Origin of the sequence: Duncaniella freteri (assembly GCF_004766125.1) — a bacterium.
Classification (GTDB): domain Bacteria; phylum Bacteroidota; class Bacteroidia; order Bacteroidales; family Muribaculaceae; genus Duncaniella; species Duncaniella freteri.
In genome coordinates this window covers 2,068,299-2,125,969 of record NZ_SJSA01000001.1, presented here as the reverse complement: position 1 = coordinate 2,125,969, position 57,671 = coordinate 2,068,299, and the positions used below count along the sequence as shown (strand labels likewise).

Sequence of the window (57,671 nt, the reverse complement as noted above, 5' to 3'; positions counted from 1 at the left end):
GTTGGGGTCAACCGGTGCCATCTTGATTGCGGTAGAAGTCTCCTTTGCCGGAGTCTGGTCATGCTGTTCAGTAACCGTCTGTTCCTTTGCCATTGATTTAGCGTCAACCTCAAAGGGTTTAAGAAGGTCGGCGTTAGCCACAGGGTCTTGGAGCATATCGGACATCGCCGGACCGATCTTGTCGAACTCAGTTTCAGGAATCTTGAAGAAACCGAATAGCGATGGGTTCTTTGCCTGCCGGATGAAGTTCGACATGAAGGCTTCGAGGGGATTCTGACCTTTGGAAAATTTCACAAGGTCACTGAGCTTCGCGGATTTTACATCCGCCATTTTCGGGGTGCCGTCGGGATTCTGTCCCACGACTACGCCGACCTGCCCTGTTTCGTTGTTGCGGGCAATCAGCACTTCAGATTGTTGCTGTTCTTTGTTTTGTTCCATTAAAATTATTTGGTTAAACATTACGCCGGACTTGCGGCGCGATAATTATCTCTGGTGACGTTGACGAAGTTTTGGAGAACGTAATCGTCAAACTGGTCTTGGGTCATGAATATGGTTCGGCCATCATTGCTGATATAGTATTCCATTTTCCCTTCAGCTCGCATTTTTCTGATTGTTCGGGTCGTTTTGTTAAGACCTATTGCAAGATCCTCAAGCATTATTATAGTACTACCTTTGTAGGAAAGCTGAGGCTTGTCAGATTTTTTTACGAGCTTTATCATTGAGTTGGCAATGGAGTTCAACAAATAGACCACAATGGTCATGGTGTCCATCATCCACTTGGATAAAGGTGTTGTGTCCCTCGGTTGATCTGGTGGTTTTGTATTCATATCGGGTGTCGTTTAAGTTTTACGATGCAAAGTTACTGCGGCTTTTTCCGGGCATTGTAAGCATCGGATAAGTGCTGATGTTTTATTGTGTCAAATATTCTTCGATTGATGATTTTCAGGCAGTTACTCTTTAGCTATCATTTGGATTCATAAGTGTGTATCAGCATTTGAGTATGCTATTATGCTGCAAGTTCGGCATTTACGACATCCACCATATTGTCGAGGAAGTATGTCACCCGGATCCCCTTAGCAGGACAGCGGCGTTTTATGCCGTCTCTTGCGTTCTGATATTTCTTCGGGTCGAAGTCAAGACCGAAAAGTGCATGAAGTCCTTTCTTGATATGGAGATGGTATGCTTTGCTCCCTCCATTTATGAATTTACAGGCTATTATAAGGTGGATGAGTTCACAGAAGTCGGCATAATTACCGGTGAAAGTCACATCTGATGTTGTATCAGTCACTTTATTATTCTCAGCCACTGTATCCAGTGCGATTTTCGCTGAAACAGCCATTTCTATCTGATTGAGCAGACATTTGGCTATTTCAAGGATACGCTTTGCATATCGGCTCAACAAGCCATCGGCATAACCGAGGATTTCGGTCACCTCGGAAATAAATATCGACAGGCCGGTGTGTATCACTCGCCATTGGCTGTTGCCGTGGGCATATTCCACGATTGTGGCTCTCATATCGGCGTAGAGCGCCTTGATGTTGCTTTCATCGCCTTCTTCCAACTGGTGAAAGAACTGGCTGTTCAGGAGGGTTAATATTTCCATTTCAATATCGTTTTTGAGTTATGCCCTTCTCAATATATTTAATTTCAACAAAGTTCAATGTCCGATGTAAAATATTTGTAACACTCTATCAACCTGTAATATAAATCTAATATAACTCCGTGCATTTGAATTGTCGAGTGTGTTAAAAGTGTTGTATTAACACAACACTATGTTGTGTATGCTACATAAATTCACGCAATATCAGCCATATTTAATTGTGCAACAGTATGTCATTCTAAAATAAAAATTGTATCTTTGTACTCAGTTTTGGCGAACAAATACCCTATACACATTTGTTATAATGGCAAAATCATTTTTAACACTCCCCGAAAGTCTTATGAATATAGACAATGATCCACCGAGTAATCGGAGCCTCCTTATCTACAGTTCCCAGATAGAGGATGGTAAAAAAATGGAAGAGGTATTTTCCAAACCGGGACGAAAAATACAGACCACCAACAGCATCAGCACTGCAAAGAAAATTCTTGAACGAAGTGATTGCACTATGCTGATAGTGGCAGTCTCAGGTAAAGACTGTGATGGTATAAAACTGCTTGAATGGACGAATGACACCATTTTAGGAATTAAAAAAGTTGGTGTGGCCATGACAGAGTCGCCGGATATATATAATAAGGTGTATAAGTTAGGTGCTGACCATTGCTTCTATTTTGATTCACTTGTTGTTGACAGACTTACAATTGCAATAGAAAAGTGCCATAGAGAAGACCAAAGATGGTTTCAACGGAATAGCAATGCTTTTCAGGGATGTTCGAGAAGGATAAATATTGAGAGCAACTCAAATTCTACGCTTCTCCTTTCAGGGCCCCAAGGTGTAGGAAAAAGTGCGATAGCGCGAGTGATTCATGACAGTAGCCCTCGCCGCTCCGGACCATTCGTTGTGGCTGAGTGCGCACATTATCTGAGCGCGACTGAAAGCATGGATATATTCCGTGGCAAGGAAACAGGTGTGAAACATCCTTTGTATCGCAACCAGCAAGGACTGTTGGCTCAAGCCAATGGAGGCACTCTTTACATTCATGAAGTTTGTATGCTGCCGTTGCACGTTCAGGAAGTGCTTGCCACTGTAATTCAACGCGGAGTGTTCACTCCTCAGAATCTTACAAAGGAAATCAAGTTTACCGGACGCATAATCCTATCGACAAAAGTAAATCTCGCTGAAAAAGTACGGGACGGTGATTTTTCCGAAGCCTTGTTTCATTGCATACACAGCAATGTTGTGATTGTTCCACCTCTTTCAGATTGTCAGGACGATATTATTCCTTTGGCGGAGTGCTTTATTAAGCAGATCTGCGCAGAGTCGGGAATCAAATCCCCTCGCCTTACAAAAGGTGCTATCAACAAATTGACCAACCATATCTGGACCGGCAATGTGCGGGAATTGTTCAGCACAATATCACGCGCTTGTTATGAGTTTCGTGGTGAAACATTAGGGAAAGATGATATAGTCCTGAATGAGATTCCCAAGAACAGAGAATCCCATACCCGTCATTATCGTGTGCAGCGGGCATTGAGGCAGACTAAAGGCAACAAGGCTCAGGCCGCAATGTTGCTCGGCATAAACCGCTCGACTCTCTATGCTTGGATTAAGGCAGAGGGTATTCCAAAGGATTATAGATAAGGATTTGAATGGCGACGCTCTACATATCAAGAGTGTCGCCATTCAATTTATCTACAATTTGGGACCGGCAGCTCGGAAACCTCCGGGGGGAGTTACGCCACAACCACCGATAATGATGCGGGAACTTAACGGTTCCCGTTCTTTGTATGTGGTGGTTGGCTCCGCGACCATTGACTTTTTATTGTCTGTGTCCGGTGTCGGCGCATCAATTGTCTGGACAGTGTGAGGAGAATCCTCTCGCTTTACCTCCTCGCCGTCCTCCTTGTTCTCATGCTTAGGTGCTAATTCAGCGGCGATTTTGCGGTCAAGAGCTGCAAGTTCGGATTTCAACTGCTTCAACTCGTCCTCCTTGCCCCATGTCTTAGCCATAATGCCTTCAAGTATGGGAACATCCGCTTTGAGTTTGGCGGTACGTTCCTCGTACTGGGCGATTATGCCGGGGATTTTCTCCAGAGCATTGACAAAGTTCATGCAGGCGGCGTGGGTGTCAGCCATCGCCAACTGGCCGTTGTTGTACTTATATTTGTAGTTGCCCTCGACAACAAAGCGGTTCTGCACTTTCTCAACGCCGTCAGTCAATACTCTTTCAGAGATAATGCTGATTGGGAAGCCATAGACCTCGCCCACACGCTGATATTGTCCGTGGGTGTCTGTACGTTGTGCCAGACCTTGCAGGTGGATACCCATATTCTTCTCATCGGAGAGGTTACAGGTGTCAATCGTGAGATTGTTGATTGGGTTGCCATCCTTGTCATGCTGCACCACTTTGTCGTAACGTTCCCAGTCGGCTTTCATCCGCTCTATTGCCGCCTCGTTGTTGGCAATGTCATGGGTTATGGTCTGGAGCCGGAACTCGGAATCGCCACGTCCCTTGTTGAACGACTTTCGTTCACTCTCCAACGCCGCTATCCGTTTTTCAAGTTTTGCCTTATCGAGCAGGTCGGTGTTGCCGGATAGGATAGCCATGTACTCAGAGAAATTCATGCCATTCTTCTCGTCCATAGAACCCTCGTCGATTGTTCGCGCTCCCAATGCACCACTTTTAAGTTGGTTTATGAACGTAGCCTTGCAATGAAGAAGATTGAACTTGTAGGAGTCCAAAGACTTCTCAACCGCGTAGATAATCACATCCACCTTATTATCAGCATACAGTTTGGCAATCTCGTTGCCGGCACGGATAGCGCGACCCTCGCGTTGTTCGAGGTCGCTCGGACGCCACGGGCATTCCAATTCATGGACAGCGACAGCTCTCCTTTGGGCGTTTACGCCAGTTCCCAACATGGAGGTTGAGCCGAAAAGCACCCGCACATCGCCGTCATTCATAGCCTGAATGACAGCCTTTCGTGACCGCTCAGTCTTGCACTCTTGGATAAACCTTATCTCATGCGGAGGAATACCATAATCCTCAATCAATTTACGCTTGATCTCAGAGTATATGTTCCATTCGCCCGGCTTGTAAGTTCCTAAATCGCTGAATACAAACTGTGTGCCTTTCTGAGCGTCATACTTATGGTAGTATTGGGCAATCATCTTGGCACAGTGGCTCGCCTTATTGTTCGGGTCATCAGAATAATTGGGGTCAATCATTCTCATGTCAAGAGCCATCTTCTTTGCATAATCTGTGGCGATGAGCATCTTCGCCTTCTCCTCAGTGTCAGACAATGGCGCACGACCCAATATTGTGGCATCACCGCTTTTGGCAAACTCCATTAGTTTCTGGATAAACTCCTCCTGTTGAGGCGTGGGCGGGATATTGTGAAGAATCTCGTTCTTCTCCGGTCGGTCAACACCAACATCCTGTGCGGTTCTATAATCCGTTATCTCATTATAAAAAGCCGCCAACTCCGGAACCTTTATGAAGTATCTGAATCTTTCCTTTGCTACAATGCTGTTGGTGACATTGAACTCATAGTCGGTTGTCTTCTTGGCGAAGATTGCCGCCCATGCGTCGAAACACCGGATCTCCTGCCTTTCAAGTTCTTTCGGCCGCAGATACTTGAACAGGAGATACAACTCCGTCAATGAGTTGGAGATTGTGGTGCCGCTGAGAAAAGTCGCACCCAAATCGCGCCCGGTCCTCTCTTGGATGGTACGGATGGCATAGAGAAGATTCAGTGAGCGTTGGCTTCCTTCGGAGTTGCCAAGTCCAGCCACACGGTCATGTCTGGTATTGAACATCAGATTCTTGAAACACTGACATAAATCCAAAATTCCGGATTTATCACATTATCAGAACTTTTATGAGTTTCCTATTAAATTACTCAATTATTTAGTAATCATTTGTTTTGATCCGTAAACAGTTCTGATTATATTCCGTCATAATTGTAGAATAACTTTTAAACAAGATGCGATTATGGACATATTTAATCTGAATGAAAAAGTCGAGGGGCTTGTTTCTTATTTACAAGAAACCGGTTATTCAGCCATGTACATAGGCTATGTGAAGAAAATGGCTGAGTGGCTATCGGAAAATGCTAACCATTATAAATGGCAGAGTTTCTCCGACGTTGAACCGACATTAAAAGAATTGTGGTCCAACAAGTATACCTACAGGAACAAGGTACGCCTGTTGCGTGTAATCTGCCAATACATTGAGAATGGATTATTACCCGATGGTTGCAAACACTACAGCAAGCCTCACCACTATGAGTTGCTCGGCGCAGAATACAAGGATGTAACGGACATGGCTTTCAACATGGTAGACAGACGTTGCAAATTTTCAATAAATGTGAAGTATGCGCTATCTTCGTTCTTCTTCCGGCTACAGGAAATGGGAGTGTACTCATTCGAATCAATAACAGAAGATGCGGTATTAGAAGTGTTTTCCAAAGACATAAAACCGAAAATGGGCCATTCGCTCAAATATTCGGTGGAATATGGGCTGAAAGCCTGTTTGCCTCACTATGGCAAATCCGTTGAACGTATAATCGCATACCTGCCGTCCATACCCAATATGCGGAAAAACATTCAATACCTTACGGAGCAAGAACTGACTGCTATCAGGCATACTTTAGAACACGATAGCACAATATCTCTACAGGACAAAGCCATCATAACCTTGGCCATGTACACGGGATTGCGTGGATGTGACATCTCTGCACTCACGCTTGACAGCTTCGATTGGGAACACGACCTGATAAAAATCACTCAGGCAAAGACGGGACAGCCCCTGACATTGCCACTCCGTGCCGTGGTAGGAAACGCTGTATTTGATTACCTGCTCAAAGAACGTCCCCGAAGCCCGGAACCATATGTTTTTCTCACAGTACAGGTGCCATACAGAAGGCTTCATACAAGCAATCTCGATGCTATATGCTCAAAAGTCATGTGCAAAGCAGGAATAAGACAAGGTGAAAATGAGAGAAAGAGTCTGCATCTGTTCCGCCACAATGTGGCAACGGCCCTGTTACAGGGCGGTGTGCAGCAACCTGTCATAAGTGCCACCCTCGGTCATGCGTCCCCGGATTCTCTCGACCGCTACCTTAGTGCGGAATTCAAGAGGCTGAAGGAATGTTCATTGAGCATAGAATACTTTCCCGTAGGAAAGGGGGTGTTTGACGTATGAAAACTATTTCATTCCTATCCAACGCTATAGAAGGGTATGTAAAATACCGCAAGGCTTCCGGGCGTAACAGCCATAGCTATGTCAAGAACGTAATACTGTTCGATCATTTTTGCGCAAGGGAATATCCGGGACAAACTGAGCTTACCCAAGAAATCGTGGACAGATGGTGCAGGCAACGTCCGACTGAATGCACAAACTCCTGCGTGTCACGTGTCTATCCTGTCTTAGACTTCATCAAGTACATGAACAAGCGTGGAATGACGAAAATTGACTTGCCGCAAGTGCCAAGGTCTGTGCCGAGGACTTATACGCCGCATCCTTTTACACACTATGAATTGAAACGCTTCTTTGACGCTTGCGACAACATAAAGCCAAGGCGTGGCAGACTCGCGGCCATCCAGCGCATGACACTGCCGGTGTTCTTCCGTTTACTGTACAGTTCAGGAATAAGGACAACCGAGGCCATCCTGCTGGAACGCGATGACGTAAACCTTGAAAATGGCGTGGTATCCATCAAACGTGGCAAAGGGTATGACCAGCATTATGTAGTCCTCCATGACACAATGTTGCCCCTGATGCGTACTTATGACGGAAAAATAGATGGGCTGATTCCGAACCGTAGGGTGTTTTTCCCGACACCGGATGACAAGCCGCACCCTCCTGTATGGGTAACGTACCACTTCAGGGTGCTGTGGCAAAGCTGCAATTCATCCCGCGCAATCCCATACGAACTAAGGCACAACTACGCCATAGAGAACATAAACAGCTGGACACACCAAGGATTTGCCGTACATGACAAATTACTGGCTCTAAGCAAGAGTATGGGGCACAGGCAAATAGAAAGTACATTGGCTTACTACTCTTTGACTCCGGCGATTTCGGACATAATGGCGTGTACCGACAATGAAATCAGCCAACAATTAACGCAAGACGATTATGAAAAAGAAGATTAACCCACAGGCCATGCAGATTGCCGCGTGCCTGCATGACTGGCTTGAACACCATGTGCCTTCCATCAAGGCGTGCAGCCGACATACCCTAAGAAACTACCATGTTTCCATGACGCTTTATGCAGAGTTCCTCAGAACGGTAAAAGGCATAACGCCCGAAACGTTGAATGCTGATTGCTTTTGCAAGAAAAACATTGAGGAGTGGATTGTTTGGATGAAAAAAGTCCGTAACTGTAGCCCGGCAACCTGCAATGTGAGATTGTCCGCCTTGCGCGCTTTTCTGAAATACCTATCAGATAATGACATATCATTCGTTTCAGTGTTCCTGCAGGCGGAGAATGTGCCGAATGAAAAAACTCCAAAAAGGAAAGTGATCGGGCTCAGCAAGTTGGCTGTTGACACGCTTTTATCCATGCCAAACCAAAGAACCGCCATTGGTTTTCGTGATTACACGCTTCTGCTTCTTCTGTATTCGACTGCCGTGCGCATCAATGAGCTTTTGACGCTGAAGATTTGCAATATTACCATGGACTGCGCAAAGCCTCACATAATTGTCATAGGAAAAGGACGAAAGAGACGCCCAATACCTCTTCTGGCAAAGCCTGTTCAATATTTGAAGAAATACCTTACCGAGTATCATCCTAATCCTGGCGATGCTGAAGCATTACTCTTCAGTTCAAAAAGCAGAGGTATATACACACCCATGTCTGCGGAAAATGTTAATAAAATGCTGAAAAGGTACGCAAAGATGGCGCATGGCAAATGTAGTGACGTTCCTTTGGACATACATGCGCATCAGTTCAGGCACGCCAAAGCATCCCATTGGCTTGAAAACGGCATGAACATTGCCCAAATCTCTTATTTGCTTGGGCATGAGAATATCCAAACGACAATGGTATATCTTGACATAACTACCGAACAAGAGGAAAAAGCATTGGAAACGCTTGAGGATGAAAACCAGAGGTGCGTTGGTAAGAAATGGAAATCGGCAAAAGGTAAAATGGAACTTGAGGTTTTCTTGGGTTTGCATAAATGACGAATGTGGGGTATTGTGCTTGTAATAAGTACAATGCCTCATTTCATAACAACTCACTCAATAAATAATCCGAACTATATTAAAATGCAACAAAATAAGAATCAGCAACTTGATGCGAAATTTAGGAAATTCATAAAAGTTCTGATAATGGCTCTCGTCAACGAAAATATGGTCGATGCCCATCTGTTTGAAGTCAACAACACTGTCCTTGGACTGTTCCATCTGATACTGTATGGTGGTTATCTTGGCGGTGAGGTTCTCCTTACGCTTCAACAGACCTTTGAGCATACCACGCGAAATGTCGTGTCCCTGCTGCTTGATGACTTCAAGATTCTCCTCAACAGTGTCAAGTTCGGATTGAAGGATTTGCTGTTGCATCTCCGGAGACTGCGGTATCTTGCCGAACTGGTCGTGCGACATTATGATACAGTCATAGTCGTTGTTCTTGATCTGGTTGAAGAAGTTCACGCGGTTTGCTGCTGTGAAACTCTTGGCATCCGCATAGAGGATACGGGCATTGGGATAGGCTGTCTGATAAGTCATGGCAATTTCCGCAACATTGGCTTTCATTCCGATAATCATCGGTTTATTCACCAATCCGAGACGTTTCATCTCATGAGCCGCCATGCACATTATCAGGGTCTTGCCCGTGCCCACCTGATGGTCGCATATTCCTCCACCGTTCTGAATCAGCATCCATACGCAATCCTTCTGTGACTGATATACGGAATTGATATGGTAGCGGTCGCCCAACAGTTTCATGTTGAGGTCGGGAAACTTCTGATGTGAGCCGTCATAATGAGGTCTGACGTAGCAGTTGAACTTGCTGTTATACAAATCAACAAGTCTATCCTTGAACTCCTGCGATTGAGCCTCCAGCCAGTCCGAGAATCCATTACGGATTTCATCAATCTTGGTGTTGGCGAGTTGGATTGCCTCACTGTCGGGGACTTTTATGTCGTGGCCATTCTCATCCTTGCCAATAGACTTCTTGATGTCCGGCACTGTGTTGTGCAGGGCGTGTTTGAGAAGGCTCATGCCGTCATATACACGATAATAACCTCTGACACAGAACTCCTCCCAAATCTTCATATTCTTGTGACGGGCATCACAGGAATACTCGTCCATTGATGAAGAATAGGCTATATTAACTTCAGTGCCATATAGGTGACTCATATAAGCGGAGTATATTCCGGTTGGAATCCAGCGTTCACCGAAATTGAAGTCCAGTTCATCGAAAGTAATCTTTCGGGGAATGGCTTCCTCCAACGCTTTCAATGATTCTTTCGACAAGTCAATGAACGGTTCAACGCCGTCAAAGCCGGGAAAATCCTTGATGCGTTCTTCCTCGCGGTTAACCCACTCCTTGACCTTCTCGGCTTTCTGCACTACATTACCGGCGATGAAGCGGTCGGCAATCTCAAAGTTTGACACGAGCGGATTATAATATATGTGTCCGGCAAGGCTGTCAATCATCGCCTCCTGCTCCATATCAACAAGACTGCCCATATATTCGAGGTTGACCTCTCCAAATTTATTGAGTGAAGCTGTCAATGCCTCCATCGAGGTATCAACTGATGTAACCTCATCAACGGCAAATGATACCGGGTGGTCAAAGATGTCAGCTTTGACAAAATGACCATTCTCGCCACGCTCCAGAGCCAACGAATCACGCCCGTTTGCGTCCATGAGTATGAATTTTACATTCTGTTTCTCGTTGAGGTTGCCGTATCTGTCTATAAATTCATCATAATACTGATTGAGGTGTTCGCGCATATCTGCATTTTCCTCATGCGTCTCAGCCTCAAAATGGTATAATTGCTGATAAGTTTCCGACAGCGTGATATAGAGCATGGCTCGTTTCTCCTGTTCCGGTTTAAGAGTGAGCGGTGAGAATGTCGCGCCATTTTTGCGTACTTCCGAGAGAAAACCGACCTGCCCCTTGTCCACGACCATACTGCCATTGTGGTGGAAGAACTGAATATCCTCCGAGAAAGGACGGGGAGACATATCACGTTCAGCCGGTTTGGGTGCTTCCGCTGCCACTCTTGGCTTCGGAACAAAATCACCTTTTGATATTTCGATAATAGTGCCGTCTTCGGTAATGGTTTCCTTCTTGGTTGCTTCCATCGCCTGACGTTCCGCCTCCATTTCAGCAAGCTGACGATGGGCAATCGACATCATTGTCTCGTAGAATCCATTGATTGGCGGATTGGTTTCCCAATCAAGAGAACCATAAAATTCCAGCTCCTTATCAGATAGTGGACGGAATTTCTTTACCTGCTCATCGGAAATCTGGATTTTGGTAGTAGGCCTCGGCTTATCTTCCTCGGTCTTTGGCTGTCGTGGCTGACGCTTCGGTTTTTGCAATGGTTCCAGCTCTCCAAAAAGATTGTAGGCAAACAGACGCGGGTCGGGATTGTCGTTGAAGTCGGGTCCACCGTCAGTTTCAATCTCCTTTACTGGTTCAACAGGAGCGGGAGCCGGTTTTGGTTCAACCGTCGGTGGCGGCGTTATAATCTCCGTAGGCTTATATTCCTCCTTTTGTTTCTGCTTTGGATCTTCAAGCTGTTCACAGATAGCCACACGCTGACCTGCCCTTACGAGCTTGGGGAGATAGGTGTCAAGGGCATGGTGCGGAAAACCTGCCAGTTCTATACTGTCGGCTTTGCCGTTGCGACGTCTGGTCAGGGTTATTTCCAGTATCTCCGACGCTTTGACGGCATCAACGCCCATACACTCATAGAAATCTCCTACACGGAAAAGGAGAATGGCATCGGGATGTTTCTTCTTCATTTCCCGATATTGCTGCATCAACGGGGTATCCGCTATGCGCTTTGGCTTTTCTACCTTGTTTTCGGTAGAACGCTTAACAGACTCAGGTGTTGGCGGTGTTAGACTCCTATTATTATAGAAGTCCAGATTTAGGCGCATTTTCAGCGATTCATGGAGTGCCTTGCGCATATCGCTGGCAATACCATCGACACCGCCCTCATGTTTGTAGATGATAGCCGGTTTACCGAACTGGTCAGTGCCAACTTTAGCCTCTGTGCATATAACATTCTGAGGGAATGCCGCAAAATATTTATTATTCGGAGCCTTGGTGTCACGGTCAACAATTGACTGGATGAAAAATTCCTCATCAGCCGACAACGCTTTCTTGTTGGTGTGCTTCTGAAGAATAATCAGATCAGACCCGGCATCCGTTCCGGCATTGTCTGAGAATGTGTTGTTGGGCAGACGGAAAGCACCCACAAGGTCAGCACGGCGCATCATCTCCATGCGCACAAAGGGGCTGGCGGCATTCATCACACCTTGTGAGGCAATGAAAGCGACAATTCCACCCTCATGCACGGTGTCGAGCGACTTCAAGAAGAAGTAATTGTGGATAGCCCTTGTTGACTGACGGTAGGCAATCTCCTTGCTTGTGGCATATCGGGGGTCGGCAACCGCAAAGTCCCCGAAAGGTATATTGGACGCTGCCACGTCGAAATATCCCTCAAAATCTGGGTCAATCTTCTCAAAGCCCTTTATCTCGGTTGAGATTGAGGGATGGAGCGCAGCCAATATTTTGCCTGTCAGCAAATCTTTCTCAAATGCCAATGTCTCAGCACCGGGATAGCGTTGTAGGAACGAATCTACAAAGGCTCCCTGTCCGGCAGATGGTTCAAGGAGACTCTTTACCTCAATACCATTAGCCTTCAACGAATCAGCGATGGCATCAATCACAGGCTCAGGAGTATAGAAAGCCGTCAGCACGGACGCTTTCAGCGAGTCCATATAAGCGGCAAACTCCTTGTCATTCTTGGAATAGTCGTGGATAAGGCGGCGAAGTTCAACCGTAGGCGCAAACAGCTCAATGTCGCTCTTGCTCCACTTTGCGGCGTCGGCAAGTTCGTTGGCGTCCTGCAAGATACATTTCAGTCCTCCGAACCCGGCATACTTGCGCAGTATCTCCCTTTCAAGGGCATTTTCCGCATTGCGATGTTCAACATCAAGGCGCAGGGCAAGTCTTATAGCCTCGATGTTATCGCGCATTGTTTGTAATCTGTTATAAGCCATACTCCTCAAAGAATAAGGTAATACGGCCAATAACCGTCAGCCGGAATACTTCCCCGTCGGAAGTGTTGAAAAATTCTTCGCCCAAAGTAATTCCTTTGAATTCATCTTTCAACTCATCAATAAATGTGTAAGTCCAAAACTCAATGGATTCATCTTCAAGTGAAATATTGTCTTGAAACTCATCAAGCAACAGGCCGCTGATGAAATCGTAAGGTGACATTTCAAATCCTGCGTAAAGTGCAGCCATTGCTTTTTCATTGGAAATATACCACTCGTCACCGGCAAGGCGGGATTCAACGAAAACATCGTATGCGTGTTCAGAACGGCTGGCGATAAATAGGTCATCCTCCGCTTCCGGGAATCTATGCTCCGAAAGGTATCGGCGAAGAAAGAGGTTATAGTAGTCGAGGTCATAACCCCGGCTGTCAAAATTGTTATCAGTCATCAATATATCTATAATTGATGGTTTCAACCCTTCTGCTGAAGAAGGTGTCGCAATTTAGGGTCAGCATCTATGCGGGCAATCTCATTGTCAACTATATCCCGCACGTCCTGCTTTATTTTGTCGTAGTTTGCCTGAATGTCAGCTCTCATCTTGTGTTTATCCTCCGAGGTATCTTTGAAATCGGTCAGGATTGGAATCGGCACATATTTTTTCATTTCTGCATTGACCTTTTTACTGTCCACGACAATCTCTGCGTGAAAAATCTTCTGGTCAATGCGTTGGTCGATGTTGTCTGAAACAGCTCCGACAAATATTCCCTGTGTGAGCGTTGAGATCTTGCTTGGCGGGATAAGCGAGTCCATCTGAGTGTTGAATGAGTGGCTTACATCCTGACGGTTGATTGATATTGACTGCCGCTTCTGCAACACCTTACCAAAGCGTTCAGACAAAGTTTTGGCGGTCGAACCTACCACCTGCCCGGAGAAGATATTGCCGACTGTATTCATCACGACCGCAGCCTCCGGCTTCCCATAGTCACGTTCCAACTGTGAGAAATCCTGAAAACCGAGACACACGGCAACCTTATTGCTTCGGGCCGTAGCAATTAGGTTATCCAAGCCCTTAAAGTATATCGTGGGAAGCTCATCTATAATGACACCGGACTTCAACATCCCTTTCTTATTGATTAGTTTCACGATTCTCGAATTGTAAAGTCCGAGGGCCGCACCATAGATATTCTGACGGTCAGGATTGTTGCCGACGCATAGAATCTTCGGCTCTTTCGGGTTGTTTATGTCAAGAGTGAAATCATTGCCGGTCATTACCCAATAGAGTTGTGGCGAAATCATACGCGAGAGAGGTATTTTTGCCGAGGCAATCTGACCTGCAAGCTGCTCCGCTGCCCCTCCGAGCCAAGCATCCATAAATGGCGACAGGTAATTTTCCAAGTCCGGATAGCTGGTTAGAATCGGAAAAATATCCTCATATCTGCGGCACAAAAACTCAATAGCATGAGGAAATGTGCAATACCGTCCGCCTTTATAGATTCGCAGAAACCAGATGATAGCCGCGAACAATACAATCGGAGATTCGACAAAAAAGTCACCCTGTTTTTGCACCCACGACTTATTAAGGTTGAGCATTATGGTATATGCGCTCTCATAGGCATCGGCAATATCTGACATGAAATCAGGGTGAATGGGGTTACAACGGTGGCTGCGCTCCGGATCATCGAAATTTATCATATAGAATTTCGGTTCCACATCTCCGTATTTGTCAAGGTGATTCAACAGGTGGTTGAAAGCGATGGTACTGAGGTCGGGACTCTTGAAATCATAGACATAAAGCGAGTACCCTTTCTCAATCATCTGCTTGATGAAATTGTTGACAACGGCGTATGACTTACCGGAACCGGGAGTGCCGAGTACGATTGTCGCTCTGAAAGGATTGACAATGTTTACCCACCCCTCGTTCCATCGTTTTTTGTAGTAGAATTTTGTGGGAAGGTTTATGGAATAGTCATTCGTAAGCAGGCGTGTTTCCTGCTGAAATGATTCATTCTCATCGTTGAAACGGTCGTCCATCATGTTGTTTTTCAACATACGGCTCATCCATATTCCTCCCAAAAGGAGGCAAACATAGCCGGTAACTGTGGTCACGATGTAAGTAATTTGCCAACCTAAACTCATCATCCACCAGTTGAGGAGAAACAGGACACCGCCAATGCCAATGATTATCCAAATCTGCCTCCACTTGATTTTCTCATTCTTGACACCTTTTGTTCCGAAACAAGAGAGAGCCAACAATAGAAGGGACCACCATTTGGCGTTCCATAGGTTGTTGTATAGACCTCCGGCATCATTAAGTCCGTTAAGGATTTTCATAGTCTGGGCATGGAATACCCAATCGCCGATAAGGTTATGGCAGTACCAGTAGATTTGTGTGACCACAACGAGGATGCTAAGACCACGGATTAAATCCATGATTTTAGCCAATGCCCGCAGGTCGTCCTCTTGCTGAGACATTTTTATATACAATATTTAGAATTTCGGTCGTTGACCGCGCTTCTTCTTCTGCTTCATGCGGCGTTTGAAATCCTCCTCATCAGCGTCAACTGTCGGGTTAAGCTGAAACAAATCAAGACTGGGGAGTGAGTAATCATAGTCATTACCGCTATCCTGATGCTGTTGAGTAGGAGCCGAGTTGGTTGATGTCTGCTGCTCTTGATTTGTTTCATTATCCGGATTTGTCGGTTCAACAATAACAGGAGTCCGGCTAACCTCATTATCTCCGGAGAATCGTTCATTAAGAGCATTGGCGGCATATTCCCTGCCAAGGCGAGAGCCATTCAGTACGGTATGCGTATCATGGTCTATGAAGGTTGCGCCATAGATTCGTCCTTCATCGGTATATCTCAATACAAGGTCGATATTGCGCTCTTTCAGTGCAGCAATAAATTCTTCCTTACTGTGAGATTCATTCAGGGACTGAGCAACTCGCCTTCTTGTCTTTGCCACTGCCTCATGAGTTATATTCTGTTCGGAACGGTTGATTTTCTCGTGGACTGCATTAAGGCTTGAGAACTTACCGAGGCGTGAAGCCTTGAACGGGTTGCCAACCTTTCTACCGTTTTCATCCAGTGCGGAATAAACTATCCCATGATACTCCCTGCCATTGACCATGCCGTTGGTCTCTTCTGAGGTCAAACCATAGAGCGACAACACAGCGTTGTATTCTCCCATTGTCTGAAATGAGTAACGGCTCATTATGAGCTTGACGGTGTTGGCAACCTGACGCTTTACATCACCGGCATTATAGTCAACTTTCTTTAATGGAGTATCCGGTTCCAGACGTTGACGCTCGGCCTTATGGAGATTGTATTTCTCCTCAATCTCGGTAGTCGCTTTCTTGCTACGCCGATGGATAAAATCCATGTTGAGCCGCTTTCCCTGTTCATCGACATTGACCGTCACTATATGGATATGGTGGCGTTCTATATCGGTGTGCTTATAAATTATGTAGGGTTGCTCACCGAATCCGAGTTTGTCAAGATACTCTCGGGCAATGTTGGCGAGGTCAGAATCCGATAACACATCATCTGGATGTGGATTGAGGGAGATATGGAGAACCGGCTTCTTTGTGCGTCCGGTCTTCGGCATGTAGTTTTTGAAATCCTCCACCATTTCCGAGATGCCGATTTTTCCGTCAGGTGGCACATAAATTTTATTGGTACAAAGGACTCGACCCTCCTCCTTGTTGATTTTCTCTCCGTTGTATGAGAGTGCGCCGTACAGACTGCTGCCTACTGAGATTTTTGCGACCATTGGTTGCGCATATCCTCAGTAAGTGCAAGGACTTTGGCGGTGACAGCCGCCAGATCCTTCGTTTCTTTTTCAAGACGGTAGAGCAACGTCATTGCCTTTTTCTCGGAGAATCCGGCTTTGAGTTCCTTCACCACGATGTTGTAGTTGACGCCGATGTTGCGGTATTCGGCAAATAGGGCTGAAAGTTTGGTGAGATAATCGAGCATTGTCTTGTCGATTTTATGCACCTTAAAAGTCTTGCCCAAGACCAGACCCTTGATGAAAGTAGCCTTGACGCTCTCCCCGGCAAGCTCCATCATACGGATAAGTTTGTCAAATTCGAGGTCATCGAAGCGTAGCATTACGCAGTTGTGGCAACGGTTGGCGACCGTTGGACGCCCTCCTTTGTTGAAATTTTCTGCCATAACAGAACGGGATTGAAAGTGACGCATGGCGTTTTTGTAGCCGACGGCAGGTCTATTCAAGGTAAATGCGACTTCGGAGCATTTACCCAACATTGCAAGGTCGTTTTGTGGGTACCCGGTAACCCAAAACCTTTTCAGTAACTGAAAAGACACCTTGCTATGTTCTTGTGAACATCCGATATAATATAAGGAAGTGGATTTTGGATTGATGTATATCAGAATCCGTGTTTTTCATTCGCTCCTGCCTGATTTTCGGCTGCGTCATGCGCTATTGCTCTTACAAAGATACGACATGGAGACCCCCAAATGCAAATTTTTGACCCTCTTGAAAGCACTTTTTTGAAAACAGAGATCAATCAAGTTGTTGCCACCTAACCAAATCCTTCAAATATGCGATGAATCCGAGGCTTCCCTACAGGCGGAAATAAGCGGAAATAAGGGTACTTTATGCGGTCGAGCTATGCAAATATTTGGAAATCCGATAACTCAGGCAGTAACTTTGCAACGTGTTCGATTGACAGACCGACTTCCAAGACGTTCAATATACTAATCTTCGGAACGATTCTTCGACCGTCAGTTATATCTTTTGAATAATTTATCCGACAATCGCCTGATCATATATAAAACGGAGAGTTCAACAATTAGATTATTTTGCCGACTACCATACAGTTCATACTATCTACCTTTGGAACTGCTTATTGTTGAGTCAACAGAAGATTTAATCGTTAGATCTAATTAAATATCGGTCAATCGAAAATTCGGAATGTAGATTGATACATTGATTTGTCCTCCGATAAATCTATTTATTGAACTATATATAACTAAGTTCCTCGGGTACACGATTCCTCAATTCCCAATGGGCAGATGTCCATAGTGAGCAATTAAAGGAATACCCAAACCTATTTTCAGTCGCTCATCAGCGGAGTCAACAACAAGCGGAAAAACGCGACCAAAACATGACTTTATGCGGTTGAGCTATCTGAAAATTTGGAATACGGAACTTGTGGGTTGTAATTTTGCAGAGCATTCCAGCCGATGGAAACATCCGTGCGTTCAAGAGAATGGATATAGGAACAGCGACGGCCTGCTCCTGAATCTGAAATGCGAACAAAAAAACTCACAGCTGACACGATGACGACAAAATGGTAACCGCAGAGTTCAAAACAGTTACCAAGCGGGACTGCACGTCAGGGACCATTGAAAGTCAGAAGTAAGGCATCCCCACTTTTTATTATCAACTGAGACACAGACGAAAGGGACGGTTAACAATTACCCGGATTGATAATCGGAACTTGCGCCTCAGGCTCGCTTTGTGTCTGAACATCAACTAAAAACATGAATGAAAGAACCCAAATTCGTGGCTTTCTCCACTCAGAAAGGTGGAGCTGGCAAAACAACCCTTACAGTAACGATGGCAAGTTACCTTTACTACTGCATGGGCTTGAAGATTATCGTTGTTGACTGCGACTATCCGCAGTACAGCATAAACGATATGCGTGAAAGGGAGAAGATGTTGCTGGAATTAAGTCCGGCATTCAAAAAGACCTTCTCCGACACCCTGCTCCGTACAAAGCTCAAGCCATTTCCTGTTCTTGTATGCCCTCCAGAAGAGGCGATGAAGAAAGTAAGGGATTTGATAGAGGAAGGCGAAGATGTTGACATCGTATTCTTCGACTTGCCCGGAACGGTCAACAACCGTGGCGTAGTGAATGTGGTGAACTGCATGGATATGGTGGTCGTTCCCATCGCCGCCGACAATGTTGTCCTTGAAAGCTCGCTCGCCTTCGCTCTCAAATTACAGGAATGGCTCACGACAGGCCGCTCTCAGATTAAAGGGCTTTATATGCTCTGGAATATGATGGATGCCCGTGAGAAAACAGACTTATACGACCGCTATGAGAAGTTATTTGAAGAGTTGGGACTGGCAACACTTCGGACAAAAGTACCGGATACAAAAAAGTATCGCCGTGAGGGTTCGGAAACCCTTGAAAGGGCGGTTTTTCGCTCCACGGTCATGCCTCCGGACAAGACGCTGCTTAAAGGCACACGTCTCACTGAACTTGCGGATGAGATTCTCAAAATCCTCAAAGACTAAGCCTGAGCCATGTCGAAGGTATATGAATCGGATGTAGATCCCGATGAGTTCATCCGCAGTTTCCGCGAGGAGTCCTCCCAGTCAACCGTGAAAAAAGAGAATGAGAATAAGACTGAAACACCGGCCAGAGCTTCGGACTCCAAACGTAAGAAAGTGCAATCACAACCTTTACCGGAAGAAGATGAATATCTGGATACTTTTGTAAGGAATATGGAACACATGCGCCCTTTATGCAAATATCTTATGGTTGACATCCATCCCGACTTTATCCGGAAAATCAAGCGTGTGTTGTCTTACGAAACAGGACCGGTATGTTCTACCAAAGCCTATATCAATAACGTGCTTGCCGAACATTTTCGGCAGTATGAAAACTTCATAAATAAACGACAATAGAATATGTCACATAAAGTAACAATCAAAGTCTCCCCCGACATTGTAGAGGCGGAGGTAAAAACGGCAGACCCTGAACAGGTAGCATACGTTAGCAAATATCTTACCCGCTCAAACTGCCCGACCCATGTCAAAGTTCATGTCACGGCGGAAGTCCACAGAGTGCTTTCGCTGATGGTTGCAGCAAACGCTCAGACAGGAGCGACAATCGGCGGGTATCTTACAGCCATCGTCCTCGACCACTTTGCAAAGAATGCGGATTTAATGAAGCGCATCTTTGAAGATAGCCGGGAGGAGCTGTTCCTATGACAGTATTTTTAGTATTAGCGTTGTTGGCAAGCAATATCTTCCTTGCCAAAATGCTGTTGTCAAAGGACTCTAAAAAGACAAGTGAACCTTCGGACATTGCAGAGAATAATGTATCAGAGGGAACGGCTGAAAAAAATTACATACCCGATACGAATAATTCTCTTGATGAAAAAGTCGCCGCAGTTGTAGGAGAAAGCAAATATGACCCTGACACATATAAAAAAATCGTGGAAGAGGTTGTAAAGGAGGTCGTCCCCTTGATAATTGAGGAGTATGGCAGTTATGCCGATGCAGGATTGCCGGAACCTCCAATCAAAGCAGATACCGGCGTTGTCCCTGTTGAAAAACTGGATGAGGTTTTCTCAAACAAGACTGTTGCCGACATTATGGGGGAAACTCCGGAACCGACAGAACCCCGTGCTGATGGAATAGACTTCAATGACATCAACACAACCATGAATGTCCTGAAAGAAAAGTCAGACAGTCCGGAGGATATGAAGATTGCCCAACGCACGCTTCAGGAATTGGAGGGAACCACTATCAAGGAGGAGATTTCTCTCGATCCTGCCATAAAAAAGCGGATTATGCTTATCGAACTTCATCTGCCAAAGAAAGATGAAGAATCAAATGAACAACCCACTACGTCAACAATGGATGAGGATGAAACAGTGGAACAGCAAACTAAACCTAAAAAGATCCTTTTCCACGCAGACATCGACACCTCGGATATTGATGAAATTGATTTCAATGTCTATCATTGACACTTGGCCGCAAGGCAAACCTATCTATAATTTAATTCATGTCTAATTTTTTCAAGAAATTCTATGAAAGAACCGTAGCGTTTATGAACGCACCCCATCGCCGCCGTCCTATTGCCGCAATGCTTCTTCTGACGGCTGCAATCCAAATGTTCGCCGCCGGTAACGGTCTGAGTGGCATCAATGAAGCCACTTCAATGGTCACCTCCTATTTTGATCCGGGAACGAAACTGGTGTACGCAATCGGTGCTGTTGTCGGTCTCATCGGCGGCATCAAGGTTTACTCCAAATGGTCGAGTGGCGACCCCGACACGAGCAAGACTGCCGCCTCATGGTTCGGGGCCTGTATCTTCTTGATTGTAGCAGCCACAATCCTCCGCTCATTCTTCCTCTGATGTCTGAGTATTCAATCAATAAGGGCATTGGCCGGTCGGTTGAGTACAAAGGTTTGAAAGCGCAATACCTGTTCATCTTCGCAGGAGGATTGCTTGCCATGTTCGTGGTGTTCGTCATCATGTATATCGCCGGAATCTCCCAATGGGTCTGCATAGGCTTCGGTGCGACAGGTGCGTCCTTTCTTGTCTGGCTCACATTCCACCTCAATGGCAAATACGGTCAGTACGGTCTGATGAAACTGACCTCGGTCAAATATCGACCACGATATATCATCAACCGTCTGCGCATAACACGATTGATAAAGCATAAAACATGAGGAATATACTGAAAGCTACAACACTGGAGTCGAAGCTGCCGCTGTTGGCGGTCGAGCATGGCTGCATCATCTCAAAGGACGCGGATGTTACCGTGGCCTTTGAGGTGAGCCTCCCGGAATTATTCACTGTCACCTCTGCTGAATATGAAGCGATGCACTCCGCTTGGTGCAAGGCAATCAAGGTTTTGCCACACTATACGGTCGTACATAAGCAGGATTGGTTTGTTAGTGAGAAGTATAAGCCGGAACTACAAAAAGAGGATTTATCTTTTCTTGACTGTTCATTTGAACGCCACTTCAACGAGCGCCCATATCTCGCTCACAAGTGCTACCTCTTTCTGACGAAGACTACAAAGGAACGTATGCGCAAGCAATCGAACTTCTCCACCCTCTGCCGTGGACGTATAATGCCAAAGGACTTGAATCACGAAATGGTTGTGAAGTTCATGGAAAGCGTTGAGCAATTCGAGCGAATTATGAATGACAGCGGCTATATAAAACTCCAAAGGCTCAATGACGAAGACCTGATAGGCACTGAGTCAACCTCCGGCCTGATTGAGAAATATATGTCGCTCTCAATGGATGACGTCACTTGCTTAGAGGACATTGACCTATCGGCAAAAGAGATGAGAATCGGCGACAAGTTACTCTGCCTACATACCCTTTCAGACACTGAGGATTTGCCCGCAAAGGTCAGCACAGACAACAGATATGAGCGGTTATCAACTGACCGAAGCGACTGCCGGCTTTCTTTCGCTTCTCCCGTAGGGTTGCTGTTGCCTTGCAACCATATCTACAACCAGCATCTACTGATTGATGATCCTGACGAGAATCTGACGCGGTTTGAAAAGACGGCACGCAACATGAACTCCCTGTCAAAGTACAGCCGAAGCAACGCTATCAACAAAGAATGGATTGACCAATATCTCAATGAGGCTCACAGTTACGGACTGATTTCCGTGCGCTGCCATTGCAACATAATGGCTTGGAGCGATGATGCCGAGGAATTGAGGAGAGTCAAAAATGATGTTGGCGGTCAACTGGCGACAATGGGTTGTATGCCACGGCACAACACTATTGACTGCCCGACACTGTTTTGGGCTGCGATGCCCGGCAATGAGGCTGACTTCCCTGCGGAGGAATCATTCTATACATTCATCGAACCTGCCGTTTGCTTCTTCACTGCCGAAACAAACTACCGTTCTTCTCTCTCTCCATTCGGGATAAAGATGGTTGACCGACTCACTGGCAAACCTATCCACTTGGATATATCTGATGAGCCGATGAAGCGAGGTATAACCACCAACCGAAACAAGTTCATACTTGGTCCGTCAGGTAGTGGGAAGTCGTTCTTTACCAACCACTTTGTCCGACAATATTACGAACAGGGCGCGCATATCCTGCTGATTGATACGGGTAATTCCTACGAAGGTCTGAGCAACTTGATTCGCAACAGGACTCATGACGAAGATGGCGTGTACTTCACCTATACGGAGGATAACCCAATCTCTTTTAATCCGTTCTATACAGACGACGGAGTATTTGATGTGGAGAAGAAAGACTCAATCAAGACATTGCTGCTGACGCTCTGGAAATCGGAAGATGACAGAGTGACAAAGACAGAATCCGGCGAGCTTGGCTCTGCATTGTCTATGTTCCTCGATAAGATGGCAAAAGACCGCGACATTGTTCCATGTTTCAACTCATTCTATGAGTTCATGCGTGATGATTACCGTGCGGAAATGGCAAATCGCCCGATACCCATCTACAAACAGGATTTCGACATTGACAACTTCCTGACCACGCTACGGCAGTATTATCACGGTGGACGCTTCGACTTTCTGCTCAATTCCAAAGCCAATATAGACCTGCTCAACAAGCGGTTTGTTGTCTTCGAGATTGATTCGATCAAGGATAATAGAGAATTGTTTCCGGTGGTGACAATCATCATCATGGAGGCTTTCATCAACAAGATGCGCCGTCTGAAGGGTATCCGTAAAGTCCTTATCTGTGAGGAGGCTTGGAAGGCTCTATCCTCGGCAAATATGGCTGAGTACATGAAGTACCTCTACAAGACCGTCCGAAAGTATTTCGGTGAGGCTGTTGTTGTGACACAGGAGGTTGACGACATAATTTCGTCGCCGATTGTCAAGGAAACCATCATCAACAACTCCGACTGCAAGATACTTCTTGACCAGCGCAAATACATGAACCGCTTCGACCAGATTCAGGAATTGTTAGGTCTGACCGATAAGGAGAAATCCCAGATACTGAGTATCAATATGGCTAACAACCCCAACCGCTTATATAAAGAGGTGTGGATTGGACTCGGAGGAACACAATCGGCAGTCTATGCAACAGAAGTGTCTGGCGAGGAATACTATTGCTACACCACGGAGGAAACAGAAAAAGTTGAGGTGCAACAACGCGCCGCCAAACTCGATGGCAATCTTGAAATGGCAATCCGAATGATGGCACAGCAACGAAGGGCGGGTATGACATGAAGTTCATGAAAGTCATTATGACAATTCTATTTAGTATTGTAGGTGATCTTATCGCCCTGTTTACATTTTCGCTGATCATATTTGGACTTGGAGTCAAAATTATCGTGCACATGGCACACAAAATAAGATAATCATTAAACTAAGATATGAACTATACATCAGCTCTTATTGAGCAACTAAAAAAGGATCCACGTTTCAATCTTCTTGGTTCGTGGAAAAATTGCCTTAATGATAAGGCAATTGACATCAATATCCACAGTGCGCATTTCTACATTTTCCTATTTAGTGATGATGAGAATGTGGATTTTATGGAAGAATCGGAACTTTATCCACTTCATTTTGACCGAGAAAATTCGGTATTCTATTTCTATCGACAAGGTATCCGCACTGAATTACTAATTCAGCTCGAAGACGGGAACGTGTTTCTTCAGCTTTTTGCCGACTCTTTTGGCGCTTATAAACTAACTAAAAAAGCTCTATCTGAATACACTGACTTTAGTCTTGAATAAAAACAAAAATCTAAAATGAAACAACTGAAATTTCTAATTCCGATATTTGCCATTTGCTTGTTTCTTGGAACAAATAAGGCAAGTGCCCAATGGACCGTAATAGACCCGTCCAACATTGCGCAGAGCATCGTAAACAACTCCAAATCACTCGTTCAAGAGTCGCAGACGGCGACCCACATGGTGAAAAATTTTCAGGAAACCGTGAAAATTTATCAGCAGGCGAAGAAATATTACGACGCTCTCCAGTCGGTCAACAATCTCGTCCGTGATGCCAGAAAGGTGCAGCAGACAATACTCATGCTCGGCAATATCTCCGGATACTATGTCAACAATTTCCAGAAGATGCTCACGGATCCAAACTTCACTTCCTCGGAACTGTCTGCAATAGCCTCCGGCTACACCCGGATATTGGAAGAAGCCAATGGTGTACTTGGAGATTTGAAACAGGTGGTTAACATTACCACTCTCTCCATGACCGACAAAGACCGTATGGATGTGGTGGATAACTGTTACAAGGAGATGAAGCGGTTGAAGAATCTGACCGCTTATTACACCAATAAGAACATCAGCGTCTCATATCTGAGGGCGAAAAAGAAAGCCGACACACAAAGGGTTGTAAACCTCTACGGCGACGGCAGTGAAAAATACTGGTAATCATGCTGTGCTCGATAGATTTCAGTAACCTTCACACAATCCTCCGCTCGCTCTATGATGAGATGATGCCACTTTGCTCAGATATGGCGGGCGTGGCACAGGCAATCGCCGGATTAGGCGCATTGTTCTATGTCGCCTACCGTATCTGGCAATCGCTGGCGAGAGCAGAACCGATTGATGTGTTCCCGTTGCTTCGCCCCTTTGTTATCGGCTTCTGCATAATGTTCTTCCCTTCGGTGGTACTTGGGACAATCAATGCGGTGATGTCGCCAATCGTTCAAGGAACAGCCTCGATGCTGGAGGGGCAAACTCTCGATATGCAAAAATACCGTGAGGAAAAAGACCGATTGGAATATGAGCAGATGATGAATGACCCGTCAACTGCCTACCTCGTCGATGATGCTGAGTTTGACCGTCAGATTGATGAACTCGGTGTTACGGAAATCGGTACAGCAGCCGGTATGTATATTGAGCGTGGAATGTATAAGGTCAAGAAAGCCATTCAGAACTTTTTCAGGGAATTACTTGAAATGCTCTTTCAAGCAGCCTCCCTTACGATAGACACAATAAGGACATTCTTCTTGATTGTGTTGGCAATACTCGGCCCGATTGCATTTGCCCTCTCGGTATGGGACGGCTTCCAGTCAACACTGACCATGTGGATCCAGCGATATATTCAGACTTATCTATGGTTGCCTGTGGCGGATTTGTTCAGTACCATTCTTGCCAAGATACAAGTTTTGATGCTTCAAAACGACATTTCAGAACTGACGAATAACCCCAATGCAGACCTCGACGGGACAAATACCGCGTATGTTATCTTTATGATTATTGGCATTATAGGTTACTTTACAATACCCACTGTGGCGGGGTGGATTATCCAAGCCGGCGGTGCCGGAAACTACAATCGGGCTGTCAACAATACAGCGATGCAAGCTGGTTCTATGGCCGGAAGTGTCGGAGGTGCAGTCGTGGGCAACGTGGCCGGCAGAGCCGGAAAACTATTAAAATGACATTCAAACACCGATTAAATGGAGTTCAAATCACTTAAAAACATAGAGTCATCTTTCCGTCAGATAAGGCTTTTCGGAATTGTATTTGTGGCTATGTGTGCGGTGGTTGTCTCGGTGGCTCTGGTTATGGTTTTCAACTTTGCTGAGAAGCAGCGTGAAAAAATCTATGTCCTTGACAATGGCAAGTCTTTGATGCTTGCCTTGTCACAGGATATGAGCCAGAACCGTCCGGCAGAGGCACGGGAGCATGTAAGACGTTTCCATGAATTGTTTTTCACTCTCTCGCCGGACAAATCAGCTATCGAACACAATATCAACCGCGCATTGATTCTCTCTGACAACAGCGCATACAATTACTACTCTGACTTCTCGGAAAAAGGTTACTATAACCGAATTATCTCCGGCAACATCAACCAGATATGTCAGGTGGACAGCGTTGTATGCAACTTCACCAACTATCCATACACGGCGGTGACTTATGCGAAGCAGAAAATCATTCGTCAGAGCAACGTGACTGAGCGCAGTCTTATAACAACCTGCAAGCTGACCAATTCGTCAAGATCAGATGACAATCCTAACGGCTTTATAATCGAGGGTTTCAATATCCTTGAAAATAAAGATATTTCCACAATCAAACGATAAGTGAGAGTTTTATCAAAAGTACGCGACACCATATATAATAAGGTGTGGCACACTCCCAAAGGGAAATTGAGAAATTTCCTTAGATGCAAATGTGATAATATACCGCAGAAACGACGGTTGACAATCGTGGGTGTATTCTTCGGATTGTTTGTCCTCATCGCATTTCTATTGTTCGGCAATGCCTGTTACCACATAGGACTGGGGCAAGCCCGTCAGCACATTGATGAGATAAAGCATATAAAGGCAGTGGAGTTACCAGCTTCAACTGAAAAACAGTCACTACCAACATTTGATGACATTTGAAGAACTGAAAACGAAAGTCAATGGCTGGTTTCAGCCGAAAAATGAGGCTGAGAGAGCCAAACTTAAAAAGTATGCCATTGTATTTCCCGCGATGTTCCTGACATTCATAGTTGCCCTTTGGTTAATTTTCGGCAGTGGATTCTCGTCAGACATGACCGACACAAGCAACGCCAATATGGAGCTGCCGGATGGTGACAATGCCGAAATTGAAGGGAACAAACTCAAAGCAATGGAGGCTAAGGCACTTGAAGATGAAAAGCACCGACAGGATAGCGTAGTCCAGACATTCACTGAAATGGCGGATACGATGCCGACAAATATTTCAGAAGAGCCGACTGCAATAGAGTCATCGGCACAGGCATACCAGTCAGTCCAAGCGTCACTTGAAGATTTTTATATTCCCGAAGACCAGTCTGCGGCACAGGTCGCAGAACTTCAAGCGAGGATTGATGAACTGGAAATGCAGAATGCCTACGCCCAGCAGCAGACTCAGCAGCCCAATGAAGTGGAGCTGATGGAGAAGTCTTATCAGTTGGCGGCGCAGTATTTCAGCACCGGCAATGGCAGTCAGCAGGCGGTCATAGTTGATGAACCCGAGAAAGAGCGTAAGGTTATGCCCGTGAATCAGGTCAACCGTAATGTGGTTTCCTCTCTCAGTGCGGCAACATCTGAACGGTCATTCTCTACCGCTGTCGGCGGCAAGCGTCAGAATTTCAAGAATACCATTTCAGCGTGCATAGCCTCTGACCAGTCGGTAATTGACGGTCAGAGCGTGAAACTGAGAACCCTTGAACCTATGTGGATAGGCAACTCGCTGTTGCCAAAGAATACAACCGTTGTCGGCTCGGCACGATTGCAAGGAGAACGCCTTGAAATCACGATTGAAAGCATTGAGGCATTAGGTTGTATCATGGAGGTTGACCTCGCTGTCTATGACTCCGATGGTCAGGAGGGTATCAACATACCCAACTCTATGGAGTCTGACGCACTGAAAGAAATCGGAGCCAATATGGGGAGCACCGTCGGCAGTTCAATCAACATATCCACCAATGCCGGAGCGCAGATTGTCTCCGACGTGGGTCGAGGCTTACTCAACGGCGTAGGTCAATATCTTACCAAGAAAGTCCGGCAGGTGAAAGTTCATCTGAAATCCGGCTACAAAGTGATGCTCAAACAGGTTGAGCAGTAATCAACAAAACACACCAACACAACGAATGAAAACAATCACAAAACTCTTCGTTGCGGCAGTGGCGCTCTTCGGAGCAGCCACCGCTGTCAACGCAAAAACAGTCAAAAACACCGATAGCAATGTGTCTTCTGACACTGAAACGGTCGCCGAACACGACATGAATGTGTACGGTGCTAACTATACCGACGGCGACAAATTCAATGGTCTTACCCGAAAAGTCGGCTTCGACCGAATGATTCCGCCTCATGCGCTGGAGGTATGCTACAACAAAACCACGCATATCATCTTCCCGGCTGAGATTACCTACGTGGATCTCGGTAATGAGAACCTTGTTGCCGGACTCGCCGATGGTGCGAAGAATGTGCTGCGTGTAAAATCAGCTTTCAAGTCGTTCAAGCAGGAAACCAATCTTTCGGTTATCACTGAAGATGGTAGCTATTACACATTTAACGTAAAATTCGCCAAAGAACCGCAGTTGCTCAGTATCGAGATGACTGATTTTCTCCATGACGGTGGGGCTGTGAACCGCCCCAACAACGCGCAGGAGATTTATCTGGAAAAACTCGGTCAGGAGTCGCCGATGCTTGTAAAGCTCATCATGAAAAGTATCTACAAGCAGAACAAGCGAGAAATCAAGCACATCGGTAGTAAGCGTTTTGGAGTCCAGTTCCTACTGAAAAGCATCTACACCAACAACGGACTTCTCTATTTCCACACAGAACTGAAGAATACCTCAAACATAGCTTTTGACATTGACTATGTGATGTTCAAGATTGTGGATAAGAAAGTTATCAAACGAACCGCCATGCAGGAGCAGATTCTTGAACCGCTACGCGCCCAGAACTATGTGACGGTGGTACACGGTAAATCAACGGAACACACAGTGTTCGCCTTGGAGAAATTCACAATCCCCGATGACAAACAGCTCGTTATCGAGGTCGCCGAAAAAGAAGGTGGTCGCCATCAGTCCTTTGTAGTCGATAATGAAGACATCGTAAGAGCCAACGTAATTGATGAACTTTCAATCCAGTAATCCAATGAGAAAAGCGATGATAATTTTCGCTGCCATGCTTGCCCTTTTCACAGGGCAGGCAATGGCTCAGCGAACACTTCCCGGCATGAGGTCGGTAGAAGTCAAGGCGAATATGGTTGACGGTTTCTATACCGGCTCAGCCCGCAATTGTGGCTATTCTTTCGGTGTCTATTACTCCGTTTTCAAAGGCAACAATGCCCACGAATGGGTCTTCGGGGGTGAGTATCTCCAAACCTATAAGTCTTACGGCGAGAAAGGTCGTATCCCCGTAGCTGAATTTACTGGCGAAGCAGAATATAATCTCCACCTTTACAGCAACTATACACAGTTCTTTCACCTTTATGGAGGAATCTCAGCTCTTGCCGGATATGAGACGGTCAACTGGGGTAAGACACTTTTATCCGACGGTGCAACACTCCACAACTCGGACGCCTTTATCTATGGTGGAGCAGTCAACATTCAGGCTGACTTCTATCTCTCAGACAGAATCGCCCTCACCGCCAACCTCAAAGAGAGATTCATTTTCGGTAACTCAACGGGACACTGCCATTTCTCCTACGGACTGGGCATTAGAATTATGATGGACTAACAAACTATGAGATACACTGAGAAAGATATTCCGGGAATGCCGATTACGGCATTCTTGGATGCCCTTGGCGAAAAGTCAGTTGGCGGCTATGGATATTTGAAACTTTACTATGCTCCGTACCGTGATGATGCAGAGGCATTATTAGTGGTTGACACCAAAATGAATAATTGGTATGATCACGGGACTGATGAATCCGGTAATTTATATGATTTAGCGGAACTTACAGCAAGGGGCGACCATCGGAAGGATATTAGCGGCTACATTGTCAAGATGATGAACGATAATGAGATAGCCAAAGAAATGCTCACAAAAAGAGCCATTGAGCCACAGGTAATACACCTTGACATTGCCAAGATGCAGCTCACTGACTTTATGAAGGCATTGGGTCAGAAACACCCGGTAGCCGCTGACGGCGATTTGAGAATCTACAATTCTCCCTACGATTCATCGGCCAAAGGTACGATGGTTATCAATGTCCGCACGAACTTATGGCGTGATACCAAGTCTGGTGCCAATGGTGGAATCTATGACCTTGCGTATGAAATGACCGGCTGTGCCAACAAGTCGGAACTAAACCGATATATTGCCGGTGAGATGAACGCCTTACAGAAAAAGCAGTTGAAGGCCGAAGAGAAAACTGAACCGCCAAAGCCCAAACGAAAGATGCGTCTATGAACATTGACGAAATCAGACAAATCCCGTTGGTGGATTTTCTCAACCACCTCGGCTATCAGCCGACAGGCCGCGACAGCAAAGGATTGTGGTTCTACTCTCCATATCGCAATGAGCGAAAGCCGTCTTTCCATGTCAATCCTCGCAAAAATCTATGGTACGATTTTGGGAGCGGTGCCGGTGGCGACATCTTCAATCTTGCCGGAGAATTGACAGGCGAAAAAGACTTCATCAAACGTGCGGAGTTCATCGCCCAAAAGATGCAGTTGGCTGTGGAGAAGCCCTACAATCCAATGCCGTTCAAGGAAGAACCAACCTTTGAAAATGTTGAAATCTCCAGACTGGAGGCTCCGGCTCTGCTTAAATACCTTGCTGACCGTGGCATATCACGCGACATAGCCCAATGCTATTGTGTGCAGGTTGATTATGAATTGCACGGCAAGAGGTTTTACGCCATCGGCTTTGAAAATAACGCGCATGGCTATGAACTGCGAAATTCCTTTTTCAAAGGCTCTTATCCACCCAAGCATATAACCCACATTTCCAATGGCAACGCCCGATGTAATGTCTTTGAAGGCTTCATCGACTTTCTCTCAGCGGAACGACTCGGATATAATGACGGCACTGATACAATCGTGCTTAACTCCGTATCAAATCTGAATAAGGCCATTGCGCCACTGAGAGAATACAGCGTGGTGAGTTGCTATCTCGACAACGACAATGCAGGACGAGCCGCCGTCGTCAAGCTCCAGCAGGAGTTAGGCGACAAGGTAATGGACAAGTCCGCACTTTACCCTAATCACAAAGATCTGAACGACTATCTAATGTCGCTCTATCCCAAACAGACAACAAAATCAAAACTCAAACTCTGATGAAAACAATCCTCAATAGAATCGGCGCAATACGCGTCACTCCCGCCTGTTTCTTCGGATTCTGGGCAGTCCTCTTCGCACTCGTGTTCTCCCTCACTTCATGTTCTGACGACCTCGATGTGCAGCAGTCATATCCATTCACCGTGGAAGTCATGCCATACGCCGACAAAATCGCCAATGGCGAAACAGTCGAACTGCGTATGACCATCGTCCCCGAAGGGAATTACACCAACACCCTCTACACAATCCGATACTTCCAGTATGAGGGGAAAGGTACACTGAAACTTGTCGATGGCCCGACACTCGTCAACAATGACCGCGTCCTAATCGAATCCAAACAATTCCGACTCAACTACACCGCCCGAAGCACAGGCTCACACGAACTTCTGGTCACGGTAGAGGATAATTATGGGACCCACTGGGAACAAACATTTGAGTTCAATAACAACGACAGCGACGACAACGGCGGCACAGGAAGTCTGGTTGTGACTCCTATCAATCCCGGAACACTAACACCCATCGGCAAATGAAGAAACTTCTGATACTCTTTGTGGCATTGTTCTCCCTCGTGGGAACAATGCCCGGCAACGCCGCCTCACAGCGAACTGCCCCCACAAGGGAGCATAAAACAAAAAGAAGCATAATGGAATTGCCGCTCTTTGAGCGCGCAGTTTTAATAATCAAGAAGTTTGAAACACTCCATAAGCCGAAGCATTGGCCTTACGTTGGATATGGACACCAAGTTCAGCCGGGCGAACCCTACCGCCGTGGTTGCCAACTAACCGAAACACAGGCTGACGCACTTCTTCGCAAAGACTATTCCAAATTCTGTGCACTGTATGAGAAATATGGCAAAGACAAATATCTCCTCGCCGCCCTCGCATACAACTGTGGCCCCGGCGTAGTCAACAAATCCAGCGTCCTCCGCCTCCTCAAATCCGGCAACCGCAACATCTTCAAAGCCTACACCTCCCATTGCCATTACAAAGGCAAGAAACACAAAGGTTTGTTAACTCGGAGGCTAACGGAACTTGCCGCCCTTTTTCTCCCTTAATAACAGTCTAATAAGTTGCGTCGAAGGGATGCACTCCATTCGGGGTGTGTCCCTTTGTCGTATCTTATAGACTAAAAAACGATACACTATGGCCTCAATAAAAGTAAAATACCGACCATCAACGATTGCAGACCATGAGGGTGCAATCTACTACCAGATTATCCATGAGAGAAAAGTCCGTCAACTAAACACTGAGTATCATGTAATGCCTGATGAATGGGATGAAAACCGTTCAATGGTAACAACAAAGCAATCCAGCGAAAGGAAATCATTCATTCTCTCAATCCGCGAGAGAATCCGCTGGGATGTAGAGCGACTGACCAAAATTGACAAACGCCTTGATGCAGAAGGATTGTCCTATACCGCCGATGATGTGATTGACGAGTTTCGCAGATATGCAAGCGAATACTCATTGTTCAATTTCATGGAGAGTTTGATTATCAAGTTCAAGCAGCACGGTAAGACAAGAACCTCCGAAACCTATACAGCTGCACTCAACAGTTTTAAGAAGTTCCGAGAAGACGAAGACATCATGCTCGATTGCATGACCTCCGAGATAATGGAAGCATACGAGGCATGGCACAAGCAGCGTGGCAATTCTCCTAACACCATATCCTTTTACACCCGCATTCTTCGGGCGGTCTATCACCGGGCAGTTGAGGATGACATCATCGAGAACCGCAATCCTTTCCGTCATGTCTATACTGGCGTAGATAAGACCATTAAACGCGCATTGCCTCTTCCCTCCATAAAGAAAATAAAGGCATTGGACTTATCACTCTCACCGCCATTAGACTACGCCCGCGATATGTTCCTGATGAGTTTCTATCTTCGTGGTATGAGTTTCATAGATATGGCTTATTTGAAGAAAACAGACCTTAAAAACGGATCAATTGTCTATCGCCGTCGCAAGACCGGACAGCAGCTCACAATCGCATGGGCGCCGGAAATGCAAGCCATCCTCGACAAATATCCCGACAATCCTACGCAATATTTGTTACCCATCATCAAGACAGATGGTATCAACGAGCGATGTGCCTACCGCAACATCGGTTACAACATCAATCACAACTTGAAGAAGATAGCCGACTTGGTCAGAATAAACATCCCCTTGACGATGTACGTTGCTCGCCACTCATGGGCCAGTGCCGCAAAAGCAAAGGGCATCCCCCTCAGCGTAATCAGCGAAGGCATGGGCCACGACAGCGAAGCCACTACCCAAATCTACCTCGCCTCCCTTGACACCTCAGTCGTTGACAAAGCCAATAGTCTAATCCTAAAGTCCCTATAAAACACACGAACGCCTCGGTGCTCCGGCATCGAGGCTATTTTGTTTAGCAAGCATCCAAATCTCTAAACAAGAGATACTTATTCAGTTTGCAAAGTTACGAAAAAATCTGGAAATGAGGACTAAAACCGTTAACCAAATTTATTATGTTTTACAACATATAAAGTCTTTATGGCCACTTTGTTGAGCAAATCTCACGAGATGATATTCGTATCTCCATGATTATCAGCGAGCACTAAAAAATCCCAATCTCTTGTTTAGAGTTAACTATCAACAACCATATCGGCATGACGAAACGAAACACCATATACAAGATAGTCAAGGACGTTGCCACAAGTTGCGTCACGCGATGTCCTGTCTCGTTTAGCAACCATCCAAATCTCTTGAAAAGAGATACTTAACCAATTGCAAAGGTAAGCAAAATAATTGATAATCAGAACAGCTATCATGGGAATCAACATGAATGTTTTACCAGTTGTGAGATTTTTGTTTAGCAATATCTGTTTATCTTGATTCGTAAGAAGGTATAAGTTAACAGAATAATTGTCATCCAAGACTCTTTTCAAGAGAGGACTAACCGACTTAAAACCTTGCAAGCACAATCACTGCTCATTGAATGGTCTTGCTTGAAACATTCCAAAATATAAACCGATGGCCGATTGTGTCTGTAATTTTGCATTGTAATCAACAACAAACTATAAAATTAAAATTATGGCAATAAATCTTCAAAAAGGACAGCGTATCGAAATCGGCTTAAAGAAAGTCGGTGTCGGTTTGGGATGGGATCCCAACGAAAGTACTGGTTATGACTTTGACCTTGATGCCTCAGCTTTTATGCTTGGTGAAAACAAAAAACTTCCGGCAGATGAGTTCTTCGTGTTCTACAACAATCAGAAATCTCCCGACAGTGCCGTTGAATCATCAGGCGATGATTTAACTGGAGGCAATAGCGATGGTGGAGATGACGAGACTCTGACTGTTGACCTTTCTAAGGTTGACCCTCGCGTGAATGAGATCCTGTTCACTGCTACCATACATGATGCAGAAAATCGTCGTCAGAACTTCGGACAAGTTCGCAATAGCTACATTCGCATCTACAATGCTCTCACTGATGAGGAAATTGCCAAATATGACCTCGATGAAGACTTCTCGGTAGAGACCGCTGTAGAATTTGGCCGACTCTATCGTCGCAATGGCGAATGGAAATTTGAAGCTATTGGCAATGGTTTCAAGGGAGGACTGGAATACTTTGTAAACAAATACGCATACTAATCATATATGGCTATACGCATTCAAAAAGGCGGTTCCACCGAAATCAAACTTGAAAAATTTTCAGTCGGATTAGGTTGGCAAGTCCGAGAAGACGCTTCGGCAAAGGATGACTTCGACCTTGATGTATCCGCCTTTATGGTGGATGCGTCTGGTAAGATTCCAACTGATGATTATCTCGTATTCTACAATTCTGAAAAAAGGCTCAAAGCAGATGAGAACGGCAAATTGCTTTCTCCAATCAAGATTGTTCCTTATACAGAATGGCGAAGCAATGATGAAATGAGAGCACAGTCGCGACCTGTTGATCCTGAAATTTCTGTTATCGGTTCAATTGATAACGAAGAAGGAGGCGATGAAGGAGATGCCGAAACTATCGACATGGAACTTTCTAAAGTTCGCTCAGACATCGAAAAGATTATCATCTGTGTAAGCATATATGATGCAAAGAATCGCGGTCAAAATTTCGGGCAGGTTGAGAATGCTTACGTCCGTATATATTCTGAGGGACATGAGGAGATTGGACAAGAAGAAATTATCTACGACTTGACCGAAGACTTCTCAACCTGCGCTTCAGTAGAATTCGTTCAGTTGTATCGTTACAACGGGACATGGAAAATCAAAGCTCTTGGTGTCGGACATCATGGCGAATTTGATGAACTCGTTGCTAAATTTACATGACATGGCTATAGAACTGAAAAAAGGTGGTGATACCCACCGCATCGACCTGACAAAGCGAACCGGCTCGAACTTAAACGGAGAGATTGTCATCAATCTTGACTGGAGTAAGGGTAATGGTGGCTTCTTCGGAATGTTCAAGAGTGCGATTGACCTTGATCTCGGTTGTTTCTATGAAATGCGGGATGGTTCAAAGATGCTGATTGACGGCGTACAGTTCTCTCATGGCCGTGGAGGCAATAGAGACCAACAAACTCGTCAAGGATGTTATACCAAATCACCTTATATCTGGCATAATGGAGATGACCGAGGAGGAAATGCTCAATCAGGAGAAAATATTTCAGTTAATCCAGCTGGTGTTAATGACATTAAGCGGATGATTATATATACCTTCATCTATGAAGGTGCTGCTCGATGGGCTGAGACCGATGCGGTAGTTAAGGTTGCTGTGCCAGGGACAGAAACTGTTGAGGTTAAAATGGGACAGCAAACCAGTGACAAAAAGTTTTGTGCTATTGCCGAACTCAATTTCAATGGAGATAACTCCATCACTGTAAAGAAACTTGTAACATTCCATAATGGTCACGCTGACTGTGACCGGGCTTATGGCTGGGGCTTTAATTACACAGCCGGTTCAAAAGACTAAACTATCATCACACATGGCTATAAGACTTGAAAAAGGTCAGCGAATCAACCTTGAAAAAAACAATGGTTCGAAGCTTACCCAGTTTTGCGTAGGTTGCAACTGGGGAGCGGTGACAAAGAAAGCTTTCTTTGGGTTATCATCCTCTATCGTAGATGTCGATCTTGACCTCAGTTGCCTTCTGTTTGACCAAAACGGAAAACCTATCGACCACATCTACTCTTCACTTTATCGTTTTGGTGACCGCAACATTGGCTTGCCTAACGGTAAACTCGATACACTTGACCATGCTCTTCATCATATCGGGGACGACCTTACAGGTGACCAAGGAGGAGATGACGGTCTTGACAATGAGATTATAACTGTTGACTTGACTAAAATCAATCCCAATGTCAATTCAATCGTGTTCTTTCTCAACATCTACAATAACAACGACTATCAGGGTGATTTTTCCGGAATACCCTACGCATACATAAGAATGTATGAGGGTACTCCTACCAAGGTCAAGGAGGTGTTCGCACAGTATGATGTTGCAACTAAGACTGACTGTGCTGGAATGCGCGGACTGATTCTTGGCAAACTCTATCGTCGTAACGGAGACTGGAAATTCGCTGCCATCGGTGATGCCTACCCGGACCGCTCTATTGTCAACACGTTGGCGCGTGTCATGAAAGACTATTCAAAATAAAGAAATATGAGAAGATTACCTGTTTACATTCTTCTTGACACATCAGGTTCTATGTATGGTGAACCTATTGAAGCCGTCAAAAACGGTGTTCAAATTCTTGTGTCAACACTCAGGAGTGACCCTTATGCACTTGAAACCGCATATCTCAGCGTCATAACATTTAACAGCACTGCTCAGCAGGATGTCCCTCTTACCGAGTTGTCATCTTTTCAGCAGCCCAACTTAACGGCAAGTGGTTGTACGGCTCTCGGTGGCGCATTATCGCTTTTAGCTCAAAGAGCTGATGCTGAAGTTACAAAGACAACCGCAGAACAAAAAGGCGACTGGAAACCATTGGTTTTCATTATGACTGATGGAGAGCCAACTGATGACCTTCAAAAAGGCCTGAATGACTTCAACAAACGCAAATGGGGTGTTGTCGTAGCCTGTGCTGCCGGTCAGGGAGCCAATACTGATACACTCAAAAAAATAACCGAGTGTGTGGTTCAACTCGATACTGCTGACAGCGCTACAATTAAATCCTTCTTCAAGTGGGTATCTGCTTCTATCAGCACAAGCTCAATGAAAGTGGAAGATGGATTTGGCGAAGTAACCGGACTCAGCGAACTTCCACCGCCACCTCCAGAAGTTAACATCGTAGTATAAACTGATTAACATCAAATAAGGGGTGGTTTGATTGAAAAAACAATCACCCCTTATTGCAAATTATTATGAGACGACTACCGGTATATATACTCATTGACACATCCGGCTCGATGAAAGGAGAACCTATTGAGTCGGTGAAGGTTGGTCTTGAAGCAATGGTGTCAAGTCTTCGACAAGATCCTTTTGCCTTAGAATCCGCCTGTATAAGTATTATCACATTTGACAAGGATGTTAAGTGCATACTACCACTGACTCCGCTTGAAGATCTTCAGCTACCTGAGATAACCACACCCGATTCAGGCCCAACTCACACAGGAGCTGCATTGAAAATGCTGATAGAACAGGTAGATAAAGAGGTTCAACTAATCACTCCAGATCGCAAAGGAGATTGGATGCCTTTACTTTTCTTGTTAACTGATGGTAAGCCTTCGGATTTACAAGAATATAACAATATTGTAAATGAGGTTAAGAAGCGTAAATTTGCAAGTATTGTTGCCTGTGCAGCTGGAATGAAGGCGAAGCCCGAACCGTTGAAACTTCTGACTGAACAGGTGTATATGCTCGATACACTTGATAGTGCCGGATTCAAAAAATTCTTCAAATGGGTGTCTGATTCAATCGGTGTTGGTAACCGAAGCGTTGGTTCAGCCGAAGATTTAGTTCTACCTCCACCTCCAGAGGAAGTTAATCTAATCGTATAAGTTATGAACTGTAAACTCGTTGGAAATTTCGTTCAGCATCTGGAGATTATACTATCTCCGGGTGAGGATTTCTATGTAGAAAAAGGTGCTTTAATTTATCTTGAAAGTGGCATAGAAAAAGAGTTGAGTTTTAATGGTTCAGGTTTGGGTCGACTCATAGGAGCAAAACTTTCTGGCGAATCGCTCTTCATCATCAGGTTATATAATAAAAGCAATCAACCAAAGAAGCTCGTTATCGGCAGTCATTACGGACTTCATCCTGTAAAAATCACTGGAGAAACTATGATCTGCCATAGAAGTGTGTATGTGGCATCAAATAATCGAGTTGATGTAAGCACAAAAATCTCAATAGCCGGGTTGGTGGGAGGAATGGGGTTGCTCCTACAAAAAATATCAGGTAATTCAACTGTCTTTCTTGATACAAAAGGGACTCCAATCTCAATAAGTCTTCGTCCGGGTGAAACTATAGAAGTAGATGAAGATCATATCCTCGCACTTCATTCAATTTCGGAAAGTCAAATGTCATCCAACTGGTCATTGGGTAACCTTTTAGGAGGAGAAGGACTAAGTATGTTAAAAATAATCGGTCCGGGTCAAGTATATCTCTCACCGGGCACATTTCATCAACCAGTAAATCAATAACTATAACGATGCGAAGATTACCTATATATTTCGTCATAGACGTATCAGAGTCGATGGTCGGAGAACCAATTGAACAAGTACAGAAAGGAATGCGTGACATAATACAAGAGTTACGCACAGATCCTTATGCTTTGGAAACTGCATGGGCCTCTGTAATTGCATATGCAGGCAAAGCACAGACTCTGACACCACTTACCGAACTATTCAAGTTCTATCCTCCAATAATTCCAATTGGTGGAGGTACATCTTTGGGAACAGCCCTTGAATTCCTGATGAGAGACATTGATACAAATATTGTAAAAACAACTGTTGAGCAAAAAGGAGATTGGAAACCAATTATTTTCCTTTTTACTGATGGAACTCCTACGGACGACCCCACTAACGCAATAAAACGTTGGAATGAAAAGTATCGTAACCGCACTCAGCTGGTTGTGATTTCAATCGGGGATAATATTGATCCTCTCTTATTTGGTCAGCTAACGGGTGAGATAATACGTTTTAATCCGAGTGACGCATTATCTTATAAATACTTCTTCAAATGGGTTACTGACTCTATAAAAACTACCAGTATGTCTGTAACTGACTACAATGACGATGAAGTGAAACTTGCCCCCATCGACGGCATAAATCTCGAAAAGGTTGACCCCAATAAGCAGATTAAAGTTGATGAGAATTTTGCAGTACTTGTAGGTAAATGCCAGACAACAGGAAAGAAGTACCTTATCAAGTATGCGAAACGTAGCCATAAACTTGAAGGTCTCGAAATGTTCAATGCGATGGACTTTAAGTTGGTTGGTGCATATCCAATAGACGGAGAAGCATATGACCAGCTATCAGACGGTAAAAACGTAAACCGAAAAATCAATTCCATGGAACTGGTTGGGGCTCCGACATGTCCCTGCTGTGGTAATCAGTTTGGATTGGTTACTTGTGAGTGTGGTAATGTGTTCTGCGTTGGCGAGAGTCCAGTGAATAAGTGCCCGTGGTGTGGCATGGAAGGAATGCTTGGCACTGCCGAAGGTGGTATTGATATATCCAGAACAAGAGGATAAGTTATGAAAAGAGAAGAACGAATCATACGCCGCATTCGCACTGTCGTTGACAACGGGCGGATGCTTGTGGTTGAGGTGCTTCAAGGGATAGGAGTATCTCCATCTAATAGTCAGATTGATGATTTTCTGGCTTGGCGTATCAAAGATGAATGGAAACGCTATCAAGAAGAACGTATGGCAAACTATGTGATTGAACAAAATAATCTCAATGGAGCTACTATAGTATTTCCAAATGGGAAGAAAGGCTCAGAGTATTATCAAGAGGTAAGTTTGAATATGTCCAATTATGAGGATGTCTGGTTTGAAGGATTAGAGGAAACAGGATTATTGGACAATATAAGCATTGAGACTGGTCTAATATCTCTTACGGGAACTCCGGTCGAAGCTAAAACTTATGACTTTAAGCTCTGTGCTAAAGTCAAAGGATGGGAACAAGGAGATCCTATTCTTGAACGTAAATTCAATATAGCGTTTAATCCTGACCCACGTGACCTTTGGGAACCCAAACCTGTTCCTGCCGATTTGCCATTTCAGAAGGAGGATGAGGCAAATGATTACGTCCTTGTGCCAGAATTTGAAGGATTGCCACAGAAAGACATCGTAGTGGCCAGCAAGAGAGGTCGTAGCCATGCGCAGGAGGGGAAACCTCGTGACGATGATTTCCGTGTTAGCTTCAATGCTCAAAACGGTTGGTATGTTCTTGCAGTTGCTGATGGCGCAGGTTCTGCTAAATATTCGCGTGAGGGTTCCCGCATCGCTTGTGAAACAGTAGAGCAGTATTGCAAAGAAAAACTTGCAGAACAAGGTGAAGAATTTGAAGCTGTCGTAAAGATGTATGCTGAAAATCAAACACAAGAGAATCTGAAACCTGTTGTGGGAAAGATTCACGAGATATTGTTCAAAGCAGCAACAGAAGCGCATCGTGCAATTGTTAAAAAAGTTGATGAATGCAGTGAACCTGCTGTGTTGAAAGATTTCTCCACGACTTTATTGCTCGCAGTATGTCGTAAATTTAGCTTTGGCTGGTTTGTCGCATCTTTTGGTGTTGGAGACGGTGCAATAGCTATTTATGATAAAAATGCCGACTCTATAAAGTTGCTTAACGAACCTGATGGAGGAGAGTATGCAGGTCAAACTCGTTTCTTGACGATGGAATCAATTTTTAGAGACAGAACACGCATCAAGATGTCAATAGTGCCGGACTTTACTGCATTGATGCTTATGACAGATGGCATAAGTGACCCATTCTTTGAGACGGACGCAAATCTTGCAAAGAAAGAAAAATGGGATGAACTCTGGGAGAATCTCGTAAATGAAGTTGATTTCTCAGATGACAACGAGAACTCAAAAAATCAACTGCTTAAATGGCTTGATTTTTGGAGCCCAGGCAATCATGATGATAGGACAATAGCTATCCTTTACTAACAGATTGAAAATTATCACATGGCAGATATAGTAAAACTAACCGCATCCGATAATACTCAGGTCGAATTCATAAATGAGATTTCGGCTCAGGGCGGTATGAAAGATATGTATTGGTGTCCGGGAAAGAAAGAAGTAGTCCTGTTCTTCAGAGAGAAGATTGATGCCAATTCTAAAGATCGCCTTAATAATATCGTTGGGTTGTATCGTGAGAGAATATTCAACCAAATGGGTGGTGAGTATTGGAAAAATCTTTTCTGTTGGCCAACAAAGCTTGTTGAGTGGAATGGAAAATTCGGATTGGTATGTCCTGCATATGATGCACACTTTTTCTTTGCTGACGGACCATTCAAAGGGAAAGAAAAAAATGGAAAATGGTTTGCCTCTGCCAAGTTACGCAATCGACATCTTCGTCCGCAGGATAAGGGTACATGGTTGAGTCATTTTCATATGTTAATCAAGATAGCTCGTGCTGTAAAACGCTTACACGCAGCTGGATTAGCCCATTCTGACTTATCATATAACAATGTTCTTCTGGATCCTGCCGGGGGTAATGCCTGCATAATAGACTGTGATACCTTGGTTGTTCCCGGCAAGTATCCTCCTGAAGTTGTTGGTACTCCCGATTTTATCGCTCCTGAAGTACTGCAAACCCGTGAGTTAAAGATTGGAGACTCCAATAAGAAACTTCCTTGTAGAGCAACGGACTTACATGCACTCGCTGTAATGGTCTATATGAATCTGCTTTACCGCCATCCTCTGCGAGGAGGAAAAGTTCACGATGTTAACGATGAAAAACGTGATGAGGCTATGTCTATGGGAGAGAAAGCACTTTTCATAGAACATCCTACTGATACGTCAAACAGAGTAAAACCTCAGAATCTTGGCAAAGCAGAACTCCCACAAGGCGACCCATCAAAATTACCATATACCATATGTGGCCCATACTTGAAAGATTTGTTTGACAGAGCATTTATTACAGCTCTGCATGATCCGTCAAGACGCCCTACTGCTGATGAATGGGAGCAAGCACTGGTAAAAACCACTGACTTAATGCAACCATGTCAAAATCCCAACTGCGAAGCTCACTGGTTTGTCTTTGATAATAAGATGAAGCCTCGTTGTCCGTTCTGTGGTACAGAATACCACGGCCAGCTTCCGGTGCTAAATCTTTACTATTCACCAAGGAACGATGGTAAATTTACTCCAGAGAATTACCGTCTGATGGTATATGACAAGCAGACACTTTATATGTGGCATGTAAATCGTTTTGTTGTAGCCAACGAGAAAACTTCTGCTGAAGATAAAAAGCCTGTCGGAGATTTCCATTTCCATAACGGACAATGGATACTCATAAACCGCCGGCTCCCAGATATGTGGGACAAAACAGATGATAAACAAATTCCCATTGGCGGATACGTGCCCTTGACGGAAGGTCGAAAAATTCTCTTGTCAAAGAAAGATGGAGGAAGACTAATAATTGTTCAGATAATCAGCAATTGATGAATTGATATGCCTATAAAAGACCAATGTGCGAACTGCCGTTTTCAAGATAGTGGAAACTGCACAAAACTCGTTCCTTCATTTGACGGAACGAGTTGCGACGTATATGCAAAAAGAATAAACCTTGAGAAAGAGAACGAGTACCCAGATTTAGTGCAACCGATTGAAACTGAGTCTGAAAATCAGGATGACAATTTCTACGATGATGAAATTGAACAGCCCAGTGATGAGGATATTCATGGCTGGTTGAAGTTCTTCCTTATTTTCTTTGTAGGAATCGGGTCTTTTGCTTCACTAATAATTAGCTTTGTAACGTTTGAAGCTGCTGACAACTTTTGGTTCTCTGCTTCAGATGTCGCATTTGCTTTGGTGTATTTAGCAACAGGCATTTTCACCTTGGTGGCCTTTTATAAGCGAGATACCGATGCTGTTTTTTTGGCTAAAACATTTGTAATTCTTTGTTTTGCGTCAAATTTGCTTGCACTATTTGTATCTGATGGAGAAGTTGGGAGTGACAAGATGGTTTTGAGAATGATACGATCCATTATATGGTGCTGTATTTGGTTCATATTCTTGTGTAGTTCCAATCAAGTTCAAAACATAATCCCTAAAAGCTATAGAAGAACCAAAACCCGTGATTGGATTATAATTGCTACCGTGGTCCTACTCCCATTTATCTGTATTGGTTTGGGAATTGCTTCAGAGAAAAAATCGCATACCGAGACTGAAACAGTTGCCTTAACGAATCTGTCTCTTGGCGCAAATCAGTTTAGTGACGGTAGGGTTGTTTTATCTGTACCGGATGGTGTAGATTGTGATGAAACTATGGCAGAGAACACGAAGGTATTCTCTCTATCCGATGCTGAAACAGGAGCCGAAGTAACTATTGTAAGTGATTACGATACTGATGTGACCAAGAAAAACTTTAATCAGTATTGGAGAGGATGGAAATCCGATGAATTGGATAACATTGACTATGCAGTCGTAAAGGATGAAAAGAAGTCAAATGATGATGTCACGGTATTTTATAAGTTGATACGTGTAAATGTAGAAAATCCTGTAGATTGGGAATTTGCCCTTGTGTTTCATCATGCGTCAGGAAAGGTTTGTTTGATCTCAGGATATTCAAGTTCCGAGACAAATTCACCGGTAGCCTACATAATTAACAACTTAAAGTTTTTGTGATGAGATATTATATCCTACGCAACAATACCGAATATGGCCCTTATGAAGTTGCTGTGCTAAAGCAATATGTAGATGATGGGAGGATTCTTTTGCACGATCAAGCGAAAGATTCTAATACCGGTGTTATGAACACCGTAGGATATTATCTAAGGCGGAATAACGCCAAGGTAAAAATTAAAAGCAAAGGTTCGTTCGTGGACCAATTAAAAGCGATTGGCTCTGAACTCATTTTGCCAGTAGGCTTATTAAAAAGCAAACAATGGTTGTCAGACAAAAGATTATTGCTACTGGCTCTCATTGGTCTTGGTCCCAGTGTAATTATGTTGTTGCCAATTCATGGATTTGGTGTTTTTTATGCTGTTGCATTATATTTCTCGGCTATATGGGGATTATTTTTCTATTATTTCTTCAAGACACAACAAGTCAGACTAAAGATTACGTTATCCGTATTCTTTTTGACACAAGGTTTTGTATTCATTCTTTGGGATGTACTGGGACTTCCATCCCTTAACCCATTTTATCAACTGATTGACACAGTATTCATTTTAGACCTATTCGGATATATCTTTGGTGTAGGATTGACTGAGGAACTCGTAAAATTGCTTCCTCTTTTATTGATATATAGATTTGCAAAAGAACCATTACAGCCAAAAACATTGGTCTTTTATGGACTTATGTCTGGTATAGCCTTCGGTGTATTTGAGGGTGTTCAATATCAAATGTCTGTGAATATACAACTTGATTACACATCCTCATTCTTCATGAATATCGCGCGGCTAACCAGCCTTCCTTTCATACATGCAATATGGACCGGTATAGCAGGGTATTTCATTGGCTTTGCAAAGCTATATCCTTTATATCGTCATGCTTTGTATTTCCTTGCAATATCAATCCCAAGTGTGATGCACGGATTGTATGATACTTTCTGTAGTTCATATCTTGGGATGTTAATTGCACTGCCAATTACATTTATAGCTGTTTTCTTGTTGACAACCTACCTCAGACAAGCACAGGATTACCAGACAAAACTTATCAAGTGAATGACCTATGAAAGCAATTGAACGGGCAGCAATATCCAGAATATTGATAGATCTCATAAAGGCTGACAAAGTTATTGATAGCCGAGAGATGGACTTGTATCGTAACTTAAAAGAGCAATTTTCTATTTCACGTCAAGATGAGATAGAGGCATATCTTATGCCACTTAATAAGGCTGTTCACATTATTAAGGAAATGGAAGACAGTACTAAGTCAGACCTTTTAGGAACTTTTGAGGATATGACTATTAGCGATGGCTTTTGTGCGCGTGAGGAAGCATTGTTAATGCTTATGCTTCAGTATTGTTTGAGGAATGAGAACCTCGAAAGTGATGTGATTTCCACAAAAATTGATGAATCGTGGTTCGATGAGCGTCAAGTATTATATGTCGAGTCGCATCATGCCAAAGAAGTGAATTTCTCAATATCTTCAAATTTGCGAGCAATATCACGAGAATTGAAATTATGTGGACTGGACTTTGTTTATCTTCCGGAAATAGTTCATCATTATATCACAACACCCAAAGAGTTGCTACATGAGGTTGTTGCAATGCTTTCACCATCTTTGACTGAAAGTGCAGTAGCTGGGTTACTTACAAAAATCAAACTTTTCAAAACTGATACTTTCTGCATTGAACAGCTACATCATAAATTGGGGTTCGAGGATCTGATAGACACTCCGCCATCTTTGATGTTTAGAATTAGCCAGTCAAGAGTCGGAAATGATATTTATACGAATTTTCTACGAATTGAGCTGACTGGGGATGCTGTTTCCATCGTTCAGGATATGGTCGATACATTTCTGGATTATCATAGTAGCGACAGGATTGTCGTATCTCATAAAAAGGATGAGAAAGGGAGTTTCCTTTATAAAGGCTTTTATAGGCAAGTCTTTGAAATCTTATTGCTTCAGAAAGCTGTAATGTGCCATATGTTGATTGATTTCATTCATGGCACTATATCGTTCCCTGAAATTGATGTAACGCTTTCTGGCTTGCATCGTAAAGAAAAGGCATTATATACATTATTCGTATATGAGACTCAAAATGGTGGGATAAGTTTTACCCCACCTCAATCGGTCAAACAACTCCCAAAGTTTGACCGCCGTATGGAAATTTTGCAACGCAGATACGCCAAAATATATGCCGCGTTTGGTGGTGAAGAAAAAAACGCGCCTGATATTACAAAAGCAGATATTCGTTTGCCTATGATCAGTGGTATAAGACGAGCTATAAATAAGCAGGCGGAAAAAATATATGATGCTGAGCGCTTTGTAATCAACCGCGACAAGAATGGTATATATGGCATTTCTGCCATCCCAGATGTCTTTACAAGCAAAGATTTCAGTGGAGAACAGCCAATAAGTATCTTTGATTCAGAATTATTCATCAACCTATCTAAACTCGGGTAACACACCTGCAAGGTTGCAATGGAATCAAGCAGAATATATATGTCTATGGGTTATAACATTCCGACAATCCATGTTAAGGATTGCTCAGGTTGTAACTTTGTACCATCAAAATAAACTAAAACGGACGTATATGAAACTCTTCGACCTCTTCAAAAAGTCATCAACATCTGCCACGACTACAGAAGTTGACACAATGGTACTTCCTATGGAAGAACATCCAAAGTTGTCAGCAGAGAATAACTGCAAATCTTCTGGTAATGTGATTTCAATCACATACGGAACGGGGATGCCGATTGATGTAATCTATGCTTTTATTGCCCATAATTATGAGCAGGACGGTTATCAGGATGCTCTCGTTAACACCAGCGTGGAGTACTGCACTGCAAAGGAGAACATCATTCTCAACGAACTCAACCAACTCTTCCGTCGTGTCCTACTTCGTTATCGTGGTGAAATTCGAGAGATTGATGTTCAGATTGATAATGCCAAATCTCTCTTTGCCCTCACAAGTGCTTCACAACTGACAGCTCACAAGGAAACGTGTGAAGAACATATCTCCGAAATCCAAGGCATGATTGAGAAAGTTAATGCCAAAGATCCTGAAATGATGACAATGATTGAGTCATATCGCCGAGGTTTCACCAAAGGCTGTGCCGCTCAAACTGCAAACTTCCTAAATCCTAACCGCATAACCGCTTGAAGAAATGAATAAAGCTACTAATTTCGGATGCCAGTTAATTGGTTGGGATGCTAAAATCCTATCTACCTGTGGAGAAGCCAGTAAACGACAGTTCAGAAAACTGATTTCAGCGGTGTCAATAATGATGATACTTTGGGGTACTGTTGGTTATTGCTTTGCTGACAATTATCTCAATATCACAAGCATTTTTGGGCGTATAGGTGTATCTTTGGTATTTATGACAATAATTCTCTGCATAGAACGAGTCATAATACTTTCTGTCGGTAAAAATCATGGGATGGCTCTTATGCGACTTTTCCTTGCGCTCTGCATGGCTATACTTGGAGCAAGCATATTTGACCAACTTATTTTCCACAATGACATACAACAAGAGATAGCATCTCATCGAGAAGATGTTATCACAAAGACTGTTAACAAGCGACTTGCAGTATATGACTCTGACATTGCAAGAATCACTATGGCCGTGGATTCAATTAGCCGATGCAATGATGAACTATATAAACAGATAGAAGCAAAACCAACAACAACCGTAACAGCAGTGTCTTCATCTGAACAAATTGCCGGCATGGGCGAGGATGGAAAACCTATAAAGACTACTGTCCAGAGTGTCAATAAGACCATTGTACCGAATCCTCGTATCGCACAAGCCCAAGGCAACGAAGAGCAAATAAAGATCTACACTGAGCAACTTGAACAGTTAAGATTAGATAAGAAGGACATTGACAAGACAACACGTGACGAAATCAATAGTCGTCCAACAGGGTTTATAGAAGAACTTGAAGCCACAATACGTGTAATATCACAAAGTTGGGTATCCCTAACTTTCTATCTGGTTATGTTTGCTTTCCTTATATTCTTAGAATTATTCGTACTCACAATCAAAATGGGAGAAAAGCCATGCAATTACGAGCTGATAGTAGAACATCAGTTAAGCCATAAGAGAACTATGCTCCATAACACAGAAGTATCATTAACCAATTAAATCATAGAATTATGTATAACAACAATAATATCAATATCACCCCAAAACTCATAAAGGGCGCAATATGGGGAGTGGCAGGAATCGTGCTTCTTATCGTTGCTATGGCCTTCATCCGTCCTTGGTACAATGTATGGTCGCAGGAAATGGAAGGTAAAGCAGAATTTGCTAAAGCTGAACAGAACCGTAAAATCAAAATTGAGGAGGCTAAAGCTAATCTGGAAGCCGAAAAACTAAACGCGCAGGCAGAAATTGAACGCGCTAAAGGAGCGGCGGAGGCTATACGAATTGAAAACGGCTCCATTACCCCAACCTATATTCAATATCTATGGGTGCGTCAGCAAGGAGACCTGAACAACAAGACCGTAATATATGTGCCAACGGAAACCAATCTTCCAATTCTTGAATCAACGAGAGCCTTGCAAAATCCACAAGAATAACAATAATTAAACAACAATCATATGTCACAAAAACAACATTACACAGGCTTGACCGATGCGGAAGTGTTGGAGAGCCGCAGAAAGAATGGGGTCAACGTTCTTACCCCTCCCGAAAAGGATCCGTGGTGGAAAGAGTTTCTCGACAAGTTCTCTGACCCGTTAATCATTATCCTGTTGGTTGCAGGTGTCCTCTCAATCGGAATCTCATTCTATGAATATTTCGGATTGGGCCAGGACTGGAAAGTATTCTTTGAGCCAATCGGCATTTTCGTTGCCATTGGTCTTGCAACGACACTCGCATTCATTTTTGAACAGCGGGCCAACAAGGCATTTCAAATCCTCAATCAGGTAAATGATGATGAGTTGGTGGAGGTGATGCGCAACGGAACCACAACAACAATTCCTCGCAAAGATGTTGTTGCCGGGGATATAGTCATCATCAATACAGGCGATGAAATCCCCGCAGACGGCGAACTTCTCGATGCCGTGACCCTCAGCATTGACGAATCAACCCTTACCGGAGAACCGCTTTGTGCCAAAACAACTGATCCGGCACACTTCGATAAAGATGCTACCTATCCTTCAAACCACGTTATGCGTGGCACAAAGGTAATGGAAGGGCATGGCGTTATGCGTGTTCTCAAAGTGGGTGATGCTACTGAAATGGGCAAAGTCTTTGAGGAAGCTCAAATTGATGATAGTGTCAAGACTCCCCTCAATGAGCAGCTTGATGGCCTTGCAGATTGGATTACCAATGTCAGCTATGGTTTCGCCGGTCTTATCATCGTTGGTCAGCTTATCCATTTCCTCGGTTGGAGTAATTGGCAAGCCTACACTCTGATTGTGCCTGTTGCACTATTCTTCTGGCTCGTTATCAAGAAATTTGAAGATTGGTCAAAAGCCAAGTGTATATTTACAATCGTTGGCTTCTTTATCATCTTCTTTGGGATGGTGATAGGTGCGTTCTCTATGGTTACACCTGAAGCAACAAGCGCCGACTGGTCACTCTTGCTCGCCCATACACTCAAAACTCTGATGGTTGCAGTTACGCTTATTGTGGTTGCCGTGCCTGAAGGTCTGCCGATGGCTGTTACTCTTTCGTTGGCATACAGTATGAGCCGAATGCTCAAGACCAACAACCTCGTGCGCAAGATGCACGCTTGCGAGACAATGGGAGCAACCACAGTTATCTGTACCGACAAAACCGGTACACTGACACAGAATCAGATGCAGGTCTATAAGACCAATTTCTTTGGTGAACCTTCAAATGAGGTTCTATATGAAGGTATTGCTGTAAACTCAACCGCTCAACTTGACCTCACAGGTGACAAACCAACCGTTCTTGGAAATCCAACAGAAGGCGCGTTGCTATTATGGCTGAAAGAACGCGGAGCGGATTATCAGCGACTTCGTACCAAAGCAAGCCGCATTGAAGAATTGCCATTCACTACTGAACGCAAATACATGGCAACAGTGGTTAAGTCAGCCACCGGCAAAAATATCCTCTACGTCAAAGGCGCACCCGAAATCGTTTTCGGAATGTGCAAAAATACATGTGGCGTAACCGATAGAGAGGTTAATGCACAACTTCTCGAATATCAGAATCAGGCCATGCGTACCCTCGGCTTCGCATATCAGGAACTTGGCGACAAGGATGTGACGATTGAAAATGGCAAAGTCGTTGCCACAAGCCTTACATTCCTCGGAATTGTGGCTATTTCCGATCCGGTTCGTATAGATGTTCCTAATGCCGTAAACGAGGTAATAGACGCAGGAATCAAGGTTAAGATTGTAACAGGCGATACCCCCGGAACAGCAAAGGAAATCGGACGTCAGATTGGTCTTTGGAATGATGAGACTGACACCGACCGCAATATCATCACTGGTGTTGAGTTCGCAGAACTTACGGATAGTCAACTCTGTGAACGTGTCGGAGATCTGAAGATTATTGCCCGCGCCCGCCCGATGGATAAGAAGCGGTTGGTTGAAGCGCTCCAAGCAAACAATGAGATTGTTGCCGTAACTGGTGACGGCACAAACGATGCACCTGCACTGAAAACGGCCCATGTCGGTCTTTCGATGGGCGACGGAACATCCGTTGCTAAAGAGGCCTCCGACATTACTATCATCGACAACTCATTCTCTTCGATTGGTCGTGCGGTGATGTGGGGACGCTCACTCTACAAAAACATCCAGCGTTTCCTGCTGTTCCAGCTCACAGTTAACGTGGCAGCCTGCTTCCTCGTGCTGTTCGGCTCATTCATGGGCACAGAGTCGCCGCTTACCGTAACACAGATGCTGTGGGTCAACCTGATTATGGATACCTTCGGAGCAATGGCTTTGGCATCTCTGCCCCCATCGGAAAGCGTGATGAATGAAAAACCTCGCCGTCGCGAAGCCTCTATCCTTTCCAGTTCCATGTTGTGGGAACTTTGCAGTGTGGGCTTCATATTCTTCGCGATTACTCTCGGATTCTACTGGTTATTTAACCATGCAACTATTACTTCCATTCCACAGATGTTCCACACCGTCATTGGAGCAGCACAGGAAATGACACCTTACGAGGCGACCCTACTGTTCTCAATTTTCGTATGGACTCACTTCTGGTATATGTTCAACGCCCGCAGCTTTGAAACCGGCGAAAGCGTTTTCAAACTCAAAATGAGCAGCGGATTCTGGACAATAGTCGCAATCATAGTCATCGGCCAGCTATTCATAACCGAAATCGCTTACGAATTCTTCAATGTAGAGCCCATGCTCCATACCCTTGACTGGAGCTTCAACCCCTCCGGTGCGCTCGATCTCCTCATCATCGTGGGAGCATCATCACTCGTTCTTTGGATTCGCGAAATCTACCGTCTCTTCAAATAGATCTGATATGAAAGCTCTTGCAATTTCAACCATGGTCGCGCTGTCTGTTATGGCAACAGGCTGTAACTCCAAACAAGCGACCGAGAGTAACAATCAAGAAACATCGGGTTCTACCGAATACTACGACACTTCTTCAGAGTCGTATTCTACGCCATCATATTCCGGGAGTTATTCCTCATGTGATGAAGTGGATGAGATGTATGACGGTGTAGCGGATGAGACTAAAGCAGAACTCCGCCAAGCATGTCGCGAGGCAGGTGCCGACTATGATGAGCTCTTCAACGATGCCGACATTGATAGGCAGGTTGAAGAACTCAAAGAGGAGACCCGTCAGGCACTTCGCGAATACGATTATTAAGACGAATACAGAAACCCGAAAGCACATCGGGGAATTACTTCCCGGTGTGCTTTCTTATAATCAACAAAATGCAATTACGACACGCTTCATGGAAAAACGAATGGAGTGACGACATCACCAGATTCGTAAAGGCACATGAAAATATGTATGAGACCGCCTTGGCCGAGATTTGTAACGGTCGGAAAGAGTCCCACTGGATTTGGTATATATTTCCCCAACTTCGAGGTTTGGGTCATACCTATAATTCCAATTATTATGGGATTACCAATCTTGAAGAGGCAAAAAATTATCTGGAGAATCCTCTTCTCAGTGACCACATGAACACTCTCCTTGCCATTCTATTGGCATCTGACGAAAACGATGCAAAGATTATATTTGGTGAATTGGATGCAGCAAAATTACGGTCATCCATGACGTTGTTTGATTCCGTTTGCCCTGACAACATCTTCAACCAAGTATTGTTAAAATTCTTTGCTGGGAAAAGAGACGGACGTACATTGCTTATGCTTCAATCACAATCGGACAATGAGAGAAAATAGAATCTTGCAACCAACAATATCATGAAACATATCCGCAAAATAATTTTCTGTTTATCGCTACTATTGTCGTGTCGTTTTGCATATGCCGAAAGCAGTTATGACATATCCGAATTCTACTCAGTAATCAAACCGACATCTGGCACGAAGGCTGTCGGCAGATATGATAAGGTCGTTGACGTTGAATATATCCTATCACCAACAAAGGTGGACAAGGGCAAGTATGTGGTTGAGGTAAAGAAAATTGGGGACAATCTCTATCAAGTAAAAGACACTGATCTATGTATTGAAACCCGCTATTGTCACGAATGGGCATCATTCTCAGAGAAAGTTGTTCTGATAATAGAATCCAACTACGGTTATACAAAAGGCAAAATCATATTTGATTAGATCTATTAGCTATGGCTACAATCAGCAGTTTATATATTATCGGGAACGGATTTGATTTACATCATGGAATAAATAGTTCCTATGGAAATTTCCGAGAATGGCTGTCCGAAAATGATTGCGATTTACTCTATCAGTTTGATAAAATTTATGGTGATTGTGATTCTGATTGGTGGAAAGACTTTGAAAACCAATTGGCATCCCTAAATGCTATAGAATATAGTGGAGGTATTGCTTTCGAGAATCAGCCAGATTTGATGTCTGAACACTGCGATAGGACTTGGAATGATGCTCAGATCGCAGTCGAACAGGAATTAGAGGGACTTTTCTGTTCTCTTAGACAAGATTTCCATAATTGGATTATTCAACTGAATACACCGGTATATGCCAGAAAAATAAAATTGGAGGCTAAAGAGGCTCTCTTTGTAAATTTCAACTACACTCTAACGCTGGAAAATTTATATAATATCAATCCTAAACACATTTTACACATTCATGGTTGTGTTGATTATGACGAGGAGTTTATTTTAGGGCATGGGAAAAGTTTTGATGAACTCCAACAACTGAACAGTATTGAATTGCCCAAACCTCCAGAAGACATATCTTCGGATGAGCTTGCTCAATTTTATGAGGATAACGCAGTAGGACAAGAACTCCATGAACAACTTGCACTGGACGCGGCTATCAGTGGTGTTGCCGCACAAAGGAAACCTGTTGATACGCTCTTACATAGGTTCGCTGATTTTATAGGGACAATGGATGAAGTAAAAAATATTTGTATATATGGTTTATCCTTATCAGATGTAGATGTGCCATATATACAATATTTAGCATTAAAGTTCAAAGATGCACAATGGCAATTTAGTGACTTTAAGAATCAGAATCTTCAAAAGATAAACTCATTTTGTGAGAGTAATGAAATTACGGATTACAGAGTAGTAAATTTAGAGGATATCATGCAAGTACACCAGTTGTGTATTCCATTTGAAGAATTTGAGTGATTATATATAACAACGATTGGCAAGAATGTTTAGCAAACGTCCAAATCTCTATCCAAGAGTTACTTATTCAAAATGCAAAGTTAGTCAATATCCTGAATAATAACGCCGTTTGTAACAGCATTATTTCATTTTGAAACGAAAATAGAAACGCCATAGGTAGAGTTTGTTTAGCAAACGCTCTCAGCCTATGGCGATATTTTATTGATTTAGACGATTTTGTTTGCCATCACAATCTCTTGGATAGAGATAATGGCAAACAAGAACTTGAATAAGGCTAAGGAAGCCAAGAAAGATGAGTTTTATACTCAACTTGAAGACATAAACAATGAGCTGCGCCATTACCGCGAACACTTTCGTGGTAAGACAGTGCTGTGCAACTGCGATGATCCTCGTGTCAGCAATTTCTTCAAATATTTTGGAGAGACCGGAGCATGCTGGGACAGCATGGGAGGCATAAAACAGTGCCGAAATCTGCATTTTAGAGCCGGAAGGCAGGATTGATTATCAGCTAATTGCGTCCTGAGTTCGGGGTCGACAGGCGTAAAAACCGGAGCATGCTGGGACAAATGGCCGAAAGCACGCCGCGCCGCGCAGAAAACCGGAGCATGCTGGGACAGTCGCTCTGACGCAAGTCTCTGGCTGTCGGGCGCCTGGCGCAAAAAACCGGAGCATGCTGGGACACTTTTGATGATTTTCAGCTATATTCCCATAAATAAGGAATATAGCCATGGCAACACAACCGATAAGCATGAATATCATCAAGCAGGTGCTGATACGCCTGTCGCAAAAGGAATCGATCCGTTCAATTGCTTCAGCGCTCCATATCAGCAAGAACACAGTCAGCCGCTACAAGTCGATAGCTGAGGCGGACCCTCTTACGACACGCGAACTTATAGCGCTGGAGGACACGGTTCTGAACCACCGTTTCAACGGGGGCAGCCCGGCGTATTGCGATGAGCGGATGGAAGTTCTGAAGGAACTTCTGCCCGCTTTGGAGAAAGAACTGAAAAAACCGCATGTCACATCGCAGCTGTTATGGGAGGAATACCGCAGAGATCACCCCGACGGCTACAGCCTGTCGCAGTTCCGCTATCACATATCCCAGCATATGAAAGCGGTCACTCCCTCGACGTTACTTCGCGACCTGTATCAGCCGGGACAGAAGATGCTGATTGACTTTGCCGGGGACCGTCTGTCGTATATTGACACTGACACAGGGGAGGAGGTGTTTGTGGAGACGTATGTGGCCATAATGCCGTACTCGGGCATGACTTTTGTCATGTGCGTGCGGTCACAGGGGATAGAGCAGTTTCTGATGGCCACGGTCAGGGCTCTGGAGTTTTTCGGAGGTGTCCCGAAGATACTGGTGCCTGACAATCTGAAATCGGCGGTCAAGAAGGCCGATTCCTACGAACCTGACCTGACTACAGGCATGAACGACCTTGCCAACCACTATCTGTGTGTGGCACAGCCCGCGAGAGTTCGCAAGCCCAAGGACAAGGCTCTGGTCGAGGATGCCGTCAACAAGGCCTACCGTCATATCTACGCCCCGCTGCGCAACCGCATCTTCCACTCTCTGGAAGAACTAAACGAGGCAGTCGCTGAGCTTGTCGACCGCTATAACCAGAAGCGGCTGACCGGCTGCGATTACTCGCGGCGTGAGTGCTTCCTGGCCTCCGAGAAACCGATGCTGGCTCCGCTACCGCAGGCTCCGTTCGAGTTCAAACGCCGCGCCACACTGAAGGTGGCCCCGAACAGCTTCATCACCTTCGGGGCGAACCGCAACTCATACTCCGTGCCTTACCGTCTGATCGGGCAGCAGGTGGATGTCACCTTCACAGCCACGCAGGTACGCGTATATCACTCGGGAGAATGCGTGGCCACACACATGCGCTCATACCGCCGCAACGACTACACCTATGTCGAGGAGCACCTTCCTCCAAAATCAAGGGAATACCGCGCATACAGCGCCGAGTACTTCATATCCAAAGCCGAACGCATCAGCCCCGAGTTCAAGACAATAATAGAGGCCATATTCGCCGGAGGACAGCCCGAACAGGTATACTTCCGCACTGCCCAGGGCTTCTTCAGTCTCCAACGCGACAGCGACCCGGCCCTGTTCCGTCAGGCATGTACCATAGCCGTCTGCCACGGCAATCTGCGCTACAGGTTCGTCAAGGCTCTCATCAAGACACAATGCGAGGGCTTCCGTGAGAACGCCGATGAACTGACGCCTCCCGGAAATCACTCCAACATCCGCGGAAAAGCGGCTTTCGCATAATAATCCACCATTTACATAAAAACAACACAATCAATGGAAAGAATCCTTTCTGAACTCCGACAGATGCGCCTTCCGGGAATGGCGCAGACATGGCAGAGCCTGATGGAAACACGTCAGGCAACTTCACTCAACATCGTGGACGGACTCCGTCTTCTCCTTCAGGGAGAACACGACATGCGCCGGGCAAACCGGAATGCCCGGCTTCTCAAAAACGCCCGGTTCCGCTATCAGGTGTCAGTCGACGAACTCGCATACGACTCTGCGCGTGGTCTTGACAAAGCATACATCACCCAGATGTGTGCCGGCGAATACATCAGGCGCGGCATTCCTGTGATCATAACCGGAGCCACCGGCACGGGCAAAAGCTGGCTCGCATCGGCCCTCGGACATCATGCCTGCATATCCGGCTTCAAGACCCGCTACTGGAGCATCCTCAAACTCATGGAAGACCTCGCCATGGCAAGAGTCGAGCGTCAGACCAAGAGGCTCTTCGAGAAGATAGCCTCTTACGACCTGATCATAATCGACGACTTCGGAATCAAGAAACTCAACAACGAGCAGATACTCGACCTTATGGAGATCATCGAGGACCGCCACGGCCGCAAGGCGACAATCATAGCCTCGCAAATCCCCGTCTCCGACTGGTACGACTGTCTGGAGACAAACACCACCGCCGCCGACGCCATACTCGACCGGATGGTGCACTCAGCGATACGTTTTGAGCTAAAAGGCGACAGTCTCAGAAAAAATCATTAACTTTGCAGCATCAAAAGTGTCCCAGTCTGCTCCGGCGCACTGTCCCAGTCTGCTCCGGTTTTTCCACCTACCTATTCGTCCAGTTTCAAAATAATTGTATAATTATGAAGATCAATATTCTCTTTACAGCTTTAGCCTTTATAGTATCTTCTTTTGTGCCTATGCTTGCCCAGCATTACACGGAAATCTCTATCGTACCCGATAATGAATATGTGGATGAAGTTCCAGATAAACAGCCGGAATATCCCGGTGGTATAAATGCGCTGATGAGATTCCTTTCACAGAATCTTGTGTATCCTCAGGAGGCGATGGCCAATAACCTCCAAGACAAGGTAATTGTAAAGTTTATTGTTAACACAAAAGGCGATGTTGAATATCCTGAGATAATGTCGGGCAAATATCCTGTTCTTAATCAAGAGGCGCTCCGTGTTGTGTCACTCCTGAAAGGTTTTAAACCCGGAGAAAAGAACGGGGAGGCAGTAAAGACGTGGTTTACTCTCCCTATAAACTTCAAATTGAACTCTGAGCAGGATGAAGATGATGATTACTTCGATGCTGTGCCTATTGATTCTATCGGCTATCAAGAGATGATGGATTTAGGGCTGAAGGCTCAATCAGAAAATAATCTGCCTCATGCCACCGCATACTTCAAAGAGGCTTTCCACATCAATCCGTATTCCATTGGCCCATTGGAGCGTATTGTAAAAATGAACAATGCCAATCAGAAATCTGCTGATAACTATGCTATCTATGAATTTGGCATTGATGAACTCACTCGATGGAACAAGCTAAACGGGACTGGAGCCAGTGCAGCATTTCCTATGGAATGGTTGGCCGAACAGATGAATTTAATTGACCCGGATGATCTTTATC

General features: G+C 44.6%; 55 protein-coding genes and 4 pseudogenes (2 of these 59 cut by a window edge). 49 read left to right on the top strand and 10 right to left on the bottom strand.

Going from position 1 to position 57,671, the window contains the following annotated elements; all coding sequences use genetic code 11:
* The 3 genes from EZ315_RS09230 to EZ315_RS09220 form a co-directional block, all read right to left on the bottom strand.
* A protein-coding gene (locus EZ315_RS09230) for a DUF4099 domain-containing protein (protein WP_170957501.1) crosses the window boundary here: on the bottom strand, positions 1-438 show its 5' end (the start). The gene continues 1,011 nt to the left of window position 1, outside the view; only the first 438 of its 1,449 coding nucleotides appear in the window; the start codon lies at positions 436-438; its stop codon lies off the left edge, out of view.
* Positions 439-458: 20 nt separating this feature from the next.
* Complete coding sequence (locus EZ315_RS09225; protein WP_135471790.1) at positions 459-827, bottom strand: hypothetical protein; 369 nt, start codon at positions 825-827, stop codon at positions 459-461.
* 179 nt (positions 828-1,006) lie between these two features.
* On the bottom strand, positions 1,007-1,603 hold the full coding sequence (locus EZ315_RS09220; protein WP_135471789.1) for a hypothetical protein: 597 nt from the start codon (positions 1,601-1,603) through the stop codon (positions 1,007-1,009).
* Positions 1,604-2,015: 412 nt separating this feature from the next.
* Here EZ315_RS09220 and EZ315_RS09215 point away from each other — a divergent pair, with 412 nt between their 5' ends.
* The gene (locus EZ315_RS09215; protein WP_162222236.1) at positions 2,016-3,242 is read left to right on the top strand and encodes a sigma-54-dependent transcriptional regulator; all 1,227 of its coding nucleotides are present in this window, start codon (positions 2,016-2,018) and stop codon (positions 3,240-3,242) included.
* A 51-nt stretch (positions 3,243-3,293) separates the two neighbouring features.
* Here the strand turns inward: EZ315_RS09215 and EZ315_RS09210 are convergent.
* Positions 3,294-5,438: pseudogene (locus EZ315_RS09210) on the bottom strand (helicase-related protein); the annotation flags it as partial.
* A gap of 157 nt (positions 5,439-5,595) precedes the next feature.
* Between EZ315_RS09210 and EZ315_RS09205 the strand changes: the two are divergent.
* The 3 genes from EZ315_RS09205 to EZ315_RS09195 are packed head-to-tail and all read left to right on the top strand — an operon-like array spanning position 5,596 to position 8,793.
* Positions 5,596-6,807: a tyrosine-type recombinase/integrase gene (locus EZ315_RS09205; RefSeq protein WP_135471678.1), complete on the top strand. Its 1,212-nt coding sequence runs from the start codon at positions 5,596-5,598 to the stop codon at positions 6,805-6,807.
* On the top strand, positions 6,804-7,760 hold the full coding sequence (locus EZ315_RS09200) for a tyrosine-type recombinase/integrase (protein WP_118214583.1): 957 nt from the start codon (positions 6,804-6,806) through the stop codon (positions 7,758-7,760). Before EZ315_RS09205 ends, EZ315_RS09200 begins: the two co-directional genes overlap by 4 nt.
* A complete protein-coding gene (locus tag EZ315_RS09195) occupies positions 7,744-8,793 on the top strand; it encodes a tyrosine-type recombinase/integrase (RefSeq protein ID WP_005680570.1) in 1,050 nt (349 codons plus the stop codon). The genes EZ315_RS09200 and EZ315_RS09195 overlap by 17 nt, the downstream gene beginning before the upstream one ends.
* A 147-nt stretch (positions 8,794-8,940) precedes the next feature.
* Here the strand turns inward: EZ315_RS09195 and EZ315_RS17030 are convergent.
* The 6 genes and pseudogenes from EZ315_RS17030 to EZ315_RS09170 form a co-directional block, all read right to left on the bottom strand.
* Positions 8,941-10,845: pseudogene (locus EZ315_RS17030) on the bottom strand (DNA methylase); the annotation flags it as partial.
* A gap of 468 nt (positions 10,846-11,313) precedes the next feature.
* Positions 11,314-11,607, bottom strand: a pseudogene (locus tag EZ315_RS16655) (MutS N-terminal domain-containing protein); the annotation flags it as partial.
* Positions 11,608-12,844: 1,237 nt separating this feature from the next.
* Complete coding sequence (locus tag EZ315_RS09185; protein WP_135471786.1) at positions 12,845-13,300, bottom strand: DUF1896 family protein; 456 nt, start codon at positions 13,298-13,300, stop codon at positions 12,845-12,847.
* Positions 13,301-13,323: 23 nt separating this feature from the next.
* Positions 13,324-15,282 (bottom strand): conjugal transfer protein MobC, encoded by a 1,959-nt coding sequence (mobC, locus tag EZ315_RS09180; RefSeq protein ID WP_394347032.1) that lies wholly within the window; start codon positions 15,280-15,282, stop codon positions 13,324-13,326.
* Between the two features lie 57 nt (positions 15,283-15,339).
* Positions 15,340-16,623: a conjugal transfer protein MobB gene (gene mobB / locus EZ315_RS09175; RefSeq protein ID WP_135471784.1), complete on the bottom strand. Its 1,284-nt coding sequence runs from the start codon at positions 16,621-16,623 to the stop codon at positions 15,340-15,342.
* Positions 16,602-17,027: a plasmid mobilization protein gene (locus tag EZ315_RS09170; RefSeq protein WP_135471783.1), complete on the bottom strand. Its 426-nt coding sequence runs from the start codon at positions 17,025-17,027 to the stop codon at positions 16,602-16,604. The genes mobB and EZ315_RS09170 overlap by 22 nt, the downstream gene beginning before the upstream one ends.
* A gap of 1,339 nt (positions 17,028-18,366) precedes the next feature.
* On the opposite strand from EZ315_RS09170, the gene EZ315_RS09165 reads away from it, so the two are divergent.
* From EZ315_RS09165 to EZ315_RS08945, 45 genes and pseudogenes are all read left to right on the top strand, one after another.
* Positions 18,367-19,122, top strand: coding sequence for a ParA family protein (locus EZ315_RS09165; RefSeq protein ID WP_135471782.1), 756 nt, complete (start codon positions 18,367-18,369; stop codon positions 19,120-19,122).
* A gap of 9 nt (positions 19,123-19,131) precedes the next feature.
* The gene (locus EZ315_RS09160) at positions 19,132-19,515 is read left to right on the top strand and encodes a DUF3408 domain-containing protein (RefSeq protein ID WP_135035831.1); all 384 of its coding nucleotides are present in this window, start codon (positions 19,132-19,134) and stop codon (positions 19,513-19,515) included.
* 3 nt (positions 19,516-19,518) lie between these two features.
* Positions 19,519-19,821: a DUF3408 domain-containing protein gene (locus EZ315_RS09155; protein WP_135035828.1), complete on the top strand. Its 303-nt coding sequence runs from the start codon at positions 19,519-19,521 to the stop codon at positions 19,819-19,821.
* Entirely contained in the window at positions 19,818-20,582 is a 765-nt protein-coding gene (locus EZ315_RS09150; protein WP_135471781.1) for a hypothetical protein, read from the top strand. The genes EZ315_RS09155 and EZ315_RS09150 overlap by 4 nt, the downstream gene beginning before the upstream one ends.
* 83 nt (positions 20,583-20,665) lie before the next feature.
* Entirely contained in the window at positions 20,666-20,974 is a 309-nt protein-coding gene (locus EZ315_RS09145; RefSeq protein ID WP_068960688.1) for a DUF4134 domain-containing protein, read from the top strand.
* Complete coding sequence (locus EZ315_RS09140) at positions 20,974-21,291, top strand: DUF4133 domain-containing protein (protein WP_135471780.1); 318 nt, start codon at positions 20,974-20,976, stop codon at positions 21,289-21,291. The genes EZ315_RS09145 and EZ315_RS09140 overlap by 1 nt, the downstream gene beginning before the upstream one ends.
* Complete coding sequence (locus EZ315_RS09135; RefSeq protein WP_135471779.1) at positions 21,288-23,795, top strand: TraG family conjugative transposon ATPase; 2,508 nt, start codon at positions 21,288-21,290, stop codon at positions 23,793-23,795. The genes EZ315_RS09140 and EZ315_RS09135 overlap by 4 nt, the downstream gene beginning before the upstream one ends.
* A 146-nt stretch (positions 23,796-23,941) precedes the next feature.
* Entirely contained in the window at positions 23,942-24,304 is a 363-nt protein-coding gene (locus EZ315_RS09130) for a hypothetical protein (RefSeq protein ID WP_135471778.1), read from the top strand.
* 15 nt (positions 24,305-24,319) lie between these two features.
* The gene (locus tag EZ315_RS09125) at positions 24,320-24,958 is read left to right on the top strand and encodes a DUF4141 domain-containing protein (protein ID WP_135471777.1); all 639 of its coding nucleotides are present in this window, start codon (positions 24,320-24,322) and stop codon (positions 24,956-24,958) included.
* Positions 24,959-24,972: 14 nt separating this feature from the next.
* On the top strand, positions 24,973-25,971 hold the full coding sequence (traJ, locus tag EZ315_RS09120) for a conjugative transposon protein TraJ (protein ID WP_135471951.1): 999 nt from the start codon (positions 24,973-24,975) through the stop codon (positions 25,969-25,971).
* A gap of 18 nt (positions 25,972-25,989) precedes the next feature.
* Positions 25,990-26,613, top strand: coding sequence for a conjugative transposon protein TraK (gene traK / locus EZ315_RS09115; protein WP_016410450.1), 624 nt, complete (start codon positions 25,990-25,992; stop codon positions 26,611-26,613).
* Positions 26,614-26,916, top strand: coding sequence for a TraL conjugative transposon family protein (locus EZ315_RS09110; RefSeq protein ID WP_135471776.1), 303 nt, complete (start codon positions 26,614-26,616; stop codon positions 26,914-26,916). It begins immediately after the preceding gene.
* A complete protein-coding gene (gene traM, locus EZ315_RS09105; protein ID WP_135471775.1) occupies positions 26,906-28,105 on the top strand; it encodes a conjugative transposon protein TraM in 1,200 nt (399 codons plus the stop codon). Before EZ315_RS09110 ends, traM begins: the two co-directional genes overlap by 11 nt.
* 157 nt (positions 28,106-28,262) lie before the next feature.
* Complete coding sequence (traN, locus tag EZ315_RS09100) at positions 28,263-29,138, top strand: conjugative transposon protein TraN (RefSeq protein ID WP_135471950.1); 876 nt, start codon at positions 28,263-28,265, stop codon at positions 29,136-29,138.
* Positions 29,139-29,142: 4 nt separating this feature from the next.
* Positions 29,143-29,727 (top strand): conjugal transfer protein TraO, encoded by a 585-nt coding sequence (locus EZ315_RS09095; RefSeq protein ID WP_135035799.1) that lies wholly within the window; start codon positions 29,143-29,145, stop codon positions 29,725-29,727.
* 6 nt (positions 29,728-29,733) lie between these two features.
* On the top strand, positions 29,734-30,402 hold the full coding sequence (locus EZ315_RS09090) for a hypothetical protein (protein WP_135471774.1): 669 nt from the start codon (positions 29,734-29,736) through the stop codon (positions 30,400-30,402).
* Entirely contained in the window at positions 30,399-31,271 is an 873-nt protein-coding gene (locus tag EZ315_RS09085) for a toprim domain-containing protein (protein WP_135471773.1), read from the top strand. The genes EZ315_RS09090 and EZ315_RS09085 overlap by 4 nt, the downstream gene beginning before the upstream one ends.
* Positions 31,271-31,801, top strand: a complete 531-nt coding sequence (locus tag EZ315_RS09080) for a DUF3872 domain-containing protein (RefSeq protein ID WP_135471772.1) — start codon at positions 31,271-31,273, stop codon at positions 31,799-31,801. The genes EZ315_RS09085 and EZ315_RS09080 overlap by 1 nt, the downstream gene beginning before the upstream one ends.
* Complete coding sequence (locus EZ315_RS09075; RefSeq protein ID WP_135471771.1) at positions 31,798-32,325, top strand: glycoside hydrolase family protein; 528 nt, start codon at positions 31,798-31,800, stop codon at positions 32,323-32,325. Before EZ315_RS09080 ends, EZ315_RS09075 begins: the two co-directional genes overlap by 4 nt.
* A gap of 88 nt (positions 32,326-32,413) precedes the next feature.
* A complete protein-coding gene (locus tag EZ315_RS09070; protein WP_135471770.1) occupies positions 32,414-33,616 on the top strand; it encodes a site-specific integrase in 1,203 nt (400 codons plus the stop codon).
* Positions 33,617-34,324: 708 nt separating this feature from the next.
* The gene (locus EZ315_RS09065) at positions 34,325-34,885 is read left to right on the top strand and encodes a TerD family protein (RefSeq protein WP_135471769.1); all 561 of its coding nucleotides are present in this window, start codon (positions 34,325-34,327) and stop codon (positions 34,883-34,885) included.
* Positions 34,886-34,891: 6 nt separating this feature from the next.
* Positions 34,892-35,563 (top strand): TerD family protein, encoded by a 672-nt coding sequence (locus EZ315_RS09060; RefSeq protein ID WP_135471768.1) that lies wholly within the window; start codon positions 34,892-34,894, stop codon positions 35,561-35,563.
* Between the two features lies 1 nt (position 35,564).
* Positions 35,565-36,206, top strand: a complete 642-nt coding sequence (locus EZ315_RS09055; RefSeq protein WP_135471767.1) for a stress protein — start codon at positions 35,565-35,567, stop codon at positions 36,204-36,206.
* Positions 36,207-36,219: 13 nt separating this feature from the next.
* The gene (locus EZ315_RS09050; RefSeq protein WP_135471766.1) at positions 36,220-36,891 is read left to right on the top strand and encodes a TerD family protein; all 672 of its coding nucleotides are present in this window, start codon (positions 36,220-36,222) and stop codon (positions 36,889-36,891) included.
* Between the two features lie 6 nt (positions 36,892-36,897).
* Positions 36,898-37,536, top strand: coding sequence for a vWA domain-containing protein (locus EZ315_RS09045; protein ID WP_135471765.1), 639 nt, complete (start codon positions 36,898-36,900; stop codon positions 37,534-37,536).
* Between the two features lie 65 nt (positions 37,537-37,601).
* Entirely contained in the window at positions 37,602-38,237 is a 636-nt protein-coding gene (locus tag EZ315_RS09040) for a vWA domain-containing protein (protein ID WP_135471764.1), read from the top strand.
* A gap of 3 nt (positions 38,238-38,240) precedes the next feature.
* Complete coding sequence (locus EZ315_RS09035; protein ID WP_135471763.1) at positions 38,241-38,879, top strand: AIM24 family protein; 639 nt, start codon at positions 38,241-38,243, stop codon at positions 38,877-38,879.
* A gap of 8 nt (positions 38,880-38,887) precedes the next feature.
* Positions 38,888-39,931 carry a TerY-C metal binding domain-containing protein gene (locus EZ315_RS09030; protein ID WP_135471762.1) on the top strand — a complete coding sequence of 348 codons (1,044 nt, stop codon included), beginning with the start codon at positions 38,888-38,890 and terminating at the stop codon, positions 39,929-39,931.
* 3 nt (positions 39,932-39,934) lie between these two features.
* The gene (locus tag EZ315_RS09025; RefSeq protein WP_242452549.1) at positions 39,935-41,356 is read left to right on the top strand and encodes a PP2C family serine/threonine-protein phosphatase; all 1,422 of its coding nucleotides are present in this window, start codon (positions 39,935-39,937) and stop codon (positions 41,354-41,356) included.
* A gap of 18 nt (positions 41,357-41,374) precedes the next feature.
* Positions 41,375-42,856 (top strand): helix-hairpin-helix domain-containing protein, encoded by a 1,482-nt coding sequence (locus EZ315_RS09020; protein WP_135471761.1) that lies wholly within the window; start codon positions 41,375-41,377, stop codon positions 42,854-42,856.
* A gap of 9 nt (positions 42,857-42,865) precedes the next feature.
* Entirely contained in the window at positions 42,866-44,041 is a 1,176-nt protein-coding gene (locus tag EZ315_RS09015) for a hypothetical protein (protein WP_135471760.1), read from the top strand.
* Positions 44,041-45,081 (top strand): PrsW family glutamic-type intramembrane protease, encoded by a 1,041-nt coding sequence (locus EZ315_RS09010; RefSeq protein ID WP_135471759.1) that lies wholly within the window; start codon positions 44,041-44,043, stop codon positions 45,079-45,081. Before EZ315_RS09015 ends, EZ315_RS09010 begins: the two co-directional genes overlap by 1 nt.
* Before the next feature lie 7 nt (positions 45,082-45,088).
* Positions 45,089-46,489, top strand: coding sequence for a hypothetical protein (locus tag EZ315_RS09005; protein ID WP_135471758.1), 1,401 nt, complete (start codon positions 45,089-45,091; stop codon positions 46,487-46,489).
* A 130-nt stretch (positions 46,490-46,619) separates the two neighbouring features.
* Entirely contained in the window at positions 46,620-47,189 is a 570-nt protein-coding gene (locus EZ315_RS09000; RefSeq protein ID WP_135471757.1) for a hypothetical protein, read from the top strand.
* Positions 47,190-47,193: 4 nt separating this feature from the next.
* Positions 47,194-48,171, top strand: a complete 978-nt coding sequence (locus EZ315_RS08995; protein WP_135471756.1) for a DUF4407 domain-containing protein — start codon at positions 47,194-47,196, stop codon at positions 48,169-48,171.
* 101 nt (positions 48,172-48,272) lie between these two features.
* On the top strand, positions 48,273-48,608 hold the full coding sequence (locus EZ315_RS08990; protein WP_242452574.1) for an SPFH domain-containing protein: 336 nt from the start codon (positions 48,273-48,275) through the stop codon (positions 48,606-48,608).
* Between the two features lie 21 nt (positions 48,609-48,629).
* The gene (locus EZ315_RS08985; RefSeq protein WP_135471754.1) at positions 48,630-51,479 is read left to right on the top strand and encodes a cation-translocating P-type ATPase; all 2,850 of its coding nucleotides are present in this window, start codon (positions 48,630-48,632) and stop codon (positions 51,477-51,479) included.
* Between the two features lie 7 nt (positions 51,480-51,486).
* A complete protein-coding gene (locus tag EZ315_RS08980) occupies positions 51,487-51,837 on the top strand; it encodes a thioredoxin domain-containing protein (RefSeq protein WP_135471753.1) in 351 nt (116 codons plus the stop codon).
* A gap of 68 nt (positions 51,838-51,905) precedes the next feature.
* Positions 51,906-52,376 (top strand): DUF1810 domain-containing protein, encoded by a 471-nt coding sequence (locus EZ315_RS08975; protein ID WP_135471752.1) that lies wholly within the window; start codon positions 51,906-51,908, stop codon positions 52,374-52,376.
* Positions 52,377-52,397: 21 nt separating this feature from the next.
* Entirely contained in the window at positions 52,398-52,763 is a 366-nt protein-coding gene (locus tag EZ315_RS08970) for a hypothetical protein (protein WP_135471751.1), read from the top strand.
* A gap of 11 nt (positions 52,764-52,774) precedes the next feature.
* Complete coding sequence (locus tag EZ315_RS08965; RefSeq protein WP_135471750.1) at positions 52,775-53,761, top strand: bacteriophage abortive infection AbiH family protein; 987 nt, start codon at positions 52,775-52,777, stop codon at positions 53,759-53,761.
* 249 nt (positions 53,762-54,010) lie between these two features.
* Positions 54,011-54,178: pseudogene (locus tag EZ315_RS08960) on the top strand (adenine-specific methyltransferase EcoRI family protein); the annotation flags it as partial.
* A gap of 310 nt (positions 54,179-54,488) precedes the next feature.
* Positions 54,489-56,042 carry an IS21 family transposase gene (gene istA / locus EZ315_RS08955; RefSeq protein WP_135471434.1) on the top strand — a complete coding sequence of 518 codons (1,554 nt, stop codon included), beginning with the start codon at positions 54,489-54,491 and terminating at the stop codon, positions 56,040-56,042.
* Between the two features lie 33 nt (positions 56,043-56,075).
* Positions 56,076-56,798 carry an IS21-like element helper ATPase IstB gene (gene istB, locus EZ315_RS08950; protein ID WP_135471433.1) on the top strand — a complete coding sequence of 241 codons (723 nt, stop codon included), beginning with the start codon at positions 56,076-56,078 and terminating at the stop codon, positions 56,796-56,798.
* A gap of 104 nt (positions 56,799-56,902) precedes the next feature.
* On the top strand, positions 56,903-57,671 hold the 5' portion of the coding sequence (locus tag EZ315_RS08945; RefSeq protein ID WP_135471749.1) for an energy transducer TonB. Its footprint extends 356 nt past the window's final position; 769 of the gene's 1,125 nt are visible here — the first part of the coding sequence; the start codon lies at positions 56,903-56,905; its stop codon lies beyond the right edge, outside the window.

Excerpts from the sequence above, each read along its gene's own strand:
- EZ315_RS09225 (WP_135471790.1), bottom strand. The coding sequence starts at position 827 with ATGAATACAAAACCACCAGATCAACCGAGGGACACAACACCTTTATCC.
- EZ315_RS09220 (WP_135471789.1), bottom strand. The coding sequence starts at position 1,603 with ATGGAAATATTAACCCTCCTGAACAGCCAGTTCTTTCACCAGTTGGAA.
- EZ315_RS09215 (WP_162222236.1), top strand. The coding sequence starts at position 2,016 with ATGGAAGAGGTATTTTCCAAACCGGGACGAAAAATACAGACCACCAAC.
- EZ315_RS09205 (WP_135471678.1), top strand. The coding sequence starts at position 5,596 with ATGGACATATTTAATCTGAATGAAAAAGTCGAGGGGCTTGTTTCTTAT.
- EZ315_RS09200 (WP_118214583.1), top strand. The coding sequence starts at position 6,804 with ATGAAAACTATTTCATTCCTATCCAACGCTATAGAAGGGTATGTAAAA.
- EZ315_RS09195 (WP_005680570.1), top strand. The coding sequence starts at position 7,744 with ATGAAAAAGAAGATTAACCCACAGGCCATGCAGATTGCCGCGTGCCTG.
- EZ315_RS09185 (WP_135471786.1), bottom strand. The coding sequence starts at position 13,300 with ATGACTGATAACAATTTTGACAGCCGGGGTTATGACCTCGACTACTAT.
- mobC (WP_394347032.1), bottom strand. The coding sequence starts at position 15,282 with ATGGATTTAATCCGTGGTCTTAGCATCCTCGTTGTGGTCACACAAATC.
- mobB (WP_135471784.1), bottom strand. The coding sequence starts at position 16,623 with ATGGTCGCAAAAATCTCAGTAGGCAGCAGTCTGTACGGCGCACTCTCA.
- EZ315_RS09170 (WP_135471783.1), bottom strand. The coding sequence starts at position 17,027 with ATGGCAGAAAATTTCAACAAAGGAGGGCGTCCAACGGTCGCCAACCGT.
- EZ315_RS09165 (WP_135471782.1), top strand. The coding sequence starts at position 18,367 with ATGAAAGAACCCAAATTCGTGGCTTTCTCCACTCAGAAAGGTGGAGCT.
- EZ315_RS09160 (WP_135035831.1), top strand. The coding sequence starts at position 19,132 with ATGTCGAAGGTATATGAATCGGATGTAGATCCCGATGAGTTCATCCGC.
- EZ315_RS09155 (WP_135035828.1), top strand. The coding sequence starts at position 19,519 with ATGTCACATAAAGTAACAATCAAAGTCTCCCCCGACATTGTAGAGGCG.
- EZ315_RS09150 (WP_135471781.1), top strand. The coding sequence starts at position 19,818 with ATGACAGTATTTTTAGTATTAGCGTTGTTGGCAAGCAATATCTTCCTT.
- EZ315_RS09145 (WP_068960688.1), top strand. The coding sequence starts at position 20,666 with ATGAACGCACCCCATCGCCGCCGTCCTATTGCCGCAATGCTTCTTCTG.
- EZ315_RS09140 (WP_135471780.1), top strand. The coding sequence starts at position 20,974 with ATGTCTGAGTATTCAATCAATAAGGGCATTGGCCGGTCGGTTGAGTAC.
- EZ315_RS09135 (WP_135471779.1), top strand. The coding sequence starts at position 21,288 with ATGAGGAATATACTGAAAGCTACAACACTGGAGTCGAAGCTGCCGCTG.
- EZ315_RS09130 (WP_135471778.1), top strand. The coding sequence starts at position 23,942 with ATGAACTATACATCAGCTCTTATTGAGCAACTAAAAAAGGATCCACGT.
- EZ315_RS09125 (WP_135471777.1), top strand. The coding sequence starts at position 24,320 with ATGAAACAACTGAAATTTCTAATTCCGATATTTGCCATTTGCTTGTTT.
- traK (WP_016410450.1), top strand. The coding sequence starts at position 25,990 with ATGGAGTTCAAATCACTTAAAAACATAGAGTCATCTTTCCGTCAGATA.
- traM (WP_135471775.1), top strand. The coding sequence starts at position 26,906 with ATGACATTTGAAGAACTGAAAACGAAAGTCAATGGCTGGTTTCAGCCG.
- traN (WP_135471950.1), top strand. The coding sequence starts at position 28,263 with ATGAATGTGTACGGTGCTAACTATACCGACGGCGACAAATTCAATGGT.
- EZ315_RS09095 (WP_135035799.1), top strand. The coding sequence starts at position 29,143 with ATGAGAAAAGCGATGATAATTTTCGCTGCCATGCTTGCCCTTTTCACA.
- EZ315_RS09090 (WP_135471774.1), top strand. The coding sequence starts at position 29,734 with ATGAGATACACTGAGAAAGATATTCCGGGAATGCCGATTACGGCATTC.
- EZ315_RS09085 (WP_135471773.1), top strand. The coding sequence starts at position 30,399 with ATGAACATTGACGAAATCAGACAAATCCCGTTGGTGGATTTTCTCAAC.
- EZ315_RS09080 (WP_135471772.1), top strand. The coding sequence starts at position 31,271 with ATGAAAACAATCCTCAATAGAATCGGCGCAATACGCGTCACTCCCGCC.
- EZ315_RS09075 (WP_135471771.1), top strand. The coding sequence starts at position 31,798 with ATGAAGAAACTTCTGATACTCTTTGTGGCATTGTTCTCCCTCGTGGGA.
- EZ315_RS09070 (WP_135471770.1), top strand. The coding sequence starts at position 32,414 with ATGGCCTCAATAAAAGTAAAATACCGACCATCAACGATTGCAGACCAT.
- EZ315_RS09065 (WP_135471769.1), top strand. The coding sequence starts at position 34,325 with ATGGCAATAAATCTTCAAAAAGGACAGCGTATCGAAATCGGCTTAAAG.
- EZ315_RS09060 (WP_135471768.1), top strand. The coding sequence starts at position 34,892 with ATGGCTATACGCATTCAAAAAGGCGGTTCCACCGAAATCAAACTTGAA.
- EZ315_RS09055 (WP_135471767.1), top strand. The coding sequence starts at position 35,565 with ATGGCTATAGAACTGAAAAAAGGTGGTGATACCCACCGCATCGACCTG.
- EZ315_RS09050 (WP_135471766.1), top strand. The coding sequence starts at position 36,220 with ATGGCTATAAGACTTGAAAAAGGTCAGCGAATCAACCTTGAAAAAAAC.
- EZ315_RS09045 (WP_135471765.1), top strand. The coding sequence starts at position 36,898 with ATGAGAAGATTACCTGTTTACATTCTTCTTGACACATCAGGTTCTATG.
- EZ315_RS09040 (WP_135471764.1), top strand. The coding sequence starts at position 37,602 with ATGAGACGACTACCGGTATATATACTCATTGACACATCCGGCTCGATG.
- EZ315_RS09035 (WP_135471763.1), top strand. The coding sequence starts at position 38,241 with ATGAACTGTAAACTCGTTGGAAATTTCGTTCAGCATCTGGAGATTATA.
- EZ315_RS09030 (WP_135471762.1), top strand. The coding sequence starts at position 38,888 with ATGCGAAGATTACCTATATATTTCGTCATAGACGTATCAGAGTCGATG.
- EZ315_RS09025 (WP_242452549.1), top strand. The coding sequence starts at position 39,935 with ATGAAAAGAGAAGAACGAATCATACGCCGCATTCGCACTGTCGTTGAC.
- EZ315_RS09020 (WP_135471761.1), top strand. The coding sequence starts at position 41,375 with ATGGCAGATATAGTAAAACTAACCGCATCCGATAATACTCAGGTCGAA.
- EZ315_RS09015 (WP_135471760.1), top strand. The coding sequence starts at position 42,866 with ATGCCTATAAAAGACCAATGTGCGAACTGCCGTTTTCAAGATAGTGGA.
- EZ315_RS09010 (WP_135471759.1), top strand. The coding sequence starts at position 44,041 with ATGAGATATTATATCCTACGCAACAATACCGAATATGGCCCTTATGAA.
- EZ315_RS09005 (WP_135471758.1), top strand. The coding sequence starts at position 45,089 with ATGAAAGCAATTGAACGGGCAGCAATATCCAGAATATTGATAGATCTC.
- EZ315_RS09000 (WP_135471757.1), top strand. The coding sequence starts at position 46,620 with ATGAAACTCTTCGACCTCTTCAAAAAGTCATCAACATCTGCCACGACT.
- EZ315_RS08995 (WP_135471756.1), top strand. The coding sequence starts at position 47,194 with ATGAATAAAGCTACTAATTTCGGATGCCAGTTAATTGGTTGGGATGCT.
- EZ315_RS08990 (WP_242452574.1), top strand. The coding sequence starts at position 48,273 with ATGGCCTTCATCCGTCCTTGGTACAATGTATGGTCGCAGGAAATGGAA.
- EZ315_RS08985 (WP_135471754.1), top strand. The coding sequence starts at position 48,630 with ATGTCACAAAAACAACATTACACAGGCTTGACCGATGCGGAAGTGTTG.
- EZ315_RS08980 (WP_135471753.1), top strand. The coding sequence starts at position 51,487 with ATGAAAGCTCTTGCAATTTCAACCATGGTCGCGCTGTCTGTTATGGCA.
- EZ315_RS08975 (WP_135471752.1), top strand. The coding sequence starts at position 51,906 with ATGCAATTACGACACGCTTCATGGAAAAACGAATGGAGTGACGACATC.
- EZ315_RS08970 (WP_135471751.1), top strand. The coding sequence starts at position 52,398 with ATGAAACATATCCGCAAAATAATTTTCTGTTTATCGCTACTATTGTCG.
- EZ315_RS08965 (WP_135471750.1), top strand. The coding sequence starts at position 52,775 with ATGGCTACAATCAGCAGTTTATATATTATCGGGAACGGATTTGATTTA.
- istA (WP_135471434.1), top strand. The coding sequence starts at position 54,489 with ATGGCAACACAACCGATAAGCATGAATATCATCAAGCAGGTGCTGATA.
- istB (WP_135471433.1), top strand. The coding sequence starts at position 56,076 with ATGGAAAGAATCCTTTCTGAACTCCGACAGATGCGCCTTCCGGGAATG.